Annotated in this window: 60 protein-coding genes and 1 tRNA gene (1 of these 61 running past the window's edge); 19 read left to right on the top strand and 42 right to left on the bottom strand. The window is 31.9% G+C overall.

The annotated features are described in order from the left end of the window. From recQ to FLAPXU55_RS23580, 7 genes are all read right to left on the bottom strand, one after another. A protein-coding gene (recQ, locus tag FLAPXU55_RS23610; RefSeq protein ID WP_180861838.1) for a DNA helicase RecQ crosses the window boundary here: on the bottom strand, nucleotides 1-1,848 show its 5' portion. Its footprint begins 273 nt before the window's first position; the window shows 1,848 of its 2,121 coding nt (coding positions 1-1,848); it begins with the start codon at nucleotides 1,846-1,848; its stop codon lies off the left edge, out of view. 135 nt (nucleotides 1,849-1,983) lie between these two features. Next, entirely contained in the window at nucleotides 1,984-2,394 is a 411-nt protein-coding gene (locus FLAPXU55_RS23605) for a hypothetical protein (RefSeq protein WP_053473230.1), read from the bottom strand. Between the two features lie 9 nt (nucleotides 2,395-2,403). Beyond that, nucleotides 2,404-3,372: a deoxyhypusine synthase family protein gene (locus FLAPXU55_RS23600; RefSeq protein WP_053473229.1), complete on the bottom strand. Its 969-nt coding sequence runs from the start codon at nucleotides 3,370-3,372 to the stop codon at nucleotides 2,404-2,406. Nucleotides 3,373-3,481: 109 nt separating this feature from the next. Then, nucleotides 3,482-4,885: a type III PLP-dependent enzyme domain-containing protein gene (locus FLAPXU55_RS23595; protein WP_053473228.1), complete on the bottom strand. Its 1,404-nt coding sequence runs from the start codon at nucleotides 4,883-4,885 to the stop codon at nucleotides 3,482-3,484. Between the two features lie 299 nt (nucleotides 4,886-5,184). Continuing rightward, nucleotides 5,185-6,252, bottom strand: a complete 1,068-nt coding sequence (aroB, locus tag FLAPXU55_RS23590) for a 3-dehydroquinate synthase (protein ID WP_053473262.1) — start codon at nucleotides 6,250-6,252, stop codon at nucleotides 5,185-5,187. 118 nt (nucleotides 6,253-6,370) lie between these two features. Then, the gene (locus FLAPXU55_RS23585) at nucleotides 6,371-7,705 is read right to left on the bottom strand and encodes a tetratricopeptide repeat protein (RefSeq protein ID WP_180861837.1); all 1,335 of its coding nucleotides are present in this window, start codon (nucleotides 7,703-7,705) and stop codon (nucleotides 6,371-6,373) included. 59 nt (nucleotides 7,706-7,764) lie between these two features. Then, nucleotides 7,765-9,072: an O-antigen ligase family protein gene (locus tag FLAPXU55_RS23580; protein ID WP_180861836.1), complete on the bottom strand. Its 1,308-nt coding sequence runs from the start codon at nucleotides 9,070-9,072 to the stop codon at nucleotides 7,765-7,767. Between the two features lie 159 nt (nucleotides 9,073-9,231). Here FLAPXU55_RS23580 and FLAPXU55_RS23575 point away from each other — a divergent pair, with 159 nt between their 5' ends. Continuing rightward, entirely contained in the window at nucleotides 9,232-10,401 is a 1,170-nt protein-coding gene (locus tag FLAPXU55_RS23575) for a proline dehydrogenase family protein (RefSeq protein WP_053473225.1), read from the top strand. Between the two features lie 457 nt (nucleotides 10,402-10,858). On the opposite strand, the gene FLAPXU55_RS23570 is transcribed toward FLAPXU55_RS23575, so the two are convergent. Further along, nucleotides 10,859-12,643 (bottom strand): ABC transporter ATP-binding protein, encoded by a 1,785-nt coding sequence (locus FLAPXU55_RS23570; protein WP_180861835.1) that lies wholly within the window; start codon nucleotides 12,641-12,643, stop codon nucleotides 10,859-10,861. A gap of 267 nt (nucleotides 12,644-12,910) precedes the next feature. On the opposite strand from FLAPXU55_RS23570, the gene FLAPXU55_RS23565 reads away from it, so the two are divergent. Continuing rightward, nucleotides 12,911-12,985, top strand: a tRNA-Val gene (locus tag FLAPXU55_RS23565). Nucleotides 12,986-13,089: 104 nt separating this feature from the next. Here the strand turns inward: FLAPXU55_RS23565 and FLAPXU55_RS23560 are convergent. Further along, nucleotides 13,090-13,821, bottom strand: a complete 732-nt coding sequence (locus FLAPXU55_RS23560) for a pentapeptide repeat-containing protein (RefSeq protein ID WP_180861829.1) — start codon at nucleotides 13,819-13,821, stop codon at nucleotides 13,090-13,092. 370 nt (nucleotides 13,822-14,191) lie between these two features. Between FLAPXU55_RS23560 and FLAPXU55_RS23555 the strand changes: the two genes are divergently transcribed. Together FLAPXU55_RS23555 and FLAPXU55_RS23550 are read left to right on the top strand one after the other, a co-directional pair. Next, the gene (locus FLAPXU55_RS23555) at nucleotides 14,192-14,602 is read left to right on the top strand and encodes a helix-turn-helix domain-containing protein (RefSeq protein WP_180861828.1); all 411 of its coding nucleotides are present in this window, start codon (nucleotides 14,192-14,194) and stop codon (nucleotides 14,600-14,602) included. Between the two features lie 116 nt (nucleotides 14,603-14,718). Further along, nucleotides 14,719-15,114 (top strand): VOC family protein, encoded by a 396-nt coding sequence (locus FLAPXU55_RS23550; RefSeq protein ID WP_180861827.1) that lies wholly within the window; start codon nucleotides 14,719-14,721, stop codon nucleotides 15,112-15,114. Between the two features lie 61 nt (nucleotides 15,115-15,175). Here FLAPXU55_RS23550 and FLAPXU55_RS23545 read toward each other — a convergent pair whose 3' ends face one another. The 10 genes from FLAPXU55_RS23545 to FLAPXU55_RS23500 form a co-directional block, all read right to left on the bottom strand. After that, nucleotides 15,176-15,535, bottom strand: a complete 360-nt coding sequence (locus FLAPXU55_RS23545) for a nuclear transport factor 2 family protein (RefSeq protein WP_180861825.1) — start codon at nucleotides 15,533-15,535, stop codon at nucleotides 15,176-15,178. Nucleotides 15,536-15,592: 57 nt separating this feature from the next. Beyond that, complete coding sequence (locus FLAPXU55_RS23540; protein WP_180861823.1) at nucleotides 15,593-16,522, bottom strand: hypothetical protein; 930 nt, start codon at nucleotides 16,520-16,522, stop codon at nucleotides 15,593-15,595. 87 nt (nucleotides 16,523-16,609) lie between these two features. After that, the gene (locus tag FLAPXU55_RS23535; protein ID WP_180861821.1) at nucleotides 16,610-17,152 is read right to left on the bottom strand and encodes a helix-turn-helix domain-containing protein; all 543 of its coding nucleotides are present in this window, start codon (nucleotides 17,150-17,152) and stop codon (nucleotides 16,610-16,612) included. Nucleotides 17,153-17,172: 20 nt separating this feature from the next. After that, nucleotides 17,173-17,955 carry an alpha-ketoglutarate-dependent dioxygenase AlkB gene (locus tag FLAPXU55_RS23530; protein WP_180861819.1) on the bottom strand — a complete coding sequence of 261 codons (783 nt, stop codon included), beginning with the start codon at nucleotides 17,953-17,955 and terminating at the stop codon, nucleotides 17,173-17,175. Nucleotides 17,956-17,964: 9 nt separating this feature from the next. Beyond that, the gene (locus FLAPXU55_RS23525) at nucleotides 17,965-19,194 is read right to left on the bottom strand and encodes a hypothetical protein (protein ID WP_180861817.1); all 1,230 of its coding nucleotides are present in this window, start codon (nucleotides 19,192-19,194) and stop codon (nucleotides 17,965-17,967) included. A 51-nt stretch (nucleotides 19,195-19,245) separates the two neighbouring features. Then, a complete protein-coding gene (locus tag FLAPXU55_RS23520; RefSeq protein ID WP_180861815.1) occupies nucleotides 19,246-19,659 on the bottom strand; it encodes a VOC family protein in 414 nt (137 codons plus the stop codon). A 68-nt stretch (nucleotides 19,660-19,727) separates the two neighbouring features. Further along, complete coding sequence (locus tag FLAPXU55_RS23515; RefSeq protein ID WP_180861813.1) at nucleotides 19,728-20,846, bottom strand: FAD-dependent oxidoreductase; 1,119 nt, start codon at nucleotides 20,844-20,846, stop codon at nucleotides 19,728-19,730. Nucleotides 20,847-20,907: 61 nt separating this feature from the next. Beyond that, nucleotides 20,908-21,672, bottom strand: a complete 765-nt coding sequence (locus tag FLAPXU55_RS23510) for a helix-turn-helix domain-containing protein (protein ID WP_180861811.1) — start codon at nucleotides 21,670-21,672, stop codon at nucleotides 20,908-20,910. Nucleotides 21,673-21,710: 38 nt separating this feature from the next. Further along, complete coding sequence (locus FLAPXU55_RS23505) at nucleotides 21,711-22,898, bottom strand: hypothetical protein (RefSeq protein ID WP_180861809.1); 1,188 nt, start codon at nucleotides 22,896-22,898, stop codon at nucleotides 21,711-21,713. A 228-nt stretch (nucleotides 22,899-23,126) separates the two neighbouring features. Next, nucleotides 23,127-24,089 (bottom strand): helix-turn-helix transcriptional regulator, encoded by a 963-nt coding sequence (locus FLAPXU55_RS23500; protein WP_180861807.1) that lies wholly within the window; start codon nucleotides 24,087-24,089, stop codon nucleotides 23,127-23,129. Nucleotides 24,090-24,184: 95 nt separating this feature from the next. On the opposite strand from FLAPXU55_RS23500, the gene FLAPXU55_RS23495 reads away from it, so the two are divergent. Then, nucleotides 24,185-25,348, top strand: coding sequence for an FAD-dependent oxidoreductase (locus FLAPXU55_RS23495; protein ID WP_180861805.1), 1,164 nt, complete (start codon nucleotides 24,185-24,187; stop codon nucleotides 25,346-25,348). A gap of 159 nt (nucleotides 25,349-25,507) precedes the next feature. On the opposite strand, the gene FLAPXU55_RS23490 is transcribed toward FLAPXU55_RS23495, so the two are convergent. From FLAPXU55_RS23490 to FLAPXU55_RS23480, 3 genes are read right to left on the bottom strand one after another with little or no spacing between them, the layout of a single operon-like run. Beyond that, on the bottom strand, nucleotides 25,508-25,882 hold the full coding sequence (locus FLAPXU55_RS23490) for a DoxX family protein (protein WP_180861803.1): 375 nt from the start codon (nucleotides 25,880-25,882) through the stop codon (nucleotides 25,508-25,510). Nucleotides 25,883-25,888: 6 nt separating this feature from the next. Continuing rightward, nucleotides 25,889-26,356, bottom strand: a complete 468-nt coding sequence (locus FLAPXU55_RS23485; protein ID WP_180861801.1) for an SRPBCC domain-containing protein — start codon at nucleotides 26,354-26,356, stop codon at nucleotides 25,889-25,891. Between the two features lie 3 nt (nucleotides 26,357-26,359). Further along, nucleotides 26,360-26,686, bottom strand: coding sequence for an ArsR/SmtB family transcription factor (locus tag FLAPXU55_RS23480; protein ID WP_180861798.1), 327 nt, complete (start codon nucleotides 26,684-26,686; stop codon nucleotides 26,360-26,362). A gap of 307 nt (nucleotides 26,687-26,993) precedes the next feature. Here FLAPXU55_RS23480 and FLAPXU55_RS23475 point away from each other — a divergent pair, with 307 nt between their 5' ends. After that, the gene (locus FLAPXU55_RS23475) at nucleotides 26,994-27,347 is read left to right on the top strand and encodes a DUF2200 domain-containing protein (RefSeq protein WP_180861797.1); all 354 of its coding nucleotides are present in this window, start codon (nucleotides 26,994-26,996) and stop codon (nucleotides 27,345-27,347) included. A gap of 91 nt (nucleotides 27,348-27,438) precedes the next feature. Here FLAPXU55_RS23475 and FLAPXU55_RS23470 read toward each other — a convergent pair whose 3' ends face one another. Next, nucleotides 27,439-29,787, bottom strand: coding sequence for an outer membrane beta-barrel family protein (locus FLAPXU55_RS23470; protein WP_180861795.1), 2,349 nt, complete (start codon nucleotides 29,785-29,787; stop codon nucleotides 27,439-27,441). 340 nt (nucleotides 29,788-30,127) lie between these two features. Here FLAPXU55_RS23470 and FLAPXU55_RS23465 point away from each other — a divergent pair, with 340 nt between their 5' ends. Together FLAPXU55_RS23465 and FLAPXU55_RS23460 are read left to right on the top strand one after the other, a co-directional pair. Then, the gene (locus FLAPXU55_RS23465) at nucleotides 30,128-31,216 is read left to right on the top strand and encodes a sensor histidine kinase (RefSeq protein WP_180861793.1); all 1,089 of its coding nucleotides are present in this window, start codon (nucleotides 30,128-30,130) and stop codon (nucleotides 31,214-31,216) included. A 1-nt stretch (nucleotide 31,217) separates the two neighbouring features. Then, nucleotides 31,218-31,922, top strand: coding sequence for a LytR/AlgR family response regulator transcription factor (locus FLAPXU55_RS23460; protein ID WP_180861791.1), 705 nt, complete (start codon nucleotides 31,218-31,220; stop codon nucleotides 31,920-31,922). A 74-nt stretch (nucleotides 31,923-31,996) separates the two neighbouring features. Here the strand turns inward: FLAPXU55_RS23460 and FLAPXU55_RS23455 are convergent, their stop codons facing one another. From FLAPXU55_RS23455 to FLAPXU55_RS23415, 9 genes are all read right to left on the bottom strand, one after another. Continuing rightward, nucleotides 31,997-32,362 carry a hypothetical protein gene (locus tag FLAPXU55_RS23455; protein WP_180861789.1) on the bottom strand — a complete coding sequence of 122 codons (366 nt, stop codon included), beginning with the start codon at nucleotides 32,360-32,362 and terminating at the stop codon, nucleotides 31,997-31,999. Nucleotides 32,363-32,502: 140 nt separating this feature from the next. Further along, entirely contained in the window at nucleotides 32,503-33,435 is a 933-nt protein-coding gene (locus FLAPXU55_RS23450; RefSeq protein ID WP_053473201.1) for a transglutaminase-like domain-containing protein, read from the bottom strand. A gap of 17 nt (nucleotides 33,436-33,452) precedes the next feature. Then, on the bottom strand, nucleotides 33,453-34,304 hold the full coding sequence (locus FLAPXU55_RS23445) for a substrate-binding domain-containing protein (RefSeq protein WP_180861787.1): 852 nt from the start codon (nucleotides 34,302-34,304) through the stop codon (nucleotides 33,453-33,455). A 52-nt stretch (nucleotides 34,305-34,356) separates the two neighbouring features. Further along, nucleotides 34,357-34,830: a DUF4265 domain-containing protein gene (locus tag FLAPXU55_RS23440; protein ID WP_053473199.1), complete on the bottom strand. Its 474-nt coding sequence runs from the start codon at nucleotides 34,828-34,830 to the stop codon at nucleotides 34,357-34,359. Beyond that, nucleotides 34,830-35,222 carry a VOC family protein gene (locus FLAPXU55_RS23435; protein WP_180861784.1) on the bottom strand — a complete coding sequence of 131 codons (393 nt, stop codon included), beginning with the start codon at nucleotides 35,220-35,222 and terminating at the stop codon, nucleotides 34,830-34,832. Before FLAPXU55_RS23435 ends, FLAPXU55_RS23440 begins: the two co-directional genes overlap by 1 nt. Before the next feature lie 3 nt (nucleotides 35,223-35,225). Then, nucleotides 35,226-35,666: a DinB family protein gene (locus tag FLAPXU55_RS23430; RefSeq protein WP_180861783.1), complete on the bottom strand. Its 441-nt coding sequence runs from the start codon at nucleotides 35,664-35,666 to the stop codon at nucleotides 35,226-35,228. Beyond that, nucleotides 35,666-36,538, bottom strand: coding sequence for a nucleoside phosphorylase (locus FLAPXU55_RS23425; RefSeq protein ID WP_180861781.1), 873 nt, complete (start codon nucleotides 36,536-36,538; stop codon nucleotides 35,666-35,668). The genes FLAPXU55_RS23430 and FLAPXU55_RS23425 overlap by 1 nt, the downstream gene beginning before the upstream one ends. A gap of 269 nt (nucleotides 36,539-36,807) precedes the next feature. Further along, entirely contained in the window at nucleotides 36,808-37,140 is a 333-nt protein-coding gene (locus FLAPXU55_RS23420) for a translation initiation factor (RefSeq protein ID WP_180861779.1), read from the bottom strand. 114 nt (nucleotides 37,141-37,254) lie between these two features. Continuing rightward, nucleotides 37,255-38,205, bottom strand: coding sequence for an isopenicillin N synthase family dioxygenase (locus tag FLAPXU55_RS23415; protein WP_180861777.1), 951 nt, complete (start codon nucleotides 38,203-38,205; stop codon nucleotides 37,255-37,257). Between the two features lie 370 nt (nucleotides 38,206-38,575). Here FLAPXU55_RS23415 and FLAPXU55_RS23410 point away from each other — a divergent pair, with 370 nt between their 5' ends. Beyond that, complete coding sequence (locus FLAPXU55_RS23410) at nucleotides 38,576-40,552, top strand: alpha-ketoacid dehydrogenase subunit alpha/beta (protein WP_180861775.1); 1,977 nt, start codon at nucleotides 38,576-38,578, stop codon at nucleotides 40,550-40,552. A gap of 98 nt (nucleotides 40,553-40,650) precedes the next feature. Here FLAPXU55_RS23410 and FLAPXU55_RS23405 read toward each other — a convergent pair whose 3' ends face one another. The 4 genes from FLAPXU55_RS23405 to FLAPXU55_RS23390 form a co-directional block, all read right to left on the bottom strand. Further along, on the bottom strand, nucleotides 40,651-41,622 hold the full coding sequence (locus FLAPXU55_RS23405) for a quinone oxidoreductase family protein (protein ID WP_180861774.1): 972 nt from the start codon (nucleotides 41,620-41,622) through the stop codon (nucleotides 40,651-40,653). Between the two features lie 182 nt (nucleotides 41,623-41,804). Continuing rightward, nucleotides 41,805-42,380 carry a Crp/Fnr family transcriptional regulator gene (locus FLAPXU55_RS23400; RefSeq protein WP_180861773.1) on the bottom strand — a complete coding sequence of 192 codons (576 nt, stop codon included), beginning with the start codon at nucleotides 42,378-42,380 and terminating at the stop codon, nucleotides 41,805-41,807. Between the two features lie 9 nt (nucleotides 42,381-42,389). Then, nucleotides 42,390-42,812 carry a hypothetical protein gene (locus FLAPXU55_RS23395; RefSeq protein ID WP_180861772.1) on the bottom strand — a complete coding sequence of 141 codons (423 nt, stop codon included), beginning with the start codon at nucleotides 42,810-42,812 and terminating at the stop codon, nucleotides 42,390-42,392. A 5-nt stretch (nucleotides 42,813-42,817) separates the two neighbouring features. Further along, the gene (locus tag FLAPXU55_RS23390) at nucleotides 42,818-43,225 is read right to left on the bottom strand and encodes a glyoxalase (protein ID WP_180861771.1); all 408 of its coding nucleotides are present in this window, start codon (nucleotides 43,223-43,225) and stop codon (nucleotides 42,818-42,820) included. Between the two features lie 87 nt (nucleotides 43,226-43,312). Between FLAPXU55_RS23390 and FLAPXU55_RS23385 the strand changes: the two genes are divergently transcribed. Beyond that, the gene (locus FLAPXU55_RS23385) at nucleotides 43,313-43,489 is read left to right on the top strand and encodes a hypothetical protein (RefSeq protein WP_180861770.1); all 177 of its coding nucleotides are present in this window, start codon (nucleotides 43,313-43,315) and stop codon (nucleotides 43,487-43,489) included. Between the two features lie 138 nt (nucleotides 43,490-43,627). Beyond that, nucleotides 43,628-44,056: a hypothetical protein gene (locus FLAPXU55_RS23380; protein ID WP_180861769.1), complete on the top strand. Its 429-nt coding sequence runs from the start codon at nucleotides 43,628-43,630 to the stop codon at nucleotides 44,054-44,056. Nucleotides 44,057-44,122: 66 nt separating this feature from the next. Here FLAPXU55_RS23380 and FLAPXU55_RS23375 read toward each other — a convergent pair whose 3' ends face one another. Then, nucleotides 44,123-45,382, bottom strand: a complete 1,260-nt coding sequence (locus tag FLAPXU55_RS23375) for a mechanosensitive ion channel family protein (RefSeq protein WP_180861767.1) — start codon at nucleotides 45,380-45,382, stop codon at nucleotides 44,123-44,125. Further along, nucleotides 45,375-45,668 (bottom strand): DUF3817 domain-containing protein, encoded by a 294-nt coding sequence (locus tag FLAPXU55_RS23370; protein ID WP_053473186.1) that lies wholly within the window; start codon nucleotides 45,666-45,668, stop codon nucleotides 45,375-45,377. Before FLAPXU55_RS23370 ends, FLAPXU55_RS23375 begins: the two co-directional genes overlap by 8 nt. Nucleotides 45,669-45,771: 103 nt before the next feature. On the opposite strand from FLAPXU55_RS23370, the gene FLAPXU55_RS23365 reads away from it, so the two are divergent. From FLAPXU55_RS23365 to FLAPXU55_RS23345, 5 genes are all read left to right on the top strand, one after another. Then, nucleotides 45,772-46,305, top strand: a complete 534-nt coding sequence (locus FLAPXU55_RS23365) for a DUF6155 family protein (RefSeq protein WP_180861765.1) — start codon at nucleotides 45,772-45,774, stop codon at nucleotides 46,303-46,305. A 108-nt stretch (nucleotides 46,306-46,413) separates the two neighbouring features. Continuing rightward, nucleotides 46,414-47,952: a DEAD/DEAH box helicase gene (locus tag FLAPXU55_RS23360; protein ID WP_180861763.1), complete on the top strand. Its 1,539-nt coding sequence runs from the start codon at nucleotides 46,414-46,416 to the stop codon at nucleotides 47,950-47,952. A 178-nt stretch (nucleotides 47,953-48,130) separates the two neighbouring features. Next, a complete protein-coding gene (locus FLAPXU55_RS23355; protein ID WP_053473261.1) occupies nucleotides 48,131-49,465 on the top strand; it encodes a DEAD/DEAH box helicase in 1,335 nt (444 codons plus the stop codon). 78 nt (nucleotides 49,466-49,543) lie between these two features. Further along, nucleotides 49,544-50,068 carry a GNAT family N-acetyltransferase gene (locus FLAPXU55_RS23350; protein WP_180861761.1) on the top strand — a complete coding sequence of 175 codons (525 nt, stop codon included), beginning with the start codon at nucleotides 49,544-49,546 and terminating at the stop codon, nucleotides 50,066-50,068. A 124-nt stretch (nucleotides 50,069-50,192) separates the two neighbouring features. Beyond that, the gene (locus tag FLAPXU55_RS23345; protein ID WP_053473182.1) at nucleotides 50,193-51,461 is read left to right on the top strand and encodes an NAD(P)/FAD-dependent oxidoreductase; all 1,269 of its coding nucleotides are present in this window, start codon (nucleotides 50,193-50,195) and stop codon (nucleotides 51,459-51,461) included. Nucleotides 51,462-51,865: 404 nt separating this feature from the next. Here FLAPXU55_RS23345 and FLAPXU55_RS23340 read toward each other — a convergent pair whose 3' ends face one another. Beyond that, nucleotides 51,866-53,095, bottom strand: a complete 1,230-nt coding sequence (locus FLAPXU55_RS23340) for a multidrug effflux MFS transporter (protein WP_180861759.1) — start codon at nucleotides 53,093-53,095, stop codon at nucleotides 51,866-51,868. 140 nt (nucleotides 53,096-53,235) lie between these two features. Between FLAPXU55_RS23340 and FLAPXU55_RS23335 the strand changes: the two genes are divergently transcribed. Further along, nucleotides 53,236-53,655, top strand: coding sequence for a hypothetical protein (locus FLAPXU55_RS23335; protein ID WP_180861757.1), 420 nt, complete (start codon nucleotides 53,236-53,238; stop codon nucleotides 53,653-53,655). Nucleotides 53,656-53,742: 87 nt separating this feature from the next. Then, complete coding sequence (locus tag FLAPXU55_RS23330; RefSeq protein ID WP_180861755.1) at nucleotides 53,743-54,126, top strand: hypothetical protein; 384 nt, start codon at nucleotides 53,743-53,745, stop codon at nucleotides 54,124-54,126. A gap of 66 nt (nucleotides 54,127-54,192) precedes the next feature. Here FLAPXU55_RS23330 and FLAPXU55_RS23325 read toward each other — a convergent pair whose 3' ends face one another. Together FLAPXU55_RS23325 and FLAPXU55_RS23320 are read right to left on the bottom strand one after the other, a co-directional pair. After that, the gene (locus tag FLAPXU55_RS23325; RefSeq protein WP_180861753.1) at nucleotides 54,193-54,447 is read right to left on the bottom strand and encodes a hypothetical protein; all 255 of its coding nucleotides are present in this window, start codon (nucleotides 54,445-54,447) and stop codon (nucleotides 54,193-54,195) included. A 113-nt stretch (nucleotides 54,448-54,560) separates the two neighbouring features. Further along, nucleotides 54,561-54,965: a hypothetical protein gene (locus FLAPXU55_RS23320; protein ID WP_180861751.1), complete on the bottom strand. Its 405-nt coding sequence runs from the start codon at nucleotides 54,963-54,965 to the stop codon at nucleotides 54,561-54,563. A gap of 114 nt (nucleotides 54,966-55,079) precedes the next feature. On the opposite strand from FLAPXU55_RS23320, the gene FLAPXU55_RS23315 reads away from it, so the two are divergent. After that, a complete protein-coding gene (locus FLAPXU55_RS23315; RefSeq protein ID WP_180861749.1) occupies nucleotides 55,080-55,268 on the top strand; it encodes a hypothetical protein in 189 nt (62 codons plus the stop codon). 83 nt (nucleotides 55,269-55,351) lie between these two features. Here the strand turns inward: FLAPXU55_RS23315 and FLAPXU55_RS23310 are convergent, their stop codons facing one another. Further along, a complete protein-coding gene (locus FLAPXU55_RS23310; RefSeq protein WP_180861747.1) occupies nucleotides 55,352-55,774 on the bottom strand; it encodes a helix-turn-helix transcriptional regulator in 423 nt (140 codons plus the stop codon). Between the last annotated feature and the right edge of the window lie 169 nt (nucleotides 55,775-55,943).

Below are 55,943 nucleotides of genomic sequence, written 5' to 3'. Positions count from 1 at the left end.
ATTTTGAAATAATTCTAAAGTTTTAGCATACGTGCTTTCCTTTTTGTCTTTCTTAACGACAGATTTATTTCTTTGAAACTCAATAATCGCCTTAATGAATTCTGCTCCATATTTTTCGAGTTTTGCTTTTCCAACACCTTCCACGGCAAGGAAATCTTCGTCGCTCATTGGTCGTAAAATTTCCATATGTCTTAACGAAGCATCACTGAAAATCACATAGGCAGGAACTTCTTCTTCTTGAGCAATTTCGTAGCGTAATTTTCGAAGTGTCTCAAAAAGAGAATTTTTAGCAGCAGTTTTTGCTTTTTCCTGTTTTACTTCATTTTTATCAATTACTTTTTTAACAACCGTTGTCAGTTTTACTTTTTCACCTTCAAACAAAACTTTTTTGGCAAAAGGCGTTAATAAAATTTTATTGTGCTGATGAAAAGCAATTTCACAATATCCTAGATTAATCAGCTGAATTAAATATTGATTCCAATCGTACCAGGAAATATCGGCTCCAATTCCGTACGTTTTTAGCGTTTGATAATTTTTTTCGTAGATATATGCGTTTTTTGAGCCTCTTAAAAAATCAACAATCACAGCTAAAGGTTCAGATTCCTGTAATCTGGTAATAGCCGAAAGTGCTTTTTGCGCGAGAATCGTTCCATCGAAAAATGTTGGCGGATTTTTACAAATATCACAATTACCGCAATTTTCCGTAACCAGTTCTCCAAAATAAGAAAGAAGAATTTTTCGTCTGCAGCTTACTGCGTCTGCGTATTGCTTCATTCGTTCTAATTTGGCAAGCTGAACATCAGAATTTAATCCTTCAGAAGCAAATTTTTGAAGCTGAATCACATCTGCATAACTTTCAAATAAAACGGTTTCTGCTGGTAATCCATCGCGGCCTGCACGCCCAATTTCCTGATAATAGCCTTCAATATTTTTAGGCAAATTATAATGAATTACCCAGCGAACATTTGATTTGTCGATTCCCATTCCAAATGCAATTGTAGCACATACAACCTGACAATCATCATTTATAAACTGATCCTGAGTTTTTGCTCGTGTTGTATTATCTAAACCTGCATGATATGCTTTTGCGACAATTCCGTTTTTAGATAATTTCTCTGCAAGTTCTTCTGTCGTTTTTCTGCTTAAACAATAAATAATCCCAGATTCATTGGGCTTGTTTTCAACAAAATCAATAATTTGTTTTATACGATCTAAAGCCGGTCGCACTTCAAGGCTTAAATTTGCGCGATCAAAAGAAGCTACAAAAGTTTTTGGACTTTTTAAATTTAGCTGTTTGGTTATATCTGCACGTGTTGCTTTATCGGCTGTTGCAGTCAAAGCTAAAACTGGAGTAGAAGGGAAGCGGTTTTTTAAATATCCTAAATTGGTGTAGGCTGGTCTAAAATCATGACCCCAAGAAGAAATACAATGCGCTTCGTCAATTGCAATTAAACTGATTGTTAATTCGTTAAATACATTATCTAAATACGATAAACTTTCGGGAGCAATATAAACGAGTTTAAAATTATTCGATTTTAAATTATCAATATAAAACTGCTGTTCTTCAGATGATTGACTGCTGTTGATATAACATGCGGCAATTCCGTTTGTTTTCAAACTATCAACCTGATCTTTCATCAAGGCAATTAAAGGCGAAATAACGATAGTTATTCCGGGTAATATAAGCGCCGGCAGCTGAAAACAGATAGATTTTCCACCACCGGTAGGCATAATAGCTAATGTATCCTGTCCGGATAAAATAGTTTTTATTATCGTTTCCTGATTTGGCCTGAATTTTTCAAATCCGAAATTTTCTTTCAGTTTGGCGTGTAGTAATTCTGATTTCATATTGGCGAATAATTTATATTTTAAATATATTTCTTAAAATATAAATATAGTAATTTTCTTATAATTTGTTTGTATGGATAAATAAAAAAGGAACTCAAAATAGAGTTCCTTTGTCTTTATTTTAAAAGTAAATGATTAATCTTCGTCGTCCTCATCTTCGTCATCATCAGCAATATCGTCTGGATCTCTGTCATCATCGTCATCATCTCCACCGTCAACGTCTGGTTTATCAAGATTGTCATCATCGTCATCATCGTCTGCAGCATCATCATCAAGATCAATACCTTTAACTGGCTCGATTGTATCAACATCAAGATCGATATCGTCATCTTCATCATAATTTTCGATTCTGTCAGCAAGTTTAGTACTGATTTTTACTAAATAAATAGTGTCTTCAGTACGAACTTCAACAGCTTCTACTAATTCGTTTTTAGCGTTTCTAAAACGGATAACATCCGAATCATCATAACCATCAGGAAATTTTTCAACCAAAAGGTTTAAAATTTCGTTTGTCAGTTTGGCGTAGTCTACTATAACTCTTTTCATAAAAATATCCTATAAATCTAATAAATATGCAAAAATTAATGGTGCAACAATTGTAGCATCCGACTCTATAATAAATTTAGGGGTTTTGATATCTAATTTACCCCATGTGATTTTTTCATTTGGAACTGCCCCTGAATAAGAACCGTAACTTGTTGTTGAATCAGAGATTTGGCAGAAATAGCTCCAGAAAGGAACATCATGCATTTCCATATCCTGGTATAACATTGGCACAACGCAAATAGGGAAATCTCCAGCGATACCTCCACCAATTTGGAAGAATCCAATACCATTTTGGCTGTTTTTTGAGTACCAGTCAGCAAGGAAAGTCATGTATTCGATACCAGATTTCATTGTAGATGCTTTCAAGTCACCTTTTATTACATATGATGCAAAAATATTACCCATTGTACTGTCTTCCCATCCCGGAACAATAATAGGTAAATTTTTCTCAGCAGCAGCATACATCCAGCTGTCTTTTAAGTCAATTTCATAATATTCTTCTAAAACGCCTGATAATAACATTTTGTACATGAATTCATGTGGAAAATAACGTTCTCCTTTATCATCAGCATCTTTCCAGATTTTATAGATGTGTTTTTGCAAACGTCTAAAAGCCTCATGCTCAGGAATACAAGTATCTGTAACACGGTTTAATCCTCTTTCCAGTAAAGCCCATTCGTCTTCTGGTGTCAAATCACGGTAATTAGGAACTCTTTCGTAGTGAGAGTGAGCTACTAAATTCATGATATCTTCTTCTAGATTGGCTCCAGTACATGAAATAATTTGTACTTTATCTTGTCTAATTATTTCCGCAAAAATTTTACCAATTTCTGCTGTACTCATTGCACCAGCCATACTCACCAACATTTTAGATCCATTTGCTAATTGTTGTTCGTATTCTTTGGCTGCATCTACCAGTGAAGCAGAATTAAAGTGTAAATAATGTTTTTCAATAAACTGACTGATTGGTCCTTTCATTTTGTTTTTTGTTTTTTTGTTTTTTTTGAATTAAAAGTTTTTAACCTTTTGGATATATGCAAATTAATAATTTTCTAATTATTAACCTTAATTAATTTACAGTTTTTTTTTACAATTTTTTCTTGTAACCTAATATTTTTAATACGTCGTCTGAAGTCTGTTGTTCAGAGAAAACTTCTGTTGCCAAAATTCCATTTTCATCGCGATCTATCAAAATATGTTTAGGCTGCGGAATCAAACAGTGGTGCAAACCTCCGTAACCTCCAATTGTTTCCTGATATGCTCCAGTATTAAAGAAACCAATATATAACGGCTTTTCTTTGTTGTATTTAGGCAGATAAATGGCGTTCATATTTTGTTCTGAATTGTAATAATCATCACTATCACAAGTCAATCCACCTAACAGAACCCGCTCGTAAGTATCATTCCAGCGATTAATCGCCAGCATAATAAAACGTTTATTGATAGCCCAAGTATCTGGAAGAGTAGTAATGAAAGAAGAATCGATCATGTTCCATTTTTCTCTATCATTTTGTTGTTTTTGATACAAAATCTGATAGATTGCTCCACCGCTTTCACCTACAGTAAACGATCCAAATTCAGTAAATATGTTTGGAACATCAACTTCGGCCTCATCACAAGCTATTTTAATTTGATTGATAATTTCATCAATCATATATTGATAATCATATTCAAATGCCAGCGAGTTTTTAATTGGAAAGCCGCCTCCAATGTTCAAACCATCAAGAGTTGGACATTCCTTTTTAAGTGCAATGTATACTTTAATACATTTTACAAGCTCGTTCCAGTAATATGAAGTATCATTTATTCCGGTATTAATGAAAAAGTGAAGCATTTTAAGCTCTAATTTGTCATTTTCCTGAATTTGTTTTTTGTAAAACGATACGATGTTTTTATAACCAATTCCTAATCTTGAAGTATAAAACTCAAATTTAGGCTCTTCTTCGGCAGCAATACGGATTCCAATTTTGAATTTTCCTTTGATTTCTCCCTGAAGTAAATCAAGTTCTTCGTAATTGTCAATAATCGGAATAGTATTTTTATGTCCGTTATTAATTAACCTCGCAATATTATTGATGTATTCGTCTCTTTTAAAACCATTACAAATTACATAAGTACTTTTGTTGATTTTACCATTTTCTAATAAATTCTCGACAATATTAACATCAAAAGCAGATGATGTTTCAATGTGAATGTTATTCTTGAAAGCTTCATTCATAATGTATTCAAAATGAGAGCTTTTTGTACAATAACAATAGTAATATTTTGCTTCGTATTTATTCTTTTCCATTGCGTTTCTGAACCAGGCTTTTGCCTTATTGATGTTTTCAGAAATTTGAGGTAAATAAGTAAACTTTAATGGAGTACCATATTGTTCAACCAATTTCATCAAATCGATGTTATGAAACTGAAGGTTGTCTTTGCTTAGTTTAAATTCTTCTTGAGGGAAGTAATAGGTTTGATTTATTAAGTCCGAATATTTTGTATTCATTTATATTTCAATATTTTAAGTAGTAATTATTAAATTTAGTGATTTTCTTCTAAATTTAAAATTCAAACTCTAATATTAGCAAATATAATTTGCAGTTTTTCGTGTTCTGCTTTCGAACATTGGAAAACATCAAAACAAAACGGGCTTTTACTATTATAAAAACGATTCAACATTCTAAGTAAAGAACTGTTGAGGCGGTTTCTGTAAGAGCTGAATTGTCTTTGTTTATTGTTTGTTTTCATTGTGGCAAATGTAAAAAATAATATATACCAAAAGCAATGCTTTTAATTAAAAAAAGTTTAAGATTTATAATCTTGAAACGCAGCTAGAATTAATTTATTTTCAACGGATTGGTTAATTTTTATCTTTCCGATTCCTTCAATTAAAGCAAATTGAATCAATCCGTATTCATTTTTTTTGTCATGAATAAGCAATTCCAGGATAGGATCGATGTCATTTTCTTCAAACTTTACATCGTCATAAATTGCTTTTATAGCCGTTTTTATTTCAGAATATTCTTCGGAAGTAATTAAATCTTTATGAAGGGAAATATAACTTTCTAAGATCATTCCCACAGCAATTGCTTCTCCATGTAATAAAGTTGTTTTAGATTCACTCTCTAAAAAGTAGCTTTCAATGGCATGACCAAGAGTATGTCCGAAATTAAGTGCTTTACGAATATTTTTTTCTGTTGGGTCCTGAATTACGATTTCGTTCTTAATTTCAACCGAACGGTAAATCAATTGATCTAATGCATTATAATCAATAGCGCCCAGATCAAGAAATTCTTTCCAGTAAGCTGCATCATAAATTAAACCGTGTTTTAGCATTTCTGCAAGTCCGGAACGCATCTCACTTTGTGGTAAAGTTTCAAGATATTCTGTATCGATCAAAACCATTTGCGGAACATTTATAACTCCAATCTGGTTTTTAAGGTTTCCTAAGTCAACTCCGGTTTTTCCTCCCACAGAAGCATCAACCATAGATAATAGGGTAGTAGGGATATTTATAAAATCAACTCCTCTTTTAAAAGTTGAAGCTACAAAACCGCCTAAATCTGTTACAACACCGCCTCCAAGATTGATTATAAGTGATTTTCTGTCTGCACCAAGCTCAGTTAAAACATGCCAGATTTCAATACAGGTTTCTATATTTTTATTGGCTTCTCCTGCTTCAAATTCAATAATTTCAATATTTAAGTCTGTTTCAATTACAGGTAAAAGTTTTGGCAGGCAATACTCATTTGTCTCAGTATCAACAATAATAAAAATATTTGAGTATTTATTTTCTTTTAAATGTTTATTTAAAGCTTCGTATGCATATTGGTTAAAATGCACGAGATAATTGTTCGCTTGAATAGATTGCATAATTCTTCGGTTAATTGAAACCGCAAAATAAGGCATTTTTAACTAAAATATATTCAAATTTTGACCCTAATTTGTTTAAAAACGAATCATTCTAAATTAATGTCTAAAAGAACAGAAACTATTCACACATCTTAAGTAATTGTTGTGCATCAGAATAGTTTTTGCTTTTTGATATATTTAAATATTTGCACGCATTAGTTTTGTCATTTTCTTTTAAATAACAAATTGCAAGGAAATATTCTGTTTTTCCACCATTTAAGCCCGGATATTTTAAGGCATTCAGTAAGTAATTGATCGCTTTTTTTGACTGGCCAACTTTTAAATAATAGAATCCAATATTTTGTGCAGCGTAAATGCTTTTTGAATCAATTTTTAAAGCTTTTTGATAAGATTCCAAAGCTTCATCCATTTTTTTCTGTTCTTCAAAATTTTGTCCTTCCGTAATTAAATCGGCAATCAAAAGATCATTTTTGCGTTTTTTTAATGTTGCTTCATCTGCAAAATTATTATTTTGACTCGTAGCTATTAATTGTTTGGCTGCAGGATAATTTTTATCTTTTGATAAATTAAAATATTTAAGAGCATTCGTTTTATCATTTTCTTTTAAATAAGCAATACCTAAGAAAAACTCTGTTTTTCCACCATTTAAACCAGGATATTTTAATGCTTCAAGTAAAGCATTTATTGCTTTTTTGTTTTGGCCTTGCTTTAAATAATTGAATCCTATATTTTGTGATGCATAAACATTTTTAGGATCAATTTTTAATGCTTTTTCATAGGATTGGAGAGCATTATTCAAATCAGATTTATTCTCAAAATTCTGACCTCCAGTTAGGTAACTCGTAATTAAGAGTTGATTTTTTTGAGCTGTTAAAGTACTATCCTCAGGAAATTTTTTCAATCCCTGATCAATAAACTTAAGTAAATTTTGATAATTATAACCTGAAAATTTAAGCCCGCGGGCTGCAAGATCCCATGTTTGAGGCATTGGTCTGTATTGAGAAAACAATTTATGTTGTTTTACTATTTCAGTTGTATCTCTTTTTGAAATGGCAAAATTAATTGAAGTCTTAAATATGTCATAATTTCTTGGACGCAGATAAAACGCCTGCTTAGCATAAATATAGGCACTGTCAATATCGCCTTTATGTTTAGATATTACTTGTTTGTAAAATTCAATACGTCCGGCATAGCCATTAATTTTTTTAGCTTTTGCGAAACATTTTAAAGCTTTATCATATTGTTTTTCACGAACATAATAAATTCCGGCATATTCATAAAACGATTCTGAACTACTAAAAGTATTTGGGTATGCAGCCATTTTATTTACGACCTGGTCTCCAGTAAGAAATCCTTTTAGGTTTACATTTATATCATCACGAGCAATTAAGTACTCTAAATTTGAGGCTTTATATATTATAAAAGCAGAATAACTTGTTAGTATAGATACCACAATTATAATTGGAGCTGTAACTTTTAGTGAAAATAATTTATTCGGTAATGCGATTTGATTTAATTAGTTAAGGTCAAGGCCAAAATTAAACTGAAAAATATTGCCATCGTAGGTCTGTACATTGGGAAATTAAAGAATGAATCTATTCCATATACAATTAAAAGCAATAAGGTTAACAGAGCAATTGTTTGGGATTCTTTGTTTTTTGGTTTTAGAATTCTTTTTAGATTTATAATAAAGACACCAATAAATATTGAAAGATAAATTAAGCCGTTTATTATTCCTGTTTCGGCTAAAATTTCAATAAAATCATTATGCGCGTGTAAAGAAACCGTCGAATCGTTTGAAGTTGTTTTTTCATAAGGAATTGACTCAACTTGATAATTCCCTAAACCAATTCCTATAATTGGATTTTTTTTGCTCATCTTGAGAGCATTATTCCAAAATATTAATCTTGCTTTTGAAGATTCATCTTTTGTGTTTATCTGGCTTACTCTATTTTCTAAGGAAACATATCTCCCTTTATCTTTTGATTTTTGAAATATTGAGTTTGCAAATAATATGGCAGTCAATATCGGAATTATCAAAAATAAAATTTTAGAAACTGTTGTTCTTTTAAATGAAAATTCTTTTAAAAGATAAATTATGTAAATCGAATAAATTAAAAATAAGTTAATAAGCGGTGTTCTGGCTCCCGTTAAGAAAATAACTGAAGTGACAGAAAATAAGATAAAAACTAAAAACCACTTTTTGTATGTCGTAAAATGAGTTATACCCAGTAATAAAAAAGGAACTTTAATGGTAAGACTGGCCGCCAAAATATTTATATTTCCTGTATTTCCCTTCATTCCATTTAATAAATCCATAATTGAAGCATGACGCGGAATAATAATAAAATGACAAAGCTGCTCCCAGGATTGAATTAATGCACTGATGCTCACAATGAATATAATTTTATAAAGGAGATCTAATTTATTTTTTAAAAGAATAGAAAGGTTTATAAATAAGCCGAATACAATTACTATTTCTGTAAATTTTGTAAAAACTAATGATGTGTTTTTTGCCACAAAATAAGATATAGCACAAAAAAAGAGGAACGCTAAGTATAATTTAAAAATATAACTTCTCTTTAACGAAGAGAAAGTATCTGCGGCAATTAATGATGGATTGAAATAAAAATAAACAGCAATAATTGCGTTTAATACTGAAAGATATAAAAACTGTGGATTAATAATTTCTGCACTTTTAAAATAAGGAAGAAAGTCAATTATTAATAACGAAGAGATAAAAAGGAGAACTATAAAATTAGGAATAGAATATTTTCCTTTTACTTCACTTATAATACTATCAATTTGTTGAGTATTCATACGTTTTCATTTTTTTGCAAAATTACGTAAAAATTAAAGTAAAATCCTACTTTTAAAACAAAGAATATTTTTAAGAGGTTTAAAGATATCAAAAAATATCATACGATTTCGTAAATAATATTCAAAACAGTCTATATCTTTGCACAAAAACTAAACTTAATGGAAAAAATATTCGATAACACTCAGGTTGCTTTTTCACTTAAAAGTGATACAGAACTTGACAGGGCTTATTTTCTTTTTAAAATGATTGATAGTGAGCCGTTAGTACGTATTGGAACTGCTGTTACAAATTTTGCAATCAAAGCACATCTTCCGGTTGAAGGATTGATTCGTGCAACGGTTTTTGATCATTTTTGCGGCGGAGTAAATGAAGATGACTGTTTAACCGTAGTAGATAAAATGTTTACCAAAGGCGTTTCATCTGTATTAGATTATTCAGTAGAAGGAAAAGAAGAAGAAGCACAGTTTGATGCGGCTTTAGAAATGACCTTAAAAACTATTGAATTTGCAAAAGAACGTTTAGCGATCCCGTTTGCAGTATTTAAACCAACAGGTTTAGGGCGTTTTGAATTGTATGAGAAATTAGGAGAAAAACAAACTTTAAGTCCAGCAGAACAAGAAGAATGGAATAGAGTTGTAAATCGTTTTGATCAGGTTTGCAGTGAGGCTCATAAAAAAGATGTTGCCTTATTGATTGATGGTGAAGAAAGCTGGATGCAGGATGCCGCTGATGAATTAGTTACGGATATGATGCGTAAATACAATAAAGAAAAAGCTATTGTATTCAACACTTTACAAATGTACCGTTGGGATCGTTTGGATTACTTGAAAAAATTGCATGAAGTGGCTAAGGCCGAAGGTTTCTTTATTGGAATGAAATTGGTTCGTGGCGCTTACATGGAAAAAGAAAACAAACGAGCTGAAGAAAAAGGATATGTTTCGCCAATTTGCGTTTCTAAAGAGGCAACAGATATTAATTATGATGCTGCTGTTCACTATATGTTAGAGCATTTAGAAACAATGTCCATTTTTGCTGGAACTCATAACGAATTGAGCTCTTATAAACTAATGGAAATGATGGCTGAAAAAGGAATTGCTAAAAACGATAAAAGAATTTGGTTTGGACAATTATACGGTATGAGCGATAATATTAGTTACAACTTAGCAGAAAACGGTTATAATGTAGCAAAATATCTTCCGTTTGGACCTGTAAAAGATGTTATGCCATATTTAATTCGCCGTGCAGAAGAAAATACTTCTGTAGCAGGACAAACAAGTCGCGAGTTATCTATGATTAAAGCTGAACGTAAACGTAGAAAAGGGAAATAATAGTTTTCAGTCTCAGTTTACAGTTACACATAAAAAAAGCTCCAATTTTAATTGGAGCTTTTTTGTTTTATCTTAATTCTTTATATAAACTGGACTAAAGTCCAGCCCTACAATATGGATCGAGCCAGAGGCTCTTTTTATAGTTCCAAAGGAACAAATTATGTTGTAGAGTTGGGCTTTAGTCCAGTTAACTACAATATGGATCGAGCCAAAGGCTCTTAAGTAGTTCCGAAGGAACAAATTATATTGTAGAGCTGGACTTTAGTCCAGTTTAACTACAATATGGATCGATTCAAAGGCTCTTAGGTAGTTCCGAAGGAATAAATTATATTGTAGAGCTGGACTTCAGTCCGGTTTAACATGTTCATATCCAAAAAAAAATCAAACCCAACAGGTTTTAAAAACCTGTCGGGTTTGCATTATAATTGAAATTTGAAATTTTTAAATTGAAATTTATTTAAGAATTACTAAACTGTAGATTGCTTAAGTTTTTATAAATTCCGTTTTCCAGATTTATTAATTCCTGATGCGTTCCTTCTTCTGAAATTTTTCCGTTATCCAGAACTAAAATTTTGTCTGCATTTCTAATCGTCGAAAGGCGATGAGCAATGATAATACTTGTTCTTCCTTCCATTAATACTTCTAAAGCTTCCTGAACCAGTTTTTCGCTTTCGCTGTCTAGAGATGAAGTTGCTTCGTCTAATATTAAGATACTTGGGTTTTTAAGTAAAGCTCTTGCTATTGCAATACGCTGACGCTGTCCGCCAGATAATTTAACGCCTCGTTCTCCAACCAAAGTTTCAAATTTCTCTGGGAAACCGTCTACAAAGTTGAATGCATTTGCTTGTTTTGCTGCCAATATTATTTCTTCATCAGATGCATCTGGTTTTCCGTATGCGATATTTTCTCTGATAGTTCCGCCAAAAAGAATAACATCCTGGGGAACAATACTCATATTTCCACGAAGAGCTTCCAAATCATAATCATAAATGTTTTTTCCATCAACAGTAATTTCTCCCGAAGTTATATCGTAAAAACGTAACAAAAGAGAAGAAATAGTAGATTTTCCGGCGCCACTTGGACCTACAATTGCTATTTTTTGTCCAAATTCTGCAGAGAAATTCACATTTTTCAATACCTGAATCTCCTGACGTGTTGGGTAGCTGAAAGCAACATTATTGAAAGTTACGTTTCCTTTAATTTTTTCCTGAGTTTTATTTGAATCTGAATTTATTTTCTCCGGACTTTCATCTAATAATTCAAAAACACGTTCTGTAGCTCCAATTGCTTTCTGGATTTGGGCATATAACTCGGCAATTCCACCAAAAGAAGCACCAACAAAAGTAGAATACAATACAAATGAAATTAATTGTCCAACGCTCATTTCGCCGGCAATACTCAAACGGACACCAAACCAAACTACTGCTACAATTGCGCCAAATAAACAGAAAATAATAAATGAGGCAAAATAACCACGGTATTTACCGCCTTTAATAGCCAGTTTTACAACATCACTAATTTTACCTTTATAACGTGCAATTTCGTACCATTCATTAGCAAAAGCTTTCACAATGCTGATTCCCTGCATCGTTTCTTCAACAATTACCTGACTTTCTGCAACCTGATCTTGTACTTTTTTAGAATATTTTCTAATAAATCTTCCAAAAACTACTGCTGCAATAGCTACTAAAGGCACAACTGAAAGCATTAATAAAGTCAGTTTTAAACTTTCTGTAGCTAATAAAATTACACCACCAATAATTAAGATAAACTGACGTAAAAACTCAGCAATTGTTGTGGTTAAAGTATCCTGAATTTGTGTGATATCGGCGCTGATTCGGCTGTTTAATTCTCCGACTCTTTTTTGAGAGAAGAAAGTCATTGGTAGTTTTACCAAATTGGTATACAAAGCCAAACGCAGGTTTGCCAGCGTATTTTCGGTAAAATTTACAAATAATGATAATCTGAAGAAAGAGAAAAATGACTGCAAAAACAGAATTACAATTAATCCTAAGGCTATTTTATTAGCTTCGTCATTGTTTTTGTTTTTTACACAATCTACAAGCATTCCCATTAATTTAGGAAAGGCAAGGGCAGTAGCGCCAGTTAAAAGCAGAAAAATTAATCCGATGAAAAATTTCCATTTGTGGTTTCCTGCGTATGTAAATATTGTTTTTGCTTTGTTAAGAGAAGTAGCTGTAATTTTTGATTTAGGTAAATCGTTTTCTTTATATCTAGCCATTAGAATATACTGTTTTTAGGTATGCAAATGTATGACTATAGCAAAAGATTACAAAGCATTATTAAGAATTAGAAACCCAGATTTCGTTTTTTAACGAAATTATAAGAAAACCTGGAATTTTATTTCTTTTTTAAGAAGCTGAAAAATAGGTTTCTAAATAAACGCATGAAAAAAATATTAGATTTTTTTTGAAATATACTTGCAAATACAAATTCTAGCTGTATATTTGCACTCGCAATCACAAAATGATAGCAGCCTAGTAAAATAGGGCGATTAGCTCAGCTGGTTCAGAGCACCTCGTTTACACCGAGGGGGTCGGGGGTTCGAACCCCTCATCGCCCACAGAATTTAAAACTCCAAAGTCTTTTTGATTTTGGAGTTTTTTTTGTTTTGAATTTTAGTTTGTAATTCCCTGATATTTTAAATGCCCCTTTTAATACTAGGTTTTATTTGCGATCTAATCTAAAAATATTCATATCGCGATTATGACTGGTGAATTCATTAAGATTATATTTTTCTCTTATTTCGCCGAAATTGATGTTTTGATTTCTTTCCATTTCATCAAACCAAAATTCAGAACCAACTATTGCACCATCAAATTGTGCATTATGAAAATTACATTTTTCAAACTTTGTATTAATTAAATTGGCACCTCCGAATCGACAGTCTGTTAAATTGACGCTCACGAATGATGATTCTTCTAAATTTGAAATATAAAAATTACAATTACTCATATTAGCTAATATAAATAAAGAGTCATAAAGATTTGTTCCGCTAAATTGCCATTTTTGCATTTCCTTATACTGTGAAAGTGATTTGTCAGTTGCAAGATAACAATGTGACAAATCCAATTCCTTTACATTCAGATCTACTAACCTTTTTATCAAGCCTCGCGTCCGATACATTGCTTCTTCTGTTTTCCAAAATTTATAATCATTAAGTTCTTCTTGATAACGTTTTATTGTCTCTAAACGAGAAGTAATCGATTCATAGATTGTTAGTAAAATTCCTAAAATGAGTAAATCAAAAAGTAGTCCATGAAACTCAACTAATATGTCATGGATTTTAAAGTCCGGATCAAGAATATCGAAAATAATAATTAAAATCAAACATAAAATTGTCAAAGAAACAAATAGATTTGTTTTTGATTCGAGAGATTTTTTGAATAGTTTTTTCATGATGGTTTAAACTTGCCACTAATGTATTGGCAGTATAGTGGGTTTGGGACTAAATTAAGTTCTATTATCCGATTTACCAAATCATATCAAAGACAAAACCAACTTCCTAATTAAGCCAATTGCTTGTTCTTCATAACCAAAAAAGATAAAGGCTTACAGGAAAGTTGTTTATACTGAAAATAATTATGTTTTTATTTTGGTAGCAATTTAGACTAATAACCTTCTATTTTTTTAAGAGAATAATCTGTATAAAAAACCAATATATTATATGTAAAACGGATAATTTACGGGATATTTTTTTATCTTTGAAACTCAGGATTTTTAATCCAAATGGCTTTATATTTAAGCTTTCGGAAAATTGATATTCATTATGGAACAAAAAATACATCAAGGAAGAAACGTAAAACGTTTTAGAGAAATGCTTGGCATAAAACAAGAAGGATTAGCTTTTGATTTAGGAAACGACTGGAATCAAAAGAAAATTTCTTTGCTAGAGCAAAAAGATGTAATTGAAGATAATATTTTGAAACAAATCTCAAGTATATTGAAAATTCCTGTAGAAGCGTTTCAGAATTTTGATGAAGATCAAGCAATAAATATTATTTCTAATACATTTGATAATTGCCAGCAACCAGCATCTGTATTTTACAATTCTAATATTAATCAAGTGGATCAATTTGTTAAACTTCACGAAGAAAAAATTGCATTATACGAGCGAATGCTGAAAGAGAAAGAAGAAATGATGCAAAGACTTGAAAAATTAATAAATAATTTGAAATAATCTATTTCTAAATATAATCAGCAAAGTCTTATTATTTTGGAGTTTTTTTTATAAAAAGCGGTATAAATGCTTATTTTAATTCCTTAACTTTATTTATCTAATTAAAAACTAAAGTTATGAAAACTAGAATGATATGGGGAAACCTCGTAACAAATGATATACAAAAAACAATTGAATTTTATACAGCATTAGGTTTCAAACAAAACGGAACAGAAACAAATGAACTAGTTAGTTTTTCATTTGCAGACAGTAATTTTATAATCAACTTTTTTACGCCAAAAAGATTTGAGTGGGCTTTAAAAGGTAAATTGACAAATACAAATGCTGAAAATGAAATTATTTTTTCATTATCTGCAGACAGTAAAGAAGAAGTAGAACTTTGGCTTGATAAAGTTAAAAAAGCTGGTGGCACAATTTTCTCGGAACCTGAAGATTTTGAAGTAGGCTATACCTTTGGTTTTGCCGATCCTGACGGACATAAATTCAATTTTTTATATTGGCCGGGAATGTGATTATACAGAAATGAAAAAGCTCCATTAAAAAATAATGGAACTTTTTTAATTATTCACTTGATTAATTCTCAACCAGTTCAATATCCATAGTTTTTATAAGTCCGTCCTGGAAAGTATAAACATGTTTTACCAATCCGTCGAACATTAAATTGCCTTGTAAATCTTTTACATTTTGGTGCACTTTGACTTCCAGACTTCCGTTTTCTCTTTCGGTAAAACCAACTGGATTAACTTTTGGGTTTATTTCTGTCCATTGTCTTGTCCAATATTGCTTGATTTCATCGTGTCCGCTTATGTAACCGCCTTCCCAGGCTTTTGACCACTGTACATCTTTCTGCATTGTCGATAATGCGTTGTCGATGTTTCTTTCGTTAAATGCAGAATATGCTTTTTCAATAACTTCTTCTAGTTGATTTGCCATTATATTGATTTTTGATTGATTTCTACTGCTAATATAAACATTCTGTAGACAAGGAGCTCACTCAACCTTAAACCTTTCATTTTTACAGTCAATAATCAATTTATGATTTAAAAAGATTTTATTTCCAATCATTCCCTGCATTCCGGAGCGTTTCATTAAAAAAGTCTGCATTTTTGAAACCCCTTCAACATATGTTACTTCTGAAATTTTTAATTGTGTGTCTCCAAACTGCATTTTTTTATTTGCAGAAGCAGAAATCACAGTCAATACATTCCCCCAGGAATTTCCTTTTTCTACTTTTAATTTACTGTTTTTGAGTTTGTATTTTTGCCATTCTTCTTTATTTATAATCAATTCATAGCCACTTGTACCAGAATCATAGAGCAATTTTAAATCTTGGTTTTCAATTTTTGCAGGAAAAAGAAGTTTACGTTTCTTAAATTCAAATTTTGTAAATCCGTTTTCAATTTCATTTTCTGTAAATGAGCATGTGTTATTTATGAAATTCAATGAAACTATTCTTTTTTCTAATAAATCGGTTCCAATTGTCCCTATAATATTGACAGAATTTGGATTGTCTAAATCAGCTTTTTTACCATAATCTAACAATTGAAATTTTTTAGAAGAAATACTTAGATTCTTTACTTTGAAGTTTAATGAAACATCTTCTTTAAAATCAATTTGTGAAGGAAATTTTTCCTGAACAGATTGTAGTGATTTTTTGTAGAAAACAGTTATTGGCGAACCAAAATCCAGCTGCATATAAAATGTTTTTTTTATGCCTTTTAATTCAACAGGCAAAAGAAGAGCGGCATATGGATTTCCTTCATCTGAAACCCATTTTACAGAAGCGTTTTCTGCATTTCCCGAAACCTTAAGATAGTTTTCCGGTGGACTAAATTTTCTGTCAAAATAAAAATAGCCGCCAATTAGTGAAAGGACAATAAGAGCTACGAAAGCCAGCACGATTTTTTTAATTATTTTCATTACAATTTTTTTTGCAATATTGAGAATTGTAATGTGATTAAATCAAAAAACGGATATGACTTTTTTACGTCAATTTAACGACATTGATTATAAGATACTGTATTTCAGTTTTATATATAAATCTGATTTTTGAGTTAAACTCATCCCATTTTTAAAAATTATATAAATATTTATAACTTTTAACAACACTAAGAAGACAATAAACAGTGGAAAATTCAGTGAAAATGCTTTCTGAATAAACGGACTTATAAGCATCAAAGTTCCTAGAACAAAAGTGTAAATAATCTGCACTGTCAAAATACTTTTTCCTAATTCTTTTGCTTTTGGTTCTTTCGATTTATACGTCAAAATAGATGGGAAAATAATATTTCCAAATGGAATAACCAGAGAAGACAAAGCAGAAAAATTAATGAGTTTAGCCCGTTTAATTTCAGGATCATCTTGTGCATCTGAAATTAAATCTTCGGGTTGAACTTCAAATGATTTGGCCAAAGCTTTGAGCGTAAAACCTTTTAGAATATTTCCCGCTTCGATTCTTTGTATTGTTCGCAATGAAAGCCCTGATTTTTCAGCAAGCTCAGTCTGAGTCAGATGTTTTTCTTCTCTCAATATTTGAACTTTTGTTTTCATTTAATTAATTGTTTAAACTATTATTTCGGAGGCATAGTATCACTAATACTCAGCGTATACGATAATTTTGGATAAGTAAAATCCATAGTAAAATTTTCCTGTCCTCTCAATTTATAAAATTCTGATTTTTGATCTTCATTTGCCAATTCTAATAATGCTCCGTTAGAAAATCTAGGTTTATTATCATCAAACTGAATAAAGGTTTTGGATTTTCTAAAAGTAATTCCCAGCCATTTATTTGCTTCTGATGTTTTTTGTTTCGGTACAGCTTCTAATATAATTTTATGAAGAAATGCAGTGTTTGCCGACAACGGAAATAATACAACCGAATTATGATTTAAAACAATATCAAATTCTTCATCTGTCGATTTATCTTTTACTTTAAGCTTTCTTAAGTTTTTTTCAGACAGTTTTTCAGGATTTTCATAACAGCTGAAAAGCCCAATACAAGAGTCTTCTTCCAGATCTAAAGCCTGATCTGAATGATATTTCATCGTAGCATAACTTGAATCGTAAACTTCAATTAATGCATTATTAAAATCAACTTTGGGTAAATTATCTATGTTATTCTTTTCAATTTCAGCATTTAAACTAGCTATTATGGATTGATGTAATGCAGAAAATTGATTAGCAGGAATATTATAAATCGTAGTTGTTCTCACAATAGGAACACCTTTATCTTTTACATCAACTAAATGATTTCCGAGTCTGCCTTTTCCTGTGATTTCAAAATCAGCAGAATGCAGCAGTTCATTAAATAAATTATTTTCGAATGGAAGGATAATCTTTTGAAAGTCTTTCATTTTAGGAAATTAATATATTGGCTTTTCATAATCACCAGCATTCATACTAAAATGAACTTTTCCGTATTCAATGTTCTTTACGGTCATATTTTCTTCATAATAAGAATCTCGCAAAGCGATCATTGTTTCTTCTGTCATTTCTTCCAGTTTAATTAAACTGCCGTTTTCTTTAATATAAGTTTGATTTTCAGTGTAAACTGCTTCCAGATTAGAGCATCGGGCAACATATCCCATTCTAATTGGGATTTGATCTACATTTAATGCCGAAGGCCTAATTTCATGTGTATACAATCTATTTGTTGAAAGTGGGATTATAAAAGCTGAATTTGGATATAAAGTAACGCTGAATTCTTTTTCTAAAGAAGCATCAGTAACTGTATTTTTTAACTTAAAATGAAGCCTCGTCAATCCGCTTGTTTCTTTATAGCACCAATCGTATCGGTCTTTTTTAGAAGGTTTAAGTTTGTCAAAATTGGAATTATCATAGAAAGTACAAAAAGCAATAATTCCTTCTTTTGGCATATCCTTGGTTTTATCAGAATGTGCTTTTATTTTCGATTTTACTTCCTTAGAATTTTCATCTGATTTTACTTTATTTTCATAAATCTGAACCAATACATGATTTACCTTCGTTTTTTCTTCAAAAGTCTGATTAACCGCTTCGTTTAAGGCTTTCATTACAGTCTTATCTGTTTCACGAAAATTATCTGTTGGGCCTGTAAAATTACTGGAGCATCTTAAAAGATTAAAATGCAGTATTTCTTTATCCGCAGTTTCTTCTTTTAAAATCTCACTTAAATAAATCCCGGTTCTCAAAGCTTTAGACCCTTTGTTGGACTCCGTTAAATTTTGAAATAAATGCTCCGATTTGATTTTATCGAAATAACCATTCCCAATGAACATTTCTCTAAAATAAACCCCGGCGTTACTCACCAAAACAGGAACTTGTCCAAGTTCTACAAATTTGATATTTGAACTTGCAAAGCCTTCATAATTAACAGAAAACTCTTTAATTACAAAGTAAGTACCGCTGGTATTTTTAAGCCTGCTGATATCACCAAAGACATAAATTGTTTTATTGTTTAAAGAAGTATTAATCTCCGAAAGGTCTTTAATAACTTTTCCGCAGAAATTAGAAACTAAATATTCCAGTTCTGATGATGTGTCGATTGAATCTTGTAAAACAAGAAGTATGTTTTTGTCTTTTGAAATGCTGTTTTCAGTATGCGGTTTGGTCATTATTTTATTTAAATATGGATTAGGCTAAAAGAGTTTATTTATAGATAAATATTAATAAACCGGTTCCCAAAGCTCAATTTTATTCCCCTCAGTATCCATTATATGCACAAATTTGCCATAATCATAAGCTTCAATTTCATCAAGAACCGTTACGCCATTTGCTTTCAGTTTTTCTACAAGACCTTCAATATTTTGAACACGGTAATTCACCATGAAATCTTTTTTTGATGGAGAAAAATATTCATCACCTTTTTTAAAAGGACACCATTGCGTTGATTCTATCTGCTCTGGTTTATCAAGATTTCTGGATTCAAAACTTGCCGAACCCCAATCGTTGATTTCTAATCCTAAATTTTTAGCATACCAATCTTTAGTTTCCTTCGGATTTTCAAGAAAAAAGAAAATACCGCCAATTCCGGTAACTTTTGGAGTTGTATCGTCTGGTTGATTTTGTGAGTCTGACATATTCTTCGTTTTAAAGGTTAGTTTTCTTTGACTAAGATAAAATTATTTTCATCACAAAAGGTAAATTTTCAATCAACAAATTTTAGAAAAGTAAAATCCGTTTTAAGCATTTCTATTTCATTTTCTCTGGTTTGTTGCTGCGCTTCTTTGGCATAAACAAGCATTCTTTCTTCGTAATTATGTATAGCACTTTCAATAGTTTGAAATTCTCCATTTAATATATTTTCAGATAAAATTAAAGCATCAAGAAGCCCAATATTTGCGCCTTGTCCCGCAAAAGGAGGCATTAAATGTGCCGCATCACCAATAAGCGTAATAGGCAAGGGGCGGTTATTTTTCCATGTTTTTTCTACAGATATCTTTTTAGTAGGCAGTCCGGTAAAGAAAGAAGTGGCACGAAATAATTCTTTATAGGATTCTCCCCAATCAGAAAGTTTATTTAAAAGAAATGTTTTGACGTTTTCTATATTTTGAAAATCGATTTCTAACGTTTCGGGCATTTTAAAAATGACATTATAACTTAAAGCATTATTGTTTTTAGGATTGGCAACCAATAAATTACCATTGTTAGAAGTCATCAAAATTTTATCACCGCACAACTCATAAAAACCTAAAGATTTAGCTTCTGATTCTGAAACTTCGCCTTGAATCATATACGTTCCTGTAAGTTCAACTTCGGCATCTGTAATATATTTTCTAATAGAAGTCATACCGCCATTTGCACCAATAATAAAATCAGCTGCTGCCGTTTTTCCGTTTTCAAAATGCAAAAGCCATTTTCCGTTTTGTTCTTCAATATCAGTTAGTTTACTATTCCAAACAACTGTATTTTCTTTTAAGCTGTCGATTAGTAATGTTCTTAAATCGTTTCGGTTTATTTCAGGAGCGTCGTATTGTTCTTCTTCAGTAGTTTCTTTACTAAATAATACATTTCCTTTGTAATCAGTCATAATTCTCCCCATTGGAATCGCCATTTTATAATACGTTTCAAGCAATCCTGCTTTCTGCATCGCGTCCTGACCGGAACCTTTATGTAAATCGAGCGTTCCGCCCCAAATTCTTGCTTTTGGGTCTTTATCTCTTTCGTAAACCGTAACATCAATTCCGTTTTGCTGTAATAATCTTGCCATTGTTAAACCAACCGGGCCTGCGCCAATAATGGCTATTTTTTTATTTGTAAGTAACATAATTTTATTGTTTAATTAGGTTACAAAATTGAGAAGACTATAGGAGATGAAATAGTAAAAATCAGTCGTTTTTGGTATTCATTTTTTTAATTGCCACGATATCCATAAAACGATTGTCTTTGTTTTTACTCAATTCTTTTGGCGTAACGCCGGAGTATTTCTTAATTTCTTTGATAAAATGATTTTGATCTGTGAAGTTTTGATCGGGAAAAAGTATGCCTTCGCTGATAGGTTTAAATGAAGAACCAAAGCGCAGAATATTGCAGTAAGCTTTTAACGAAATACCAAATTGCTGATTGAAGTAACGATTAATCTGGCGGCTGCTCCAAAACACGTTTTCAGATAGTTCCTTAACGCTTATCGATCCTTTTGAAGAATAAATAAGCTCAAATAATTTTCTTTTTCGGTTGTCAATATCTGATGTTGTAATGCTGTTTATTATTTGGGTTGCTTTACTGCAAAAATTCTCAAGAGTTTTTAAATCCTCAGCTTCAAACTGCCAGATTTCGTCTGAAATAATTTTATCATCATTTAAAACATCTTTGATAGAATCTCCAAATAAATATTCAACCGCAAGCAATTTAAAACCAATAGAAAACATTTTTGTTCCAATAGGAATTATAATCTGACTCGGAATTGTATCTAAACCCCGAATCGTTTTTTGCCAATTATCAGCATTTGAATTCATAACCGCAAAATCAACCATTGCGTTGGGCAAAATAGTTGACGGAATTTCTTTCCCAGTATTGTTCTCAAACATCCAAAAGCTGTGAACAAAATGCGAAATAGAATTATCCGGTAAAGCTGATTGAATTAATAAAGTCATTTTACTTTTAATAAGTAATTCAAAAGTACTATTTATTCTTAATGCTTCGTATTTACGGCATTAAAAGAATAGGAAACCATTAAATAACTCCAAAATGCGAGTTTATTTTCATCCTGAATTTTAGGAAGATGCTGCATCGCATTTGTTGAACTGTACCACGAAAATGCATAATTAATTTCTAATTGTTTTATTGGAGTATATTTTAATGAAAGATCATTTTCAAATCCAAGGAACTTTTTTACATTTTGCCCTTCATCATTTTTTAAGGGAAATTGATTGTAAAAAAGATGAAAATCAGAACGAACAGAAAGTTTATCAGTTAAAGGAAATGAAGCAAATAAATACGGATTTACTAAACCTTTGCCACCAACATCTGCCGGAAAACGGGTAAATACATTCATATTTCCGTTAAATTTCCATGTCACGCCATAAAGCACATCAAAACTTTCTGATTCATCTGCAGGTAATTGTGAACGGTTTCCGCTGATTATTTCTGCACCTAAACGCAATATTGCTGTATTGAAAGAAAAGCGAATTTCCGGCTGAAAATAATAGGCAAACAATTTCTTGCCTTGAGATGTTCGTCCAAATTGCAAATAAGAATTTAATGTATAATACCAGTTATTGCTTTTATATTCAATTCTTCCTCCAGATGTGGCGCGCCCGTACCTATTTCCAGATGCAGGATTTTCAAATAAATCGAATACATTCAATGAATTAAAAGAAAATCCATTGTCAAAATTATAATTGAAATTATTGACGGCTAAATATTTGTATTTATTAGAAGCCACGGGAGAGTAGGCCGGGTCAAATTCATTTCCGTATTTTCGGGTAAACAAAAAGAAAAAATCATTAGAGAAATGTTTTGCCGTTTTCATCAATCGTATTCCTTCATGCGCTCTGCCTTGCTGTGCCCAGGGTGCGTCAGAAAAAAGCCTTCCGTTGTCTAATAAAATACTTTGTCTTCCGAGCCGAATATTGAATGATTTGAATTTAGTTTCAAAATATAATTGATAGAAATTTATACTTCCAATTTTTGATTTTAAATTTTGTTCTTCCCAAACATGAATTTCTTGTATATCAGACTTTATTAACCATTTTTCTGCCGTATACGACATCGATATTCGGTTTCTTTGTGTTGTATAGAAATAAGGATCTATAGAATCGTTTGGCGGAAGAAAATAGTTAGAAGTATATTCAACTCTTGGCCTTAGTTCTATATTCATTAAAAACTGATTGGAGACAGGTTTTATTTCCTGAGCAGAAAATTGAATTGAAAATAAAAATAGCAGGAAAGAAATAAAGATTTTGACAAAGTTGAAAGCGCTGTTTATCATTTGAGATTATAATCAAATATCTTTATTAAAACTGTGATTTGGTTACTGATTTCTTTTTTGCTAATATAAAACTATTTCTAAAATGCCTTACATCATTTTTAACACATAAAGTATTGATTATGTTAGCGAATATTTCTTAGGTTTCAGTCCAATTTGCTGTTCAAAAACCCTTGAAAAATGACTCAGATTGGTAAATCCTAATTGATAACCAACTTCTGAAACTGACAAATGTTTTTCCTTTAAAAGCCTGGCAGCTTCCTGTATTCTCATAAATTGATAATATTCAAAAACACCTTTACCAAAAGTCTGCTTAAACAATTTTCTAAGCTTGGGTTCGCTCATTCCGGCTTCTTTAGCTAGTGAATTAATCTCTGGAGCTTTGTCTAAATTGGATTGCAAATGGTATTTAATGGCATAAATTGCCTTAATATCTTTTATATGTATGCCGCTTGCTGGTGTATCTTCCCGCTGCAATAACAAAGCAAAAATATGGCAAAGCAGTTCTTCGCATTTTAGTTTGTTATAATGATTGTCTAAACTTTCGGGCACAGATTGATGCAGCATTTCGCTTGCTGTTGTAATCATGGCGGGAGAAATTCCAATTTCGTAAGCAAAAGTATCTTTAGATGAAAGGATGCTTGAAACTATTGGATGTTGTAGTTCTCCAAATCTTTCCTGTAAATATTCTCTTGATGCAGAAATGGTTACACTTCTAAAAAATGTATTTTGAGGCATGGATATTACAGAAGAAACAGATTGCATGGCGATAAAAACATTGGGTTGTTCTGCGATTATTGTTTCTTGTTTTTGGTTAGAAGAATCAAAAATACCGCTTAAAAAAAAGATCACATTTTCTTGTCCTTCGGGAATTTCATTTTTACGATCAAGAACAATTTCTTCTTTTAAATAATAATTCCTGATCATCATTCGCAAATCTTTTCCCCATGTAAAACCAGTCATATAGCCTTCTCCCAGATGCTGTGGAATATCAATAAAACGACCGCGTACACGAGCTCCAATTGCATCGGCAAACTTATGCAGGATTCCTGAACCGTTTTTATCTACAACTTCAATTTTCATTTACGACTATTTTAATATCAAAATCGAATATTTTACCTATAAATATACAGATAATTTTGTAATGAAAATTTAAACAAATTAAAAAAGATATAAGTATGTTATTAGATAATAAAAAAGTAGCCATTATTGGCGGAGGCCCAGGCGGATTAACTCTTGCCAGACTACTGCAGAAAAAAGGAATTGATGTAAAAGTTTATGAAAGAGACGAAAATCGTAATGTTCGTCAGCAAGGTCATACACTTGATTTACATGAAGATACAGGTTTAAAAGCGATACAGGAAGCTGGATTAATGGAAGAATTTAAAAAATACTATCGCCCCGGAGCAGATAAAATGCGAATTGCCAATAAAGATATGACTGTAGTATTTGATGATCAGGAAGAAAAACCTGAAGAAGATTTCGGAAACGAGCATTTTCGCCCGGAAATTGACCGCGGACCTTTGCGTGATTTACTGATTGCCTCGCTTAAAGAAGAAAATGTGATTTGGAATTCTAAATTCACCCAAATGAAACCTTCTGGAACTGGCTGGGAAATTTCTTTTGAGAATGGAACGACAACTTATGCCGATTTTGTAATTGCTTCAGACGGCGCAAATTCGCGTGTGAGAAAATATCTTACAGACATCGAGCCTATATTTTCGGGCGTTACGGCTGTTGAAATTAATATTTATAAGGCAGAAAAAAACGCACCAAATCTTTGGAAGCTTGTAAACGACGGAAAACTTTTTGCTCTGGAAGAAGGTAAAACATTCTTTTGCAGCTCAAAAGCTGATGGCACCTTAACGATTTTAATTGGAATAAAAACAGAAGATAATTGGGTTACCAATTCAGGAATTAATTTTAAGGATAAAAGCTCGGTTGCTGAATGGTTTAAAAACGAATTCAGAACCTGGAATACTGATTGGCAGGAAATTTTTGAAACCAATGAAATTTCTATTATTCCAAGACCTATGTATCATTTCCCGATTGACCAATATTGGAAACCGCTGTCAAATCTTACCATAATTGGTGATGCCGCACATCGTATTCCGCCTTATGCAGGAGAAGGAGCAAACCAGGCTATGGCCGATGCTTTAGACTTTTATGAAATATTTTGTTTTGGTAATCATGAAACTACAGAAGATGCTGTTTCTTTATTTGAAAATAAAATGCGCAGTCGTATGGAAGAAATAACAGAAGATACTTTAAAAATGACCGACGCTATGCATGTAGAAAGCAATTTAGAGTTTTTAACTGATTTTTTTAATCAAGTTTATTAGTTTACAGTCACAGTCGCAGTTTTCAGTTTTGAAAACTGCTGTCACCCTGAGCGAAGTCGAAGGGCTTTTTACGAAACGAGGGCTTCGACTTCGCTCAGCCTGACAATCTATAAACTATGACTGCAAACTGAGACTGAAAACTGCGACTGTAAACTGAGACTAAATAACCGTTTTTCTCGAAACAGGTCTAAAATACCATGAAGTAACAGTTAAAACCAATAATAATGTTGGTCCAAAATACGCTACACCAGAATCTCCTACAGCAAAATGAGAGAAAATAGCACCGCTCATGGCAAAGAAGAATCCTGCGTAAGCCCATTCTTTTAATAAAGGAAACTTTGGAATTAAAATAGCAATTACACCTAAAATTTTCCAAACGCCAAGAATGGTTAAAAAGTAAAGCGGATAGCCTAAATTTGCCATCATATCGGCTTCTTCTTTCATTTTTATAATTTGTACAATTCCAGTTGAAGTCATTCCTAATGCCAGCCAAATTGTGGCAATCCAATAAATAATTTTGTTTCTTTTGCTCATAACGATTTATTTAAGTTTGTTTACTATTTCCTGTAAGCGATTGTGTGCGAAATTTAGACCTTGTGCAAAAGGCAATTTCAATTGTTGATCTCTGTGTTCTACAGATTTGTAGATAATCTGCATTGTCAATCTGCTTGTATCTTCTGTAAGTTCTTCAAACTCCAAAAACTCCAATTGAGGCGCAAAATTGGCATTGTCCATTTCAAAAGTTCTGGTAATTCTTTCATTAGGAACAAAATCATGAATGACACCATTGGCACTAAATACAACATTTCCGTTTGGGTCTTTAGTTTCAAACTGCCAGCCGCCGTGTTGTTTATTTTCTAATTTTACCACTTTTGTTCCCATCCATTGTTCCACAATTTCAGGCTCCGCATAAGCTTTAAAAAGTAAATCAACCGGAAGATCAAATTCTCTTGTAATTACGATTTCCTGCTGGCCATTTTCGGCATTAATTTTTGTTTTACGTTCCATAAATTAATCTTTTTTCGGTTTATAGTTTTTCATTATACTTTCTAATTTATTAAAACGATCGTCCCACATTTGGCGGAATGGCTCAATAAAATCAGCAACTTCTTTTATTTTCTTCGGATTTATATAGTAATAAATCTCGCGTCCGTTTTGCTGTTGGTCAAGCAGTTCGCATTCCGTTAATATTTTAATATGTTTCGAAATAGTCTGTCTTGACGAATCAAAATTTTCCGCTATAGTTCCTGGTGTCATCGCCTGAATGGCCACCAAATTTAAAATTGCTCTTCGCGTTGGATCGGCAATTGCCTGAAAAACATCTCTACGTATTTCCATTGTGCAGTTATTTGACTGCAAATATAATGAAGTCATTTGACTGCGCAATATTTTTTTTTGATTTTTTTCATCATCCGTTAAACCGGATTAAAATCCGGCCCTACAATATAAATCGAGCCTCTGGCTCTTTATTAAAGGTAAAAGTTCCGAAGGAACGATTCATATTGTAGCAACGGATTTTAATCCGTTGAAAATAATGCGACATGCATAATACGTTCCGTAGGAACGGTTGATATTCATTTTGTTAATTTTAACCAATAGAATTCAATTTTTTTATAATTTTAAATTCATTAAAAAAGAAGAAAACATGAATAATAATGCTAAAGTATTTCAATATTCATTTGCGAGTATTTATCGATTATACAAGGAAAAAGTAGAAAAGAAGGGACGCACGGCAGAAGAAGTAGATACGGTTATACTTTGGCTGACGGGTTATAACGATAAACAATTTAGAGATCAAATCGAAAAGAAAGCAGATTTGCAAACCTTTTTTGCAGAAGCACCAAACTTAAATCCAAATGCATCTAAAATTACTGGCGTAATCTGCGGTTACCGAATTAAAGATATCGAAGATCCGCTAATGCAAAAGATTCGCTACATGGATAAATTAGTAGACGAATTGGCCAAAGGAAAGAAAATGGAAAAAATCCTAAGAGAATAAAAGCAAAAGCCGTTTTAGTAAATTAAAACGGCTTTCTAATTAAAATTAAGTTTTGGAATTTGGAATTTAAAAATTGGAATTTAAACCTTTTTTACATATTATCAGGTAGACGATCCGCATCATTTTTACTTCTGTTAAAGCGATAAATAACATTAAGATTAATATATCTTCCTTGCGATCTGGCTTCAGATTCCAAATAGTAATATTGAGTTGTAATTTTTTCAGTCGTAATCTGCGAATTGAATAAGTTATTTACATTTAAAGTTACCGACATTTTATCTCCAAGAAAATCTTTGCTCAAGCCTAAATTTGCACTATACTGCGCTTCTGTAAGCGATTGAACGCCTTGATTTTTTCCTCGGTATCTAAAACTGAATTCTCCCGAAATAATTTTAGGAAACTTCACGACAGATCTAAAGTTGGAAAGCCAGGTTTGATCTTCGGCATTATAATTTACATTTTCAAAAGTTCCCTGCTGTTTAAATTTGTAATAATTAAAATCTAAAGCCAGTCTAAGCCATTTTGTTGGATTATACGTTGTCGAAACTTCTGCACCGTAACGGTCTTCAGTATCAAGGTTTACAGGCGTGCTTACAAAATAATTTTCATCAGTACGTTTTACTATGTATTCAAAATAATTAGTTGTATGCTTGTAATAAACAGACGGATTAATGCTGAATTTTCCCGGTTTTGTTAATAATGTAAACTCAAAAGAATTGGTAAACATTGGGTTCAAATCTGGATTTCCTACGGTTAAATTTCTTAAATCTGAAACTCCCGAAAACGGATTTAACTGCCAGAATCTTGGTCTGTTGATACGTTTACTGTAGCTCAACTGTAAATCTGTTTTTTCGGTTAAATTATATACAAAATGCAGCGTAGGGAAGAGGTTAATGTAGTTTTTAGCATTGTTAAACGTGTTTTTAGTATCGGCTATTTTAATATCTGATAGTTCAGAACGCAGACCTAACTGGTAATTGAACTTTTTGTATTTGCTCGAAAACTGAAAATAAGCACTGTATAAATTCTCATCATATTTTAATTTATTGGTAAATTGTTCTTGTAGTACATTATCCAGAATGGTGTGATAATCACTTCTTAACGCACGAAGATCACTTCTAATTCCCATTTCAATTTTAGAATTTTCAGAAATTGGATTTACAAAATCTGATTTTATAAAAATATCATTACTGCTTTCAATATCTCTCGAATACAAATTAGAAACCGATGCATTAAAAGGAAATGTTTTTTGCTGTGTAATGTATTGGTTTTCATCATCATTCCAGAAATCGTATTGCAAACTTGTGGTCCATTTTTTATCCTTTCTGTCAAATGTTTTTACATAATTTAATTCTAATGCATTGTAAATTTGAGGCTCTTTATATTTTTCGGATCTTGAAATAATACTATCCGTAACATTATTTGCATTAGCATAATTGTAGTTGTAATGCATTTTGTTGTTATTGTTGTCTTTACTACGGTAATAACTTCCTGTTAATGTGTTTTTTGCATTGATATAATAATCCCCGCCTACGTACATATTATACACGCCAATGCTTCGTTTCATATCATCATATTGATTTAAAATAGTCGTTGTACCGTTATCTGTATTCGTTTGAAACTGTTTGTTATAACCATAAATATCTAAATAACGATACCCTAAATTTCCAAAAAGATTTACTTTTTCTGTCTTATAACTCACATTGGCATTTAAGTTATGTCTCGCAGGATTTCCAATTCCGGCCTGAAGCGAACCGTTGAAACCTTTCATGGTGTTCTTTTTCATAATAATATTAATGATTCCCGCACCGCCCTGAGCTTCATATGCCGAGGAAGGATTAGTAATAACTTCTACTTTTTCAATATTAGCTGCTGATATTTGTGACAAACCATTATTTGCGGTCAGCATAGAAGGTTTGCCGTTTATCAATACCGTAACACTGCTGTTTCCTCTAAGGCTTACAACTCCTGCAATATCAACATTTACCGAAGGAACGTTGTTTAAAATATCATTGGCAGATCCGCCGCTGGATAAAATATCTTTTCCAACATTAAAGACTTTTTTATCAATTTTCATTTCTACCGCTGATTTTTCGGCAATAACGTTTACTTCGTTTAATTGATTGATGCTTTCTTCTAAAAGAATGTCTTTCATGACAATATCTTTATTTAATTGGATATTTTCGACTGTAAAAGTCTTGTACGACATATAAACTGCTTTCAATTGGTAATTTCCTGAATTGCTTTTTAAAATGTAATTTCCATCAGCGTCTGTAACAGCTTCTTTTTTATTTTCTGCAGATGATAATAAAAGTGTTACATAAGGTAAAGCCTGTTTAGTTTTAGAATCTACTATTTTTCCTTTGATAGTAAATTGTGAAGTTTGTGCTCCAGATGTGAAGCTGAATAGTAATACGATTAATAATGTTAACTGTTTCATTTTTTGATTGGTTTAGAATTTTAAGCAAAACTCCTTTTTAATTTCACTCAAAATTTTCACGCATGATATAAGGGCGATTATTGCGTATAAACAATCAAATAGAAACCATAAATCGTGTTTATAGCCAATTTTTATATGTTCGTATCTTTTTTTTGCATGTTCATCGACAACTATTTTGTCTTTCTAAATAAATGTTAACTTTGATTTACTTAGATTTTTAGTTGCTAAGATTCTGAGACACTAAGTTTTTTTTTAAAATCAGCAACTTAGAAAAGAATAATAAACCTTTAGAAAAAATCTTAGAATCTTAGACCCTTAGCAACTCAGCAACTCAACAAACATGACACCATTCGAAAAAATTATAAAGTTCTCTAAAGAGCACAGAATAAGTACCCATATTATTTTTTGGACATTTATTTTTATTATGTTTTTTAGCAAAAACACTTCTTCTGAACCAGAAGAATTATGGGTTGATATAGCATACACATTATATTATGAGTTGTTTTCTATCATTGGGGCTTATTTTATGTCTTATAGAATTTTACCTCGCCTAATGATTACACAAAAGCATAATTGGGTTTGGGCAGAATTGGTTCTGGGAAGTTATGCTATCTCTGTTATTGCCAGAATTGCAATGGTGTACGGCTTGGAAACTCTCACGCGCAAACGACCTTTTAATCAGGAACCTATCGCCGAAATCCTAACCGATTTACCAACTTTATTTGGAGCTTATTTTTTGCATATTCTTTCGTTATCTATATTCTTTATTTTTATAAAATTGATAAAAGATCAGTATGTCGTTCAGAAAAGGTCTTTACTGCTGGAAAAACAAAAAGCAGAAACCGAATTAAAAATCCTGAAAGCACAATTAAACCCTCATTTTTTGTTTAATACGCTTAATAATATTTATTCGCTTTCCATTACAAATTCTCCAATAACTTCAAAATCAATTGCTGTTTTGTCCGAGATTTTAGATTGCATTTTATACCGATGCAGTGCGACTTATGTTCCTATTTCTCAGGAAATTTCCTTGCTTGAAAATTATATTACGCTTGAAAAACTGAGATATGACGAGCATTTAAGCGTAGTATTCAATCATTCTATAGATCATAATAAATCTATTGCGCCTTTGATTTTACTTTCTTTGGTCGAAAATGCTTTTAAACATGGAGCAGGAGAGGACACGGGAAGTTCTCCTAACATTCAAATTGATTTGAAGCTGCAAGGTAATCGTTTTGAGTTTAAGATTGTAAACTCCATAAATAAAATTGACAGCGAATCTGGAAATGGAAAAATTGGATTAAATAATATTATCCAGCAGCTTGATAAAATTTATCCGGAACATTATACTTTTGATGTTACTAAAACAGAAAAGGATTTTACGGCTTATTTGCAGATTAATTTAGCAACCGAATATAATTTAGCTTAAAATGAAAATAAAGTGTTTATTAGTCGACGACGAGCCTTTAGCAATCAGCTTATTGCAGAATCATATTAGTAAATTAGATTATTTTGAAGTGGTAGGCACTTGTCCAAACGCTTTAAAAGCCGCCGATGTATTGCGAACAACGGCTGTAGATTTGATGTTTTTAGATATTAAAATGCCGCAGATTACAGGAATAGATTTTTTAAAAACATTAAAGAATCCGCCGGCTGTTATTTTTACTACCGCTTACCGCGAATACGCCTTAGAAAGCTACGAGCTCGATATTGTGGATTATCTTTTAAAACCGGTTACTTTCGATCGTTTTTTTAAAGCCGCAGATCGTTATTTAAGAATTAGCGGACCTGTAAACAGCAAAATAATTACGCCTTCGCAGGAAGATTATATTTATATCAAAAACGGGCCAAAATTCAATAAAGTAAACGTTGACATGATTTTGTATATCGAAAGTGTCAAAGATTATATTATTGTACATCAAAAAGATGGTGTAAAATTAAATGCCAAATATAAAATCAGCGATATCGAATTAGAATTGCAGGATAAAAACTTCCTCAGAATTCATCGTTCTTTTATTATTAACTTGAAAAACATAACGGCATTTACACCTTACGATGTTGAAATTGGAACTATTGAAATTCCTATTGGAGCGAGTTATAAAGAATACGTTTTTAAAATTTTAAAAAATTCATAGCAATAAAAAACTCCTTAAATGATTTACTTAAGGAGTTTTTTATTGCTTTTGTGGTTATATCAGGATAGCAAAGCTTATATTTTTTTGAGCGTAAGTTTCATTTCTTTACTGTCCAGAATTAATTCGTCACTGGTAATAGTACTTTCGCAAGGGTATGGGGTGCCAACTTCATCTTTAATTACTAAACTTTTTCCACCTTTTGTCAATGCATAAGTACCATTTGTAATTTCTCTTGTCAAGAATCCGGTAACATGCCCATCTTTTGTAAATGTTAAAGTTCCATCCGTTAAAATTACAGCTTTTAAAGAATCCGAAATGGGCATTTTCGGTTCTACCGCTGTAATTTTCCAAGAGCTTACCAGTGTATTTCTCTTAGAACATGAAATCATTAATACTGCAGCCAATGCAAGCGCGAAGATAAATAATTTAGATTTTTTCATGATTTTGTGATTAAAGATTAGAAATGAAAAGGTACGAAAAAAAATATTATCTATAACGATATAGCTACAGAAAGTGATATTGAGTTGTCTGATTTCTAATATCTTATAGAAAAACCTAGCTTTTTAAGAGTTTCAAAAAATCAATTCAGGGTCAAAGCTCCCAAAATTTCTTCATACATAAACGGGCCTCCGGGATAAGTTGCTGTATAATCCAGGTTCATCCAGACTTGTCCGCGTTCATCAATATGGTAATGCAGATTTTTACCATAACTTTCTCTTGGAAAAAGTACATTTTTAATTAAATAGTTGACCTTTTCCAGATCAATCATAGAGCCTATTAATATTTCGGGATAAATATGGCCTTTGGTGTGTATAAGTCTTGGAGTTCCGCCAATAGAGCGAATTGCCGCCGCCATTAAAATAGAATGATCATCACAATCTCCCGAAAAATATTCTAAAGATTCGCTGGCAGTAGCAATATAATCGCCTTCTTTTGGGTCGTTGACATAATTCCAGCGTCCGTTTATTTCTTTAAAAACAGCAAAACATTGAATTATAGTTCTGTAATCAGAATAGCCTTTTATTCCTTTAAAATGCTTTGAAGTAGCCATAATAGCAAAATTTCGAACTTTCGGATTTTGATATTCAATGGCACTTATAATTTTTGATTTATTGGGAAACGGCAGCAGTTTTGCCACAATTATATCCTGTGGATATGGATTGTCTGACATGGTATAAATCATCGAATTATAATCTTCAGAAATCTCGCTGAAACCATAATTCCCAATAACTGATCCGTAAAATAAAACCAATAAATAAACCGCAACGCATAAAATAATTATGGTTCGCAGATACATTAGCAAAAAGAAAACAACAGCAAAAACAAAAATGAATATAAAAACACGATCCAGATTGAAAGCCCATTCCAGATCGATCAGGTTTTGATGCAGAATGATAAATATGGGAATCGTAATAAAAAGACTCAACACAGAAATAATAATCCTATCCCAAGGTGATTTCACCTGTAATTTGGATTTTAGCTGCGGTAGGTCAATTTTGGGAAAATTTATCATAAGAATCAAAAGCAGTTTTACAGCGCTTTCACCGTTTCAACAAAAGTACTTTTTTTATCAATAATTCCCAGATCAAATAATTGATTTTGAATTTTGATAAATGTTTTTTCACTTAAATGTTTTTGTGACCATTGTGTTAATTTCAGCCATTCCTGAATATCTTCAACTTTTTGATTGAATAATTCGGCTAAAGTCTTGTCAATATCAGGAATCTGCGCAAAATCATGCGTTGTTTTATTAATAACTTCCAATACTTTTTCAACCACTTTTGGATTCTTTTTCAAGAATTCGTCGCGAACCGTGATTACAAATGAAGGCCATGGAGTAGGACAGTCGCCCACACGCCTGAAAATTCCCTGATCAACCAGCGGTTTTGTCATAAAACGTTCCCACATAAAATAATCTGCAGTTTCGTTTGTCAAAGCTTCAACAGCGCCGTCAATAGTATTAATAATTTCAAATTGAAGCTTATCACTGTTCCAGCCTTGCTCATTAGCATTTACATAAGCCATTAATTGGGAACCTGAACCAATTCTTGAAATCGCAACTTTCTTGTTTTCTAAATCTTTTACAGTTTCGAAATCTGATTTTGCTGCAACGTGAATGCCCCAAATTAAAGGTGACTGCACATAAATCTGAACAATTTTACTTGGGTTTCCTGCCGTAATATCTTTTACAATTCCTTCTGTCAAGATAACGGCCATATCAGCCTCGCCGTCGCGCAGCATCTGACACATTTTTCCGGTACCTTCAGGAACGTTTTTCCATTGTAAATCGATATTTTCTGCTTCAAATTCGCCATTTTCAATGCATAAATGCCATGGCAGATTGAAGTGTTCAGGAACACCTGCAATTTTTACAGTTTTCATTATAGTTTAAGTTTAAGTTAAGTTTGGTATGCGTATTTTTAAGTTTGTAAGTTTAGTTTTTTATTAAATCAGCCCTGTGTTTGTCTGAAAGGCAAGGTTCTGCATATTGAATAATTTCCTGAGATTCGTATTCGTTTAAAATACTTCTCACAATCGAATAATCAACATCGCGAACCACTTCTACAGAAAGAAAATTATCATTTAATCCTTCTGATAAACAATTTATTGCTTTTAGTTTTTCTCTGATGATTTCCTTGTCAAATCCTTTTTCCAAAATAATCACCTGAACAATTGAATTTCCTGAATTTTCAATTGTTTCTTTATAAACCAGGCGATCTTCCTCTTCATCAAATTCGGCATAAAATAAATCATCAGTAGCAATCAACGGTCCGAAAAATGGGATATTATCTAATTTAAAAAGTCCTTTTTCTAAATCTACAATTTCGGCCCACATCGTTTCTGAAACTGTTTCTTCTAAATAATCACTGTAATATTTAAATAATATTTTTTTATGTGTTTCCTGCATTATTCTATTTCGTTTATTATGGCTTTTAAGGATGATATTACAATACGATAACCATCTGGATCCTGGATCATTTTTCCGTTCTCGTTCCAAAACGGATTAACTGCAGTTATCGTTGCAATATTATGGTGTATAAGCTTATTTATTAATTCGTTGTAATCTGAAATTGTTTTGGGATAAAGCACAATTACATCGTCTTCATCAAAAGAATGATTGGGTTTTACATTGGATTGTGTAAACTCAAAATGCCAGTCTAAACCTGATTTTCCAATAAAAATTCCATCGTAATTATTGTGTTTTTCAAAACCTCCCAATTGTTCAAAACCGAGAATATCGACGTAAAAATCTTCAATTCTTTTTAAATCATTCGTATGTCTTGCTACTCTTAAAAACATAATCTAAGATTTTATCTGATTGATATGATGTTCTAAATGTTCTACATAATCCGTCATAAGAAACCTTAAATCAATCACAGATTCATCACTCAAAACAATTTTATAATCTAAAGCCTTCTCGTCAACAGATTTCATGAGCCTCACAATTTGCTTGTTTAATACCAGCCACAACTGCAAAAGCTCATCAGGATCCATTATTTGATACTGATTTAAATTTACTAAATCTATTTGATTATACGGTCGGTGGTGATAAGGTTTTTCTAGATAATTAATTTCAGTAAAACGTACCAAATTATGAATTGCTGAATCTGTCAAATGCCCTAAAATTTCTTTTTTAGACCATTTTCCAGCGGCTTTAGCTTCTAAAACTTCGGTACTTAATGTTGGAAAATGATTCACATTTTCGTTCAGTAATTTTTCAAATTTAAGAATAGCTGCCTGCATTATTTACTACTTGAAAGTTTATTCAATGTATAAGTAATCAATTCATCAACAGCTTTATAAGGATCTTCACTAAAAGTTCCCGAAGCACGATTGGCAATAATTGCATTTAAAGATAAAGCATTATGTCCTAAAAGAGAAGAAAGCCCATAAATTGCTGCAGTTTCCATTTCAAGATTAGTAATGCGATTATCATTAAAATCAAAATTATCCATTTTATTGTTTAATTCTTCATCCTGAATATTCAATCTCAAAACACGGCCTTGCGGACCATAAAATCCTCCGGCTGTAGCAGTTATTCCTTTAAAAATTTTATCAGATTCGATAATTTTTTCCAGTTTCTCTGAACACGGAATTACGTAAGGTCTTCCTTTTCTAATATCCCAGTTGGTGTGAAGAATAAAAGCATCTTCAAGAGCCGTATTCGAAACTTCGTCAATTAAATAGGAGCGAAGCATGTTATCTAATCCAAGCCCAAATTTTGACATTACAAAACTGTCAACAGAAATATCTGCCTGCAAAGAACCCGAAGTTCCGATTCTGACAATATTTAAAGAAGTCAATTTTTCTTTTGGCTGACGTGTTTTTAAATCGATGTTTACTAAAGCATCTAATTCATTTAAAACAATATCGATATTATCAGGCCCAATTCCGGTTGACATTACAGAGATTCTTTTTCCTTTGTAAATTCCTGTTTGGGTTTTGAATTCTCTTTTTTGTGTCGAATATTCAATCGAATCAAAAAACTGAGTAATTTTTTCGACTCTATTCTGGTCTCCAACAAAAATAATATCGTTGGCAATATGTTCAGGACGAAGGTTTAAGTGGTAAACACTTCCGTCCGGGTTAAGTATTAATTCTGATGCTTTTATCATTTCTTTTTAGTTACTAAGGTTCTGAGATGCTAAGATTCTAAGTTTTTTTAAGGTACAAAGTTGCAAAGAGGCAAAGATTCAAAGGTTTCTGTAGAGGCGCACAGCTGTGCATCTATAAAATTCCAAAATTTAAATTCCAAATTCCAATTACTCAAATTTACACAAAGCTTTGCGAACTTTGCATTTTACAAAAATCCAAATTATAAAAATTCTTAGCGAACTTTGCGTTAAAATAAAAATTGGAATTTGGAATTTAAATTTTGGAATTTTTATCCCCCGACACGCTTCGTTTTAAATCCTTTTTCTTTTAAAATTGCCATAATTTTGTCGCGGTAATCGCCTTGAATGATGATCGAATCATCTTTAAAAGTACCGCCAACGCTCAATTTTGTTTTGATTTCTTTGGCTAATACTTTAAAATCTTCATCGCTTCCTTCATAACCTTCAATTATAGTTGTTGGTTTTCCTTTGCGTTTTTCAAATTTACAAATCATTGGTTCTTTTTGTACATACAAAACATGATCTTGTTCCTGAATTTCCTCAGGTTCGTTTGATTCTTCGTGATCTGGAAATAAGTTTTTTAACTGATCTTTTAAGTCCATAAATTTTTTATTCTAAAAAATAAATTCCAAATATTAAGGCTTTTAAAAATTAAATTCCAAACTCCAATATGAGTTTGGAATTTGGAATTTTAATATTGAAATTTATTTAAGTTTTTATTTCTTAATTAAACCTAATTCTACCAAACGTTCGTGTAAAAACTCGCCCGCTGAAATATCTTCATATTTCTTAGGATGTTCTGCATCAATACAGTTATCCAAACAATCCAGACGCATATCGCTTACAGGATGCATAAAAAACGGAACTGAATAACGAGAAGTTCCCCATAATTCCCTAGGCGGATTTACAACCTGGTGAATTGTAGATTTAAGTTTATTATTAGTATGTCTTGACAACATATCGCCAACATTAATCACTAATTCGTCGTCTGCCGCAATAGCGTCAATCCATTCACCATCGTGGTTTTGAACCTGAAGTCCTTTACCTTGGGCACCCATTAATAAAGTGATTAAATTAATATCACCGTGAGCCGCTGCACGAATTGCATTTTCTGGTTCAGAAGTAATTGGAGGATAATGAATTGGTCTTAAAATAGAGTTTCCTTCTTTTGCATAATCATCAAAATAAAACTCATCAAGTCCAAGGTGTAAAGCCAAAGCTCTTAAAACATAAATTCCTGTTTTTTCAAGCATTTGGTAAGCCTCTTTACCAACTTCATTAAAACGAGGCAATTCTTTAACTTCTACATTTTCAGGATATTCTGAAGCCCATTTAGAATCTTTGTCAACATACTGGCCAAAATGCCAGAATTCCTTCAAATCTCCCTCTTTACGTCCTTTAGCATGTTCTTTTCCAAAAGAGACATAACCTCTTTGACCGCCAATTCCGGGAATTTCATAATTATGCTTAGTTTCTACTGGCAAGGCGAAAAATTTTCTAATTTCACCATAAAGTTCGTCTACCAATTTGTCATCTAAGAAATGACCTTTTAAGGCAACGAAGCCAATGTTTTCAAATGCACTGCCGATTTCATTTACAAATTTTTGTTTACGTTTCGGGTCGTCCGAAAGGAAATCACGTAAGTCTACACTAGGAATGTTTTGCATACTTTACATTTTTATTTAAGAAAAAAAGGCGCATTAAGCCTTTCAATAACAAAGGTAGAGAATATTTTATATTTGAATTTTATAAATTACCATAAAATTTAGTTTTATATCCAATTTTTAATACAAATTCTGAATTAAAATTTTAAAAACTGAAAAATTAATGCATTTATTTTTTGTAGCTAAAATTTTATAAAAAATACTGGTCTGACGAAAAAATCCGATTATATTTGTGTTCGCTTTTTTTAAACCGAAAACTGCAAATTATTTTCTATTTTTATAGAATTAATGATATGCGTTTTTAAATTATTTAACAATTAGATGTAAAATTGTTATATTTTTTTATATTTGAAAAACTAAACTTACTACAAAAATGATCTTTTACAGAGAAAACCTTACTGACGAAAAATTACTAGATTTATATAAAAAAATCCTGAAACCGCGCTTGATCGAAGAGAAAATGCTTATTTTGATCCGACAAGGAAAAGTTTCAAAATGGTTTTCAGGAATTGGACAGGAAGCTATTGCAGTAGGGGTAACGTCTGTTTTAGACGAATCTGAATACGTATTACCAATGCACCGAAACCTTGGTGTGTTTACAACCAGAAATATTCCATTGCACCGACTTTTTTCGCAATGGCAGGGAAAAGCAAACGGTTTTACAAAAGGCCGTGACAGAAGTTTTCACTTTGGAACTCAGGAATACAATATTATAGGTATGATTTCGCATTTGGGTCCGCAATTAGGAATTGCTGACGGAATTGCGCTAGCCAATAAACTTCAGGACAATAAAAAAATCACAGCGGTTTTTACCGGAGAAGGCGCTACCAGCGAAGGAGATTTTCACGAAGCATTGAATATTGCAGCAGTTTGGAAACTTCCGGTTATGTTTGTTATCGAAAACAACGGCTACGGACTTTCTACACCAACAAACGAACAATATTTATGTGAAAACCTTGCCGATAAAGGAATTGGTTACGGTATTGAAAGCTGGATTATTGACGGAAATAATATTGTTGAAGTCTACAACAAACTATCGAAGTTAAAACAGGAAATGATCGATAACCCGCATCCGGTTTTATTAGAATTTAAAACATTCAGAATGCGCGGGCACGAAGAGGCGAGTGGTACAAAATATGTTCCGCAGGAATTGATGGATGAATGGGAAGCTAAAGATCCGGTTACCAATTATAGAAAATATCTAACAGAAATTGGAGTTCTTACCGAAAAACTGGACGAACAATTGCGTGCTGAAATAAAGCTGGAAATTGATGAAAACTGGGCAATGGCAAATGCCGAACCTGAAATAGAGCCAACTTATAGCGGAGAATTAGATGATGTTTATAAAGATTTTGAATATGAGGAATATACTCATGGCGAAGAAGTAAAAAATATTCGTTTTATAGATGCTATTCGAAATGGTTTAGAGCAATCTATGTGGCGTAATAAAAACTTGGTCATTATGGGTCAGGACATTGCTGAATATGGTGGTGCTTTTAAAATTACAGATGGATTTGTTGATGCTTTTGGAAAAGATCGCGTACGTAATACACCAATCTGCGAAAGTGCCGTAGTTTCGGCTGCAATGGGATTATCTATTAATAATTATAAGGCGATTGTCGAAATGCAGTTTGCTGATTTTGTTTCGACAGGTTTTAACCCAATTGTCAATTTATTAGCAAAGTCACATTATCGCTGGGGCGAAAAAGCCGATGTTGTCGTTAGAATGCCTTGCGGCGGAGGAACTCAAGCCGGCCCATTTCACTCGCAGACAAATGAAGCCTGGTTTACAAAAACTCCAGGTTTAAAAGTTGTTTATCCGGCATTTCCTTATGATGCAAAAGGTTTATTGAATACTGCGATTAACGATCCAAATCCGGTTTTGTTTTTTGAGCATAAACAATTATACAGAAGTGTTTATCAAGACGTTCCAACAGATTATTATACTATTCCGTTTGGGAAAGCGGCTTTATTAAAAGAAGGAAATGCGGTAACCATTATTGCTTTTGGAGCTCCGGTTCACTGGGCTTTAGAAACTTTAGCCAATAATCCTGAAATCCATGCTGATTTAATTGACTTAAGAACTTTGCAACCGCTTGATACCGAAACTATTTTTGCTTCGGTTAAAAAGACCGGAAAAGCTATTATTTATCAGGAAGACACTATGTTTGGCGGAATCGCAAGCGATCTTTCGGCTTTAATTATGGAAGAATGTTTTGAATATTTAGACGGCCCGGTAAAAAGAGTCGCAAGTTTAGATTCCCCAATTCCGTTTACAAAAGCGCTTGAAGATCAGTTTTTAGCTAAGAATAGATTTGAAGAAGTTTTATTCGAGTTACTAAGATACTAAGATTCTAAGTTGCTAAGATATTGAGGTTCTAAGATACTAAGATTAGTTCTGAGTTTAAAAAAAACTTAGAATCTCAGCATCTTAGAGTCTTAGCAACTTTAAATAAGAACTACTAATCTTTTCCCATCAGAAACATCAGCGTTCCACATTTTCTCGATATCGACTAAATCCACTTTCTCGATATTTACTTTTAGTTTGTTTTGAGAAGCTAAAACAAACATTTCAGGAAGAATTTCCGAAAACAACAATTTTACTTCGTCTTTTGTCCAGCTTCCTAAACCTGAGCCAGACAATTGTAAATCAACACTTCGTAAAATTTGAGCTGATAATTGAATAGTATCTCCAGACATTGAACCCACAGAAACATATCTCGTTTTAGGAGTAAAATTTCCGTTTCCTTTTAAAACAGAAAGAATCAATTCTGCCGAATGTCCCCACAAATAATCCAAAACAATATCAATTGGTGTATTTTGATGAATTTCTTTAAGCTGAGAAATAAATGATTCATCATTCTGTTTTAAAGAAACAATTTCGTCAGCGCCTAATTCTAAAAGAGTTTGAAGTGTTTTCTCATTTCTTCCGGTAACAATTATTTTCTTCGCTCCATAATGTTTCGCAATCTGAATCGCTATTTGACCTGTAAAACCAGTTGCGCCATTAATTAAAACCGTTTCTCCTGGTTTTATTCCGGCTCTAAATCGAAGCGCCATTGCCGAACCTGCAACTGCATTTGGCATTGCTGCGGCTGTTGCATTGTCAATTCCGTCGGGTAAAACAACCATTCTGCTTTTTTCAACTAAAGCTTTTTCAGCGATTGTTCCTGAAATTCCTCGGGCATAAACTCTCGTTCCGTTTTCGAGTAAACCAATGGCGTCGCTGCCAATTACAAATCCGTTTTGATTTTCATTTTCCGAAGAATAATGTTCTCCGCTTGCAATTCCTTTGTCCAGATTAGTAATCGCTACAGCTTTAACCGAGATTAAAACCTCATTTTCATTTGTTGCGATTGGTTCTTGGAATTCTGCATATTTTGGCAATTCGCCTTTTTTATAAACTACTGCTGCTTTCATAATTTTAAATATTAAATTTTATGAAGCAAAATTATAGGGCTGTTTATGGGCAAACGATAACATTTGTTATCAAATGAAATAAGAAACAATTATCAAGTTTTTTTTTAAAACCATATAAGTTATATAAGTTAATTTAAGTCTAGCTTACAATTTCTTATATAACTTATATGGTGAAATTTTAATTATTTTTTGTGAACCAGTTTACTTTTGATTCGGCTTAAATGAACCGTGCTCACACCAAGATAAGAAGCAATGTAATGCTGCGGAACGCGCTGCACAATTTGAGGTTTTTCTTCAATTAAACTAAGATAACGCTGAGTAGGGGAGTCTTTTATGAAAGAAAAAAAGTGTTTCATATAGTCAAATGTTCTTTGAAAAAGCATATTGATTAACCGATCCCGAAGTTCTGGGATTTCTTTAATTTCTTCCAAAATTGTATCGACATCATTTTTAGAAATCCACCATAAAACAGAAGGCTCGATTGTTTCCACCACAACCGGACTCGGAAATTTTTTAATAAAACTTTCAATAGAAGCAACGCTTTGATTTTCGAAAAAGAACTGTGAAGTCAAATCTTTTCCGTTATTATTAAACCAAACCCTGATACAGCCTTTTTCGATTATAAAAAGCTTTTTAGAAATTTCGCCTTCTTCAATTAAAACTGTTTTGGCAGGAACTTCAATACGATTGAAATAGCTGGTGTATTCGTTCCATTTTTCATCGGTTAAAGGGAATTTATTTCGGAATTGAGTGAACATCTTTTTAAATTATAATTCCCAAAAATAGCTTACTGCTTTTATCAAAATTACTATTCCAATAAAATAATATATTGTATAAAATCCAATATCAAGTGAACTAAACAAAAATATAAAAGACACATATGGATAACCATCAACAAGTATTTTATATACCCTTTTTATTTTTACATCTTTAAATTCATAAAGAATAGATTTGTGTCTACCATCATTAAAATACATAAAATTTAGAGTTAATACAACTATCCCAAAAGCACAACAACTGTAAAAAGCAATATTGTTAAATGACCTAAAAAGTAAAGAATAGACACTTAAGATATTTATAAAAATAATAAGAGACAGCAATCCTGCGGATGAATATTCTGCAGATGTTTTATTTGTTTTTGAAATAGTTTCATAAGTACGAAAGTACAGGTAATGGTATGCTTTAATCATTAGTATTATTTAGAATCAGATTCAACCTCAAACAACTGCACCTGACTTTTCAATCTGTCAATCAATAAATTCATCATTCGTTTGTTTAAACTTGATGAATTCTGAATATAAGTTTCGTATTCTTCAATGGTAAAAAGTGCCATTACAATTCCTTTTAGGGAATTTCTGAACTTAATATCTTTTTGAATGGAATTTTCTATAGTCTGCAGTTTCTTCTCAACAGAATACGAATAAAAATCAGCTTTGTTTTTATTGACATAATTAATAAAAACCGCAATAAACAAATCGTTCTGAAGTTTTAAAATAGGCCTAATCGTCTGATTTTGAAAGATCTCATCTGGAGAAGACTGAGCACTTACAGTTCCTAAAGTTTCGCCTCTTAATTCTCTTAAAAAAGTGTCTCTATCCGCCATGTTTTTTCTTTAAATTTAGAAAAAATCTTTTAATAAATTATATTTAATACATTTATTAAATATTAATTTCACTTAAAAATCAGCATCATGAAAAACAAGTCAATTATACTGACCGTAATTCTTTTGATCATTGCATCAGGAAATTATTTTAGAAGTAATTCTTTATCAAATATTCGTAATGTAGATTTCCTTTCTATTTTTGCCATTGGAGTATTATTTGGTGTTCTCTTAGTTCAAATTTTTCAATTAATAAAAAAGAATTAACTGTTTAAAAAGTTAACCATATAAGTTATATAAGAAAATTTAAGTTTTATTCTTAACAAACTGAAATATTTATATGCTCAAGATTAAGCTATAATTTAAATGAACTTACATAACTTATATGGTTTAACACACACACTCATGAATATAAAATCTTTGGTTTTTCTCCTGCTGATATTGGTTACTATAGTTTCCTGCAATTCAAAAGAGGATAAAAATGGTTATCAGGAAGTTTTGTATCGCGCCGTAAATAATAAAGACACTGCAATTTTAGCGCTTAATATAAGTGATAAACGCTTTTTCGGTCGTTACGAAATATCTTATTATAAAGTAGGAAAGGATTCTGGCGATGTAAGAGGGGATATAAACGGAAATACTTTAAGAGGTGATTTTCATTATATATCAAACGGCGGAACCTGGAAAAGAGTGCCATTGGCTTTGCTTAAAAAAGAAAACAAACTGATTCTGGGAAATGGAGTAGTGGGAACTTACTTTAATCTTCCGTGCTTTATTGACGGAACTTTGAATTATAAAGATCCTAAGTTTGTTTTTGAAGAAATTAAAAGATAGTATTCAGTCGCAGTCTCAGTTTTCAGTTTTTTACTGAGACTGTGACTGAATACTGCGACTGAAAACTTACCTATTCAAAACCCCAATCTGCGAAGGAAGTTCAAATATTTCAAGATCGAAATAAATTACCGCCGCCATAATGTGATCGAAAATATCAGACATTATATATTCGTAGTTTGCCCAGCGTTTATCACTTGAAAAAACATAAATTTCTAACGGAACTCCGTGTGCAGTCGACTGCAGCTGGCGGCACATAATATGCATATTTTTATTTAACCCAGGATGGTCTAATAAATACTGCATAATATATTTTCTAAACAAACCTAAATTGGTCATATTACGTCCGTTAAGCGAAAGTGATTTATCTATTCCCCGATGAGCATTGTACTTTTCAATTTCAGCTTGTCTGGTTTCAATGTAGGAAGTAATAAGCTGTATTCCTTTCATATGATTCAGGTCATCATTATTCAGAAAACGAATACTGCTGCTTTTAATCAAAATATGTCTTTTAATACGTCTTCCTTCAGAATTCTGCATGCCGCGCCAGTTCTGAAAAGAATCTGAACTTAAAGCATACGTTGGAATCGTGGTAATGGTATTGTCAAAATTTCGAACTTTTACAGTCGTTAAATTGATTTCTATTACATCACCATCGGCACCAAATTTATCCATTGTAATCCAGTCGCCAATACGAACCATATCGTTTATGGCAACCTGAACACTCGAAACAAATCCTAAAATTGTATCTCTGAAAATCAAGATGATAATAGCAGAAAGCGTTCCTAAAATGGTTAACAATTCGCCTCTTTTGATTCCGAATAAAGTCGAAATAATCATCGCGACACCAAAAATCCAAAGCACAATCATAATAACCTGAATGAAACTGTCGATAGGTTTGTCGCTATATTCCGGTTTTTGCTTTAAATAATCACGAAGCGCATTAAAAATCGTTCTGATAATCCATAAACTGATCAAAACGATATAAATACCAACGATTTTTCCAAAAAGCGATTCCCAATATTCGTATTTGTCCAGAATAATAGGAACAGCTTTATAAATAAAGAAAAACGGAATTAAATATGCGGTGTATTTTGTGGTTTTATTGTGAACTAAATAGTCGTCAAACTTTGTTTTGGTTCGCTGGGCAAAAATGGCCGTCAACGTTACCAAAACAAATTTTGCGACATAATAAATGGCATAAGCCAAAGCCACCATAATGGCAATATTAAAAATCAGACTAATATAAGACGCAAAATTGCGGCTCATTCCCCAATGCCTGAAAAGAGGGTATAAAAAATTGAATATTTTATCCAAAAGGTTAAGCATTTGCTTTAGTTTCTAAATATTTTTTCTCGATGTAGAAAGTTCCAAACGGAATAAGAGAAGCGATTAGTATAATTGCAAATGTTTTTAAATCCCAGTTTTGAGATTTTTTTAATAAAAAAGCCAAAACAATATAACCTATAAATAACACACCGTGTGTCATTCCTAAAGGTCTTAATAAAGTATGGTAAAGTTCTGGATTGTTAGTTTTAATAATAAGCATATTGGCAAATAAAACTAAATATGAAATTCCTTCTAAAATAGCGGTAACTTTAAAAATCTTAAGCATGTAGATATATTTTGAGATTATAGCAGCAAAATTAAGTATTAGGATTGGTTTTTAAGTTATGTCTCAGGAAAGTAATTTACTTTTGTAATCTTAAACTTTGATAATGAGCAAGCGCGATTTAAAAAAATATTTAACCGAACTGAGTAAGGAACAATTAGAAGAACAGCTTATTGAGCTGTATGAAAAATTTGCTCCGGTAAAAGTGTATTACGATTTTGTTTTTAACCCAAAAGAAGATAAACTTTTGCAGGAATCTAAGGTTAAAATTTCCCATGAATATTTTCCCGTAAAAAAGCCCAATGCAAAATGGCGCCCGAGAGCAAAAATGCGTCGTTCTGTGGCACAAAAAATCATCAAACATTTTATAATGTTAGGCGTTGATCCATTTATTATTGCCGATTTGATGTTTTACAATATCGAAATTGCCCAAACTTATTCTGCCAATAACTACATTAAGCAGGAATTATTTTACAAAAGCATTTTTAATTCGTTTGAACAAGCAGTAAATTTTGTCATTTCTAACGGAATCCTCGCTGAATTTAAAGCAAGGATTGACGCAATTCACCAGCAGACTTTGCAGCAAAAATGGAAAAATAAGTATGATTTTGAAGCAATTCTGGATAAAATGGACTTTTAAAAACACTTCCTATAAAAAATCTTATTTAAAAAAATCATTTATTTTAGGTTAAAATAAGATGAATAACTGTTTTTTAGATGTATTTTTGCAAAAATCCAAAAATAAACAATGTCTCAAAACACTTTAGAAATAGAAAGAGAAGAGAAAAAAGAACTTTATGCATACCAAAAAGGCGATATTGATGCCATTTTTGACCGCTTAGACAATGCTCCTCCAAAACATCATTTATTGTATCAACTGCCTACCGGAGGTGGAAAAACAGTAATTTTCTCTGAAATTGTACGTCGTTATTTATCTAATAATGACAAAAAAGTGGTTGTTTTAACACACAGAATCGAGCTTTGCAAACAAACTTCAAAAATGTTAAAGGGCTTTGGCGTAAGCAATAAAATAATCAATAGTAAGGTAAAAGAATTACCGGACCAAAATGATTATTCTTGTTTCGTGGCGATGGTTGAAACTTTAAAAAACCGTATCAACGACGAGAAACTGCACCTTGACAATATTGGTTTGGTAATTATTGACGAGGCACATTACAATTCATTTAGAAAACTATTAAACTCATTTAAAAATGCTTTTATTCTTGGAGTAACAGCAACACCTTTGAGTTCAAACATAAAATTACCAATGCACCAAAGCTACGACGAACTTATCGTTGGGGACACAATTGGTTCATTAATCGACAAAGGATTTTTGGCGAGAGCAACAACCTATAGTTATGATGTTGGTTTGACCTCATTAAAAGTAGGTATCAACGGAGATTATACCGTAAAATCATCTGATGATTTGTATACCAATTCTTTAATGCAGGAAAAATTGCTTCATGCTTACACAGAGCGTTCTTTAGGCAAGAAAACTTTAATTTTCAATAACGGTATTCATACATCATTATATGTATACGATACTTTTAGAGAAGCTGGTTACGATATTCGTCACCTTGATAATACAAGCAGTTCTGAGGAACGTAAAGATATTTTGGCTTGGTTCAAAAAAACTCCGGATGCAATTTTGACTTCTGTGGGGATTTTAACAACCGGTTTTGATGAGCCAACTGTTGAGACTATTATCTTAAACAGAGCAACAAAATCATTGACATTATATTTCCAGATGATTGGCCGTGGATCTCGTAAATTACCTGGTAAAGACGAGTTTACAGTAATCGATTTAGGAAACAACGCCGCTCGTTTCGGTTTATGGAGCGAACCGGTAAACTGGCAGCACATTTTTAAATCTCCAGAATTTTATTTGGAGAATCTTAGAGACGATACTGAGATTGAAATGTTCTTTAAATATAGTATGCCGCCAGAATTAAGAGCAAAATTCAGCAAAACTGTTGATGTTACTTTTGATGTTGAAGAAGAACACAAACTGGCAATCAAACAAAATTTACGTTCGAAAATTGTTTTAGACAAATCGCTGGAACAGCACGCTGCAATGTGTGTTGACAATACAGAAACACTTCAGGAAGCAAAAGCTTTGTCAAGAGAATTAGAAGACGATATCGAATGCCGAATTAAACGTTACGCAAAATGTTTAAGTCAATGTAGTAAAAACTATCGCGAATGGCTTCTGGATGATTACAAGCAAAGATTGACCTTATTAGTAGGTAAAAAATACCGCGAAAAAATCATGAACGAACCGGATTGATAATTAAGAATTAAAAAAGTTTCAGGTTTCATGTTTCAAGTTGTTATCCTGAACTAAATAAAAATGTATGATCTTTGTCAAAGTTTCAAACTTTGACAAAGATTTTTAGTTTCAGCTTGTATAATAAGCAATCTGCAGCAAATCTAAAATCAGAACTCTAAAATCTAAAATTAAAAATATGTCTAAACAATTCTCAACATTAGGACTTTCAGCGCCAATTTTAAAAGCTTTAGGCGAATTAAACATTGTTGAACCAACTGAAATTCAACAAAAAACAATTCCGCTTTTATTATCTGAAAACCACGATGTTGTTGGTTTAGCCAAAACCGGAACCGGAAAAACTGCGGCTTTTGGGCTTCCGTTATTACAATTAATTGATACCGAATCTCCTGTAGTTCAGGCTGTAATTTTAGTTCCAACGAGAGAATTAGGACATCAGATTTTTAGAAATTTAGAAGATTTTTCAAAATATATTCCGAATATTTCAATCGCGGCAACTTGCGGTGGAATCCCGATAAAGCCTCAAATTGAGCGCCTTACATCGCCAACGCACATTATTGTAGCAACGCCGGGACGTTTAATCGATTTGATTCAAAGAAAGGCAGTTGATTTAAAACAAACTCAATTTTTAGTTTTAGATGAAGCCGATGAAATGGTTTCAATTCTAAAAGAAAGCCTTGATGAAATTCTGGCTGAAATCCCTAAAAAACACCGCACCTTATTATTCTCGGCAACTTTACCGGGAACAATTAAGCAATTGGTTCAGAATTACTTAAACAAAAATGTAGTTCAGGTAAGCGCCAATATGGAAACTGTTGGGAACCAAGGAATTGATCACGAATATATTGTAGTTGATCCAATTGAAAAATTAGATGTTTTAATGCATTTTTTAAATTCAAAAGATGGTGAACGCGGTATAATCTTCTGTAAAACAAAAGCTGCCGTTAATAAATTAGCTAAAAACCTGGCGATAAATCGTTTTTCTTCGGGAGCAATTCACGGAAGTTTATCGCAGGGAATTCGTGACAGAATCATGGAACAATTCCGCGAAGGACATATTAATATTTTAGTTGCCACCGATTTAGCAGCGAGAGGAATTGACGTAAAAGAAATCTCTTATGTTGTAAATTACCATTTACCAGATGCTTACGAAACGTATGTTCACCGAAGCGGAAGAACTGCCAGAGCAGGAGCAAAGGGACTTTCTTTAACTGTTTTACAAGAAGAGGAAGTGGCAGAAATTGCTGATTTTGAAAGAGAACTGGGACTTAAATTCACCAAATTCCAAAAACCGTCTGCCTTAAGTATTGAAGAAAACAATACACTTTTATGGGCAAAACAAATCTTCAAAACAAAACCAAATCACGATATTTCGACTGATTTGAAAACGAAGGTAAAAACCGTTTTTCATCATCTTACAAAAGAAGAACTGATTGAGAAATTGTTAGCCAATTATGTTTTACAAAATAAAATTGAAGTAACAGAAAAACCTGTTAAAAAATTCAAAAAGTAAGACTTAAAGCTTCTAAATCTGCTGATTTATGTTGTATTTTTATAAGAAATTTAAACCCTGAAATACAGCAAAATTAGAATGGAAGATATTCATATAAACAAAATTACACTTGACGATATTGACCAATTGCAAAAAATTGGCCGACAAACTTTTTATGAAACTTTTTCAGAATATAATTCTGAAGAAAACATGCAAACTTATCTTGATGAAAAGTTTTCTAAAGAAAAATTAACGGAAGAACTAACGAATAAAAACTCTGAATTTTATTTCGCAGTTTTGAACGATAACGCAATTGGTTATTTAAAAATAAACTTCGGAGAATCGCAGACTGAAATGCAGGACGAAAAATCCCTTGAAATCGAACGTATTTATGTTTCAAAAGAATTTCACGGAAAAAAAGTCGGGCAATTACTTTATGAAAAAGCGATTCAAACAGCCAAAGAAAAGAACGCTGACTATGTTTGGTTAGGGGTCTGGGAAGAAAATCATCGCGCTTTAAGTTTTTATAAAAAGAATGGTTTTGTCGAATTTGACAAACACATTTTTAGACTTGGAAACGATGAACAGACTGATATTATGATGAAACTTAAATTGACTGAATAATTCTCAAAAAAAGAAAAGAAAACTTAAGTTTGAGTTTCATATTTGGAATTAAAATGTTAAATTTATGGAACTGCTAAGGCAAAAACAGTTTTACTCATAAATCCTACATAATAAAACAATACGTATGAATATAGTCATTATAGGAGGTGGTTTTGCAGGAATAAATCTCGCAAAAGAACTTGTAAATCATCCTCAAATACAAGTAACCCTTGTCGATAAAAACAATTATAATTTTTTTCCTCCGCTTATATATCAGGTTGCAACCGCTTTTTTAGAACCATCAAGTATTAGTTATCCTTTTAGAAAATTTTTTGCAGGTAAAAAGAACCTTCAGTTTCGTTTAGGTGAGTTGCTTTCTGTAGTTCCCGCCGAAAATAAAATCATTTTGAGTAACGGCGAATTATCATACGATTATTTAGTTTTTGCAACAGGTGCTGAAACGAGTTATTTTGGCATGGAAAACGTAATGAAAAACGCAATTCCGATGAAAACCTTAAATGATGCCATCGAAATGCGAAATGCATTGCTTAAAAATCTTGAAAAAGCAGCAATTACTAAAGATATTCGTAAACGTCGTAAATTATTAACTATCGTTGTTGCCGGAGGCGGACCAACAGGAGTTGAAGTTTCTGGAATGTTTGCCGAAATGAGAAAAAATATTCTATTAAAAGAATATCCGGAATTAGAAACTTCTGCCAGTAATGTTTATTTAGTTGATGGAGGAGATGCTCTTTTAGCACCAATGAGCAAGGAATCTCAAAAAGATACTCTCGAAGCGCTTACAAAACTTGGCGTTGTTGTAAAACTGCATACTCGTGTTGTTGATTATGTTGATGATACGGTGCATTTTGAAAACGGAGAAACAATCAAAACCAAGAACCTAATCTGGGCAGCCGGAGTTTCTGCGAAACTTTTTGACGGAATCCCAAAAGAAAGTTACGGCCGCGGAAGACGTATGGCTACAGATCAATATAGTAAGGTAAACGGCTTAGACAACATTTATGCTATTGGTGATACTGCAATTTCTGCCGGAGATAAAAATTTCCCAGACGGACATCCACAGGTTGCGCAAGTTGCAATTCAGCAAGGATTAAATTTGGCTAAAAACTTTAAGGCAATGACTCAAAATAAACCTTTGAAACCATTTGCTTATAATGATAAAGGTTCAATGGCGATTATTGGAAAAAACAAAGCCGTAGTTGATTTACCAAGTCCTAAATGGCATTTTAAAGGATTCTTTGCCTGGGTTATCTGGTTGTTTATTCACCTGATTTCCTTAATTACATACAGAAACAGGATTAATACATTTTGGAATTGGATGGTTGCATATTTCGCAAGAGATCAATCTCTTAGAATGATTATTAGACCTGATAAAAAACAACAATTGGAATAAAGTTTTAAATTCCAAAATTTTTAAAATCCAAATTCCAATTATCGGAGTTTGGATTTTTTTTGAGTTTACTAAATTTAAATTCCAATTTTTTAAATTCCAAATTCCAATTACAGGAATTTTGATTTTTTTTGAGTTTATAAACCCGACAGGTTTTTAAAACCCTGTCGGGTTTGCTGTAGAAATTTTTATCCTCAAAGTATTGTCATTTCGACTGAAAGGAGAAATCGCACTAGAATGTCGACAAAGATTGGCGATTTAGATTACGGAGTTTCGTGTGCGATTTCTCCTTTCAGTCGAAATGACAAACTGTTGAACATAAAAAAAAGCCGGAATCAAGATCTGGCTTTTTTATATACGAATACAATTGAAATTTGGAATTTTAAAAATTTGGAATTTATAAACATCTAGTGCCCCACAACCACATCATCACTTTCCGCAATCTCAACTTTATTTTTAATAAACCGTTTTCCGATATTTAAAACTACAAAAGCAATAATTGTAGTAACAGTCATAATAAGAACCATAGGCGCTACAGAATCTTTAACAAAAATTCCAACAGCAAATGAAGCTAAAGCCCCTAATCCTAATTGAATAGCGCCCATTAAAGCCGAAGCACTTCCGGCATTTTTAGCAAATGGAGCCATTGTAAGTCCTGCAGTATTTGGATTTGAAATCCCTAAACAGCCCAGGAATAAAAATAACATTACAATTGTTGAATACAAACTTAAAAGATTATTTACCGAAAGTATCAGGAATACAATAGTAATTATTGATTGCAAAATTAAAGCAGCAAAAATCATTTGTTCACTAGAAAATCTTTTCAATAAAACCGAATTTAACTGACTCGAACCAATAAAACTAACGGACATAAAAGCAAAAATCCATCCGTATGTTTTAGCATCAACGTGGTAAATATTCATAAAAATGATAGGCGAGGCCGCTACATAAGTAAATAATCCGGAAAAAGCGATCGCTCCCGTAAATGCATACGTATAAAACTGAGGCTCTTTAAGGACTTTTAAAAAGTTAGAAATTATAGGTTTTGGTTTTAAAGAAATAGAATGATCTGGTTTATAACTATTTGGCAAACCAACTTGAGAAGCAATTAAAATGGCAATTCCCATACAAAATAGTATAAGAAACACGATATGCCAGCCAAAATCCTGCGTTACATAACCGCCAATTGTGGGCGCCAGCATCGGTGAAAGCCCTAAAACAAGCATTAATAACGAGAATACTTTAGGGATATCTTTTACAGGAAACAAATCACGAACCATCGCAACCGAAGCAACTGTTGCTGCACAGCTTCCGATAGCCTGAATAAAACGTAAAAAGATAAACGAATCAATATCTGCAACGTATACACAACCTAAAGAGGCTAAAATATAAACCATTAAACCCAGAAATAAAGGTTTTTTACGTCCGAAACGGTCTAATAAAGGTCCGTAAAGTAATTGTCCGGCAGAAATTCCAATAAAATAACTCGACAAACTCATCGAAACTTTTGCCACAGATGTATTTAAATCCTTAGCAATATCAGAGAAACCAGGCAGATACATATCAATTGAAAAAGGGCCAAGTGCAGTTAAAGAACCTAAAATAAGTATAAGTTGAATATATTTTTTTGTTGTCATTTTCTTAAAATATTGCTTTTAATTTCGTGCAAAGATAAATATTAAGTACCTTGTTGTAAATAATAATTACTTTAATTTAAAAAGTATTATTATATAACGTTTCGAAAATGTTTTGAAACATTAACTATAAAATTTTGATTATGAAAAAATTCACTTTACTATTAGCACTTATTTTTACAACAATTTCTTTTGCTCAAACGATCTCATCAAAACAAGAAGATGCAAATGTGGAGCAATATGCATTACTAACAAAAGTAAATCAATATTATCCGGATATTACTTTAAGCAAAACGATTACGAATTTTTATGCTGATGGAAAGATTATCGATTCACAGCAGCAATTTGATTTAAAAGGAACAAAATTTTCAAGCTATAAACTTGGAATTGAACCAGACAACAAAAAATTATTATTTGAATATGTTTCTGATGAAACTGGAAAAGTTTACGGCGACGTTTCACTTTTTAACGGAAATGTATTGAGAACAACATTTACTGAAAAGACAAATCAAATTGAAGTCTCACTTAACGGAAAATCGGTTTATTTGAAAAAATTAAATTAAATTTTCAAATACGCGAAATATAAAGCATCACAATTCTGTGATGCTTTTTTCGTTTATATTTGAATCAAATTCTGCATATTAAAATTTATGAAAAAAATTATTTTATTTCTCATTCTTATACACTTTCAATCATATTCGCAAACCAATAAATTTACCGGCACATGGGGATCAGAAAAATGCAAAGACTGTAAAAAACAATATGTATTTACCATAACAATGGCACAGTCAAATTATATAATTTCTGGAACTGCAGAAGTTACAAGCGATTCTAAAGAATTAAATTCGGGAGTTTTAGATGTTACCGGATATGTTTATCCATTGGGCGACACAGCTCAAATAAAACTGATAAATAAAGACGGGTCAAGTTCAAGCGCAGTTTTAGTTGTAGAAGATAATGTAATACAATTTAGAAAACGGGGCGGCAGTGATTTAGTACCAAAAGAATTAATTATGAAGAAATTATATGAATAACAGAAGTTATATAAGATATAAAAAAACGAGAACATAAAAAAACCCCGTTTTATTGGGGTTCATTTATTAGTCTTTATTATTTATATATTCTAATATAGATTCAATTCTACTTAAGCGACTATCTATGTCAGAGAAATCTAAATCACTTATTTTGTCATTAATTCTTTCTAACGCATCATTTATATAACCTAACTTAGTTTCAATTCTACCAATACCACTATCAATATAAGAAGTGTTATCTTTTACATCTATGAGAGATTTAGTAAAATCGCTTATTTCTTCTAAAAGATCTATTATTTTGTAACCTTGGTCTTCTGTCATTTTCATAATTTTTTGATTAATAGTTAGTTAATATGGGAACATCAATTTACATTTTTTTCTTTATAGTTTTACCTCATTAATAAAGTACTAAAGATTTGCAAATATGATGCAGTTTATATTTTGAGTAATACATAGCCTTTCAAAGATATAAAAGTATTATTTTGATGCTCCAAGCCCTTTAAAAAGGTTTCAATATTACTTTTAGTATAGCTCTTATTATTTTTTAAATCTTCAAAAAGGGTATTAGAAAGACCATTTTCACATTCAGATTTAAATTTCTCAAGGTATTCTTGAAAAGTAATGCCTGTAGTAAATTCGTGATTAGCCCCATTCTTTTCATCAATATATTTTTGCATTAGATTTTGTATTTCTAAACAAATGAATTGATTTGCCTTGAACATGCCTAACATATTAGTTCTTTCTTCATCAAAGCTTGGCTTAGAATAAAAAGTCTTGTAATAAGTAATTAAAGCTATAAAAGCACCAAATATACCAGCAAATATTCCTAATGTTTCCATCAAACTTTTTTTACAAATGTATTTAATATGCTACAGATAAAAAATTTAATTTCACATTGTCATATGTTATAATATTATTTACTTTAGCAATAATATAGATAAAAATCATAATTTATGAAATCACACATTTACGTTACACCACTTGGAAAAAGATATGAACTTTTAATATTTACAGCGCATATCAGTTCAATTATAGCAACAAAAGTTGATGGTATTGAACATACAATAATTACCATGAATAATGGAGATAATTTTACTGTAACAGATCCATATGAAAAGGTTGAAAATAAATTAGAATTATAGACTAAGATTAATAAAACAGATAAGCCTTTGTAAATTAATACAAAGGCTTATCTATTATATAATGTCTATAGTAATCTATTTTTTTATTTTCCCTGAATTAACTTTTCTAACTTATCAATCATTTCTTTTTGCTGCTGCAGCATACGCTCGTAAAGCTCAACCATTTTATCTAAAGGATTGAATGTGCAATTGAAGTTTGCCTGTGCGCCATCTGTAAAAGTATTCGCAACAGCGCTATCGTGGAAAGTACTTGCTATAATATTAATTGCAGAATCTTCATCAAAATTCTCGATAGCTTCAACAGGCACTTTAAGAATTTTAGCCACTTGATCTAAAATATTATTTTCAATCAATTCTTTTTGCTCCAAAAGAGAAATTTTCTTTTGATTCCATTCTTCGCCCAATTCAAAGGCAAGCGCTTCCTGTTTAATACCTAACATTTCACGGAAACGTTTTATATTTCTACCTTGATGTATTATTTTGTCTGTCATGTTGCGATCTGTCATAAATGTCAAATATAGGATTTTTACTTAAAATAATTAAAACATATGAAGGTTTAAATTAAAATTTCACTCAACTGAAAATCCGTTTATTTGAAAAAAATAAAATAATTTTTCAAATATGAGAAATTTGAAGCATTGCAATATTATGTGAAATCTTAACTAATGTATATAT

The sequence above is a fragment of the Flavobacterium panici genome (assembly GCF_903819335.1).
GTDB classification, from domain to species: domain Bacteria; phylum Bacteroidota; class Bacteroidia; order Flavobacteriales; family Flavobacteriaceae; genus Flavobacterium; species Flavobacterium panici.
Note: the sequence above shows the minus strand (reverse complement) of the source record. Positions and strands in the feature narration are given on the sequence as shown.

What these genes read in the sequence shown, in the direction of transcription:
- FLAPXU55_RS23500 (WP_180861807.1), bottom strand. Translation starts at nt 24,089, where the DNA reads ATGAAAATTGAAGTTGTAGATAAAAACGGTTCAGGAATCCTGCATAAG.
- FLAPXU55_RS23395 (WP_180861772.1), bottom strand. Translation starts at nt 42,812, where the DNA reads ATGATTAAAGCATACCATTACCTGTACTTTCGTACTTATGAAACTATT.
- FLAPXU55_RS23310 (WP_180861747.1), bottom strand. Translation starts at nt 55,774, where the DNA reads ATGACAGATCGCAACATGACAGACAAAATAATACATCAAGGTAGAAAT.
- FLAPXU55_RS23385 (WP_180861770.1), top strand. Translation starts at nt 43,313, where the DNA reads ATGAAAAACAAGTCAATTATACTGACCGTAATTCTTTTGATCATTGCA.
- FLAPXU55_RS23425 (WP_180861781.1), bottom strand. Translation starts at nt 36,538, where the DNA reads ATGATAAAAGCATCAGAATTAATACTTAACCCGGACGGAAGTGTTTAC.
- FLAPXU55_RS23520 (WP_180861815.1), bottom strand. Translation starts at nt 19,659, where the DNA reads ATGTCAGACTCACAAAATCAACCAGACGATACAACTCCAAAAGTTACC.
- FLAPXU55_RS23560 (WP_180861829.1), bottom strand. Translation starts at nt 13,821, where the DNA reads ATGAAAAAACTATTCAAAAAATCTCTCGAATCAAAAACAAATCTATTT.
- FLAPXU55_RS23570 (WP_180861835.1), bottom strand. Translation starts at nt 12,643, where the DNA reads ATGGCTAGATATAAAGAAAACGATTTACCTAAATCAAAAATTACAGCT.
- FLAPXU55_RS23400 (WP_180861773.1), bottom strand. Translation starts at nt 42,380, where the DNA reads ATGTTCACTCAATTCCGAAATAAATTCCCTTTAACCGATGAAAAATGG.
- FLAPXU55_RS23475 (WP_180861797.1), top strand. Translation starts at nt 26,994, where the DNA reads ATGAATAATAATGCTAAAGTATTTCAATATTCATTTGCGAGTATTTAT.
- FLAPXU55_RS23375 (WP_180861767.1), bottom strand. Translation starts at nt 45,382, where the DNA reads ATGCTTAACCTTTTGGATAAAATATTCAATTTTTTATACCCTCTTTTC.
- FLAPXU55_RS23410 (WP_180861775.1), top strand. Translation starts at nt 38,576, where the DNA reads ATGATCTTTTACAGAGAAAACCTTACTGACGAAAAATTACTAGATTTA.
- FLAPXU55_RS23415 (WP_180861777.1), bottom strand. Translation starts at nt 38,205, where the DNA reads ATGCAAAACATTCCTAGTGTAGACTTACGTGATTTCCTTTCGGACGAC.
- FLAPXU55_RS23575 (WP_053473225.1), top strand. Translation starts at nt 9,232, where the DNA reads ATGGAAAAAATATTCGATAACACTCAGGTTGCTTTTTCACTTAAAAGT.
- FLAPXU55_RS23545 (WP_180861825.1), bottom strand. Translation starts at nt 15,535, where the DNA reads ATGGCAAATCAACTAGAAGAAGTTATTGAAAAAGCATATTCTGCATTT.
- FLAPXU55_RS23325 (WP_180861753.1), bottom strand. Translation starts at nt 54,447, where the DNA reads ATGACAGAAGACCAAGGTTACAAAATAATAGATCTTTTAGAAGAAATA.
- FLAPXU55_RS23530 (WP_180861819.1), bottom strand. Translation starts at nt 17,955, where the DNA reads ATGAAAGACTTTCAAAAGATTATCCTTCCATTCGAAAATAATTTATTT.
- FLAPXU55_RS23370 (WP_053473186.1), bottom strand. Translation starts at nt 45,668, where the DNA reads ATGCTTAAGATTTTTAAAGTTACCGCTATTTTAGAAGGAATTTCATAT.
- FLAPXU55_RS23405 (WP_180861774.1), bottom strand. Translation starts at nt 41,622, where the DNA reads ATGAAAGCAGCAGTAGTTTATAAAAAAGGCGAATTGCCAAAATATGCA.
- FLAPXU55_RS23390 (WP_180861771.1), bottom strand. Translation starts at nt 43,225, where the DNA reads ATGGCGGATAGAGACACTTTTTTAAGAGAATTAAGAGGCGAAACTTTA.
- FLAPXU55_RS23490 (WP_180861803.1), bottom strand. Translation starts at nt 25,882, where the DNA reads ATGAGCAAAAGAAACAAAATTATTTATTGGATTGCCACAATTTGGCTG.
- aroB (WP_053473262.1), bottom strand. Translation starts at nt 6,252, where the DNA reads ATGCAATCTATTCAAGCGAACAATTATCTCGTGCATTTTAACCAATAT.
- FLAPXU55_RS23340 (WP_180861759.1), bottom strand. Translation starts at nt 53,095, where the DNA reads ATGACAACAAAAAAATATATTCAACTTATACTTATTTTAGGTTCTTTA.
- FLAPXU55_RS23350 (WP_180861761.1), top strand. Translation starts at nt 49,544, where the DNA reads ATGGAAGATATTCATATAAACAAAATTACACTTGACGATATTGACCAA.
- FLAPXU55_RS23525 (WP_180861817.1), bottom strand. Translation starts at nt 19,194, where the DNA reads ATGACCAAACCGCATACTGAAAACAGCATTTCAAAAGACAAAAACATA.
- FLAPXU55_RS23455 (WP_180861789.1), bottom strand. Translation starts at nt 32,362, where the DNA reads ATGAAAAAATCTAAATTATTTATCTTCGCGCTTGCATTGGCTGCAGTA.
- FLAPXU55_RS23330 (WP_180861755.1), top strand. Translation starts at nt 53,743, where the DNA reads ATGAAAAAAATTATTTTATTTCTCATTCTTATACACTTTCAATCATAT.
- FLAPXU55_RS23320 (WP_180861751.1), bottom strand. Translation starts at nt 54,965, where the DNA reads ATGGAAACATTAGGAATATTTGCTGGTATATTTGGTGCTTTTATAGCT.
- FLAPXU55_RS23420 (WP_180861779.1), bottom strand. Translation starts at nt 37,140, where the DNA reads ATGGACTTAAAAGATCAGTTAAAAAACTTATTTCCAGATCACGAAGAA.
- FLAPXU55_RS23465 (WP_180861793.1), top strand. Translation starts at nt 30,128, where the DNA reads ATGACACCATTCGAAAAAATTATAAAGTTCTCTAAAGAGCACAGAATA.
- FLAPXU55_RS23600 (WP_053473229.1), bottom strand. Translation starts at nt 3,372, where the DNA reads ATGAAAGGACCAATCAGTCAGTTTATTGAAAAACATTATTTACACTTT.
- FLAPXU55_RS23580 (WP_180861836.1), bottom strand. Translation starts at nt 9,072, where the DNA reads ATGAATACTCAACAAATTGATAGTATTATAAGTGAAGTAAAAGGAAAA.
- FLAPXU55_RS23485 (WP_180861801.1), bottom strand. Translation starts at nt 26,356, where the DNA reads ATGGAACGTAAAACAAAAATTAATGCCGAAAATGGCCAGCAGGAAATC.
- FLAPXU55_RS23535 (WP_180861821.1), bottom strand. Translation starts at nt 17,152, where the DNA reads ATGAAAACAAAAGTTCAAATATTGAGAGAAGAAAAACATCTGACTCAG.
- FLAPXU55_RS23360 (WP_180861763.1), top strand. Translation starts at nt 46,414, where the DNA reads ATGTCTCAAAACACTTTAGAAATAGAAAGAGAAGAGAAAAAAGAACTT.
- FLAPXU55_RS23460 (WP_180861791.1), top strand. Translation starts at nt 31,218, where the DNA reads ATGAAAATAAAGTGTTTATTAGTCGACGACGAGCCTTTAGCAATCAGC.
- FLAPXU55_RS23540 (WP_180861823.1), bottom strand. Translation starts at nt 16,522, where the DNA reads ATGAAAATAATTAAAAAAATCGTGCTGGCTTTCGTAGCTCTTATTGTC.
- FLAPXU55_RS23355 (WP_053473261.1), top strand. Translation starts at nt 48,131, where the DNA reads ATGTCTAAACAATTCTCAACATTAGGACTTTCAGCGCCAATTTTAAAA.
- FLAPXU55_RS23430 (WP_180861783.1), bottom strand. Translation starts at nt 35,666, where the DNA reads ATGCAGGCAGCTATTCTTAAATTTGAAAAATTACTGAACGAAAATGTG.
- FLAPXU55_RS23480 (WP_180861798.1), bottom strand. Translation starts at nt 26,686, where the DNA reads ATGGAAATACGTAGAGATGTTTTTCAGGCAATTGCCGATCCAACGCGA.
- FLAPXU55_RS23495 (WP_180861805.1), top strand. Translation starts at nt 24,185, where the DNA reads ATGTTATTAGATAATAAAAAAGTAGCCATTATTGGCGGAGGCCCAGGC.
- FLAPXU55_RS23315 (WP_180861749.1), top strand. Translation starts at nt 55,080, where the DNA reads ATGAAATCACACATTTACGTTACACCACTTGGAAAAAGATATGAACTT.
- FLAPXU55_RS23445 (WP_180861787.1), bottom strand. Translation starts at nt 34,304, where the DNA reads ATGAAAACTGTAAAAATTGCAGGTGTTCCTGAACACTTCAATCTGCCA.
- FLAPXU55_RS23510 (WP_180861811.1), bottom strand. Translation starts at nt 21,672, where the DNA reads ATGACTTTATTAATTCAATCAGCTTTACCGGATAATTCTATTTCGCAT.
- FLAPXU55_RS23595 (WP_053473228.1), bottom strand. Translation starts at nt 4,885, where the DNA reads ATGAATACAAAATATTCGGACTTAATAAATCAAACCTATTACTTCCCT.
- FLAPXU55_RS23365 (WP_180861765.1), top strand. Translation starts at nt 45,772, where the DNA reads ATGAGCAAGCGCGATTTAAAAAAATATTTAACCGAACTGAGTAAGGAA.
- FLAPXU55_RS23605 (WP_053473230.1), bottom strand. Translation starts at nt 2,394, where the DNA reads ATGAAAAGAGTTATAGTAGACTACGCCAAACTGACAAACGAAATTTTA.
- FLAPXU55_RS23435 (WP_180861784.1), bottom strand. Translation starts at nt 35,222, where the DNA reads ATGTTTTTAAGAGTAGCAAGACATACGAATGATTTAAAAAGAATTGAA.
- FLAPXU55_RS23515 (WP_180861813.1), bottom strand. Translation starts at nt 20,846, where the DNA reads ATGTTACTTACAAATAAAAAAATAGCCATTATTGGCGCAGGCCCGGTT.
- FLAPXU55_RS23345 (WP_053473182.1), top strand. Translation starts at nt 50,193, where the DNA reads ATGAATATAGTCATTATAGGAGGTGGTTTTGCAGGAATAAATCTCGCA.
- FLAPXU55_RS23335 (WP_180861757.1), top strand. Translation starts at nt 53,236, where the DNA reads ATGAAAAAATTCACTTTACTATTAGCACTTATTTTTACAACAATTTCT.
- FLAPXU55_RS23550 (WP_180861827.1), top strand. Translation starts at nt 14,719, where the DNA reads ATGAAAACTAGAATGATATGGGGAAACCTCGTAACAAATGATATACAA.
- FLAPXU55_RS23380 (WP_180861769.1), top strand. Translation starts at nt 43,628, where the DNA reads ATGAATATAAAATCTTTGGTTTTTCTCCTGCTGATATTGGTTACTATA.
- FLAPXU55_RS23505 (WP_180861809.1), bottom strand. Translation starts at nt 22,898, where the DNA reads ATGAATATAGAACTAAGGCCAAGAGTTGAATATACTTCTAACTATTTT.
- FLAPXU55_RS23440 (WP_053473199.1), bottom strand. Translation starts at nt 34,830, where the DNA reads ATGCAGGAAACACATAAAAAAATATTATTTAAATATTACAGTGATTAT.
- FLAPXU55_RS23450 (WP_053473201.1), bottom strand. Translation starts at nt 33,435, where the DNA reads ATGATAAATTTTCCCAAAATTGACCTACCGCAGCTAAAATCCAAATTA.
- FLAPXU55_RS23470 (WP_180861795.1), bottom strand. Translation starts at nt 29,787, where the DNA reads ATGAAACAGTTAACATTATTAATCGTATTACTATTCAGCTTCACATCT.
- FLAPXU55_RS23555 (WP_180861828.1), top strand. Translation starts at nt 14,192, where the DNA reads ATGGAACAAAAAATACATCAAGGAAGAAACGTAAAACGTTTTAGAGAA.